Source organism: Roseivivax sp. THAF197b, assembly GCF_009363255.1.
GTDB lineage: Bacteria > Pseudomonadota > Alphaproteobacteria > Rhodobacterales > Rhodobacteraceae > Roseivivax.
Genome location: NZ_CP045318.1, coordinates 1,809,947 through 1,866,440, shown reverse-complemented (window position 1 = coordinate 1,866,440; position 56,494 = coordinate 1,809,947). Strand labels below are relative to the sequence as shown.

The following is a 56,494-nucleotide window of genomic DNA, read 5'->3' as shown; positions in this document are numbered from 1 at the left end:
AGCTTGATGCCGATACCGCCTTTTTCGCCCGCATGGAGGCGATCCGCCTCGAGGCCGGTGCCCGCATGGGCATGGGCGATGTCTCGAAATCCGTGACGCCGAAATTCGGGCTGCTGGCCCCCGCACGCGACGGCGGCACCATTGCCACGCGGTATTTCATGCCGTGGAACACGCATCCCAGCATGGCCGTCACCGGCTCGCAATGCCTGGCCTCCTGCACATTGACGCCGGGTACCGTGGCAGACGGTCTGCTGATCCGCCCCGAGGAAAGCCCGGCAAACGTGGTGCTGGAACATCCCTCGGGGACCATCGAAGTGCTCGTCGATTATGACGACACGGACGGGTTCGAGTTGAAATCCGCGGGCCTTCTGCGCACCGCCCGCAAACTGGCGGAAGGCCGGGTCTTCGTGCCCGCCTCGGTCTGGAAAGGGTAAGGCGATGCCGATCATGAACCTTCTCGTGGCCTTCAATGGCACCGCGTCTGCCGAAGCCGCGCTGCGCTATGCCGCGTCCATTGCGCGGGACCGGCAGGCGCACGTGACCGCGATGCTGGCCTATTCGACCCATGACACGCTCGATACGTCGTCGCGCTGGATTCCGCGCGAAGCCCGCGCCTTGCTGTCGGATGCCAAGAACGACCTGCTTCGCGAGATCGAGGCCCAGCTCGACGCGCTTCGGGGCGATTTGCAGCTTGGCGACGGCTTGAGTTTCCGCGCCGCACCCGGCCGGGTCGATACGATTCTGGCCGAGACCGGGCGCACCTTCGACATGATCTTCGCGGGCCGTCCGCTCGTCGGTGATGACGCGCATATCCGCCTGCATCCGGACAAGCTTGCGCTGATGTCGGGACGCCCTTTGGTTGTCGTGCCGGAGGGATACGATGCCGATGCGCGGCATTCTCACGCCGCACTTGCATGGGATGGCGGCCGCGCGGCGGCCCGCGCCTTGTCTGACAGCTTGCGGCTTCTCGAAGCGCAGGGCCGTGTCTCCGTCCTGACGGTGGGAAGCGCGCCGGGGCTGGAGGACCTGCTTTTGCATCTCGACCGCCATGATGTGGATGCGGTGCACGAAGCCTGGCCCGAAGGGCATCCGGTCGCGGCGTCGATCCTCGGCTATTGCCGCCGGAACGACCCGGCGCTCTTGGTCATGGGCGCCTATGAGCATTCCAAGTTCCGCGAGGATTTCGTGGGCGGTGTGACCGCTGCGGTTCTGCGCGAGACGCCGATCCCTGTCCTGCTGTCGCATTGAGGAAGATTGCGATGTCCGAATACGCCCAGTTGCGCGCCGCCGAGAAGGCCTTGATGGATCTTCGCGACACGCTTTGCCGCAAGATGGATGATAAGGAGGGCGATCCCCGGTTGCTCGCCGATCTGCATCGCCGCGTTGCGCGGGCCCTCCGGGCGCTGTCGGGAGAAGGCTGAGTCCGCGAGGCGGCGCCGCTCAGCCGTGCCTTTCAGCCGCGCGGGGCTTTCGGAGCCAGAAACCGGGCGGCCACCGGCGCGCCGACGATCACCAGCACGATGCGCGTCAGGTGGTGCACGATGACGAAGCCCAGATCCGCTCCGGTCACGATGGCCAGAACGGTCATTTCCGCCTGCCCGCCGGGCGCGAAGGCAAGGAAGGCCGGGACCGGCTGGCCGAGGCCCAGCGCCGTCACAGCACCGGCGAACACAGCCGCAAGCACGGCCAGAACGAGCACATAGGCAATGCCCGCGGCCACCACGCGGGTCAGCTCGCCCCAGGTCACGCCGAGGAAATGGATCCCGATCCCGCAGCCGATGAAGAATTGCGCGGCAAGGATGGCCTCCGCAGGTGGGCGGAAATGGATCACATCCGCCAGGGAGAGCGCGGCGGTCAGGATCATCGGCCCGAGGATGGAAGCGCCGAAAAGGCCGATCCGCTCCCCGCCTTTCCAGCCGATCCAGGCGGCGGCGGCCATGATCGCCAGTTCGTGCAGTGGAAGCGTGGCGGCCGGTGCGCCGATGGGATTGGTCAGGCCCGCACCGTAGACCTGCGTCAGAAAGACCGGCGCCAGGGTCACGATCATCAGCACGCGCGTCGCGTGTATGAGCGACAGCGCCCGCGGATTGCCCCCGGCTTCGGTGCCGAAGATGACCATGTCCTGCAAGCCGCCCGGCATCGCGGCGTAATAGGCCGTGGGGGCGTCGAAGCCCCAGAACTTCCGGAAGAACGGCACGCCGATGAGGGCGATCAGCGCGATGAAGACGGGGATCAGCGCCACGGAGAGCGCCATGCGCGGCATCTCCGCAATGACCTCGGGCGTGATCGAGGCGCCGACAGCCACGCCGAGGATCGTCCGCGCGGCAACCGATACCTGACCGAACCCCTTGAGCGGCAGATGCGCCAGCGCAGCGGCGAGGCACAGCGCCATGGGGCCGAACAGGAAGGGCAGCGGCAGGGACAGGAGCCAGAACAGCGCGGTGCCGATAGCCGCCAGCAGGAATGTCAGGAGGCGACGCGCATGGGGGCTCTGGAATTGGGGTCTCATGGGTCTCACCGCTGTCTTGACGATTATTGTCTACGCCTGTATCCAGCTGGATACAAGATAGACCGAAGGCAGCCATGGCAAGCGACGACATCAATTCCCCGCAGGGCAACACGGCCTATCAACGTCTCCTCGACGTATTGCGCGAAGGACGGCTCAATCCCGGCGACCGCTTGCGCGAAACCGAACTGGCCGAGCAGCTCGGCGTGTCGCGAACCCCCGTGCGCGAGGCCATTCGTCAGCTTGAGGCAGACGGGATCGTGGCGCATGTGCCGCGACAGGGCGCCAGCATCCGCATGCTGGATTACGCGGAGGTCATGGAGCTTTACGAAATGCGCGCCGTGCTTGAGGGAACCGCGGCCCGTCTCGCGGCGCGCGCGGCCTCCGAGATCGAGATCGAGGAGTTGTGCGACATGAATGACGCTTTGGCCCGGATCGGCACCGCGCCCGAGGCCTTCACGCTCAATCGTCAGTTTCACGCGGCCATCCTCGATGCCGCCAAGAACCGCTTTCTCAGCCGCTCGATCACGTCGCTGCAAAAAGCGCTGATGATCCTCGGCCCCACTACGCTGACCGAACCTGACCGCGCCGAGAAGGCCGTGACGGAGCATCGCGACATTCTGGCCGCGATCACCGCGCGTGATGGCGCCGGGGCCGAAGCCGCGATGCGCGCGCATATCGAGGCGGCCCAGCGGGTCCGGGTCCGCGCCTTGCGTGCCCGGCCAACCTATGACGGAGACCTCTTGTGAGCGAGTGCATCGACATCGCCGTGATCGGTGGCGGCAATGCCGCGCTCTGTGCCGCGATCACCTCCGCCGAGGCGGGCGCGCGGGTACTGATCCTCGAGGCCGCTCCGAAGCCCTATCGCGGTGGCAATTCCCGCCACACCCGCAATTTCCGCTGCATGCATCACGGCCCCCTCGGCCCGCTGATCGACAGCTACACCGAAGAGGAATACCTCGCGGATCTTTTGAAGGTGACCGACGGCAAGACCGATGAGGGCCTTGCCCGGATGACGATCCGCGCCTCCGAGGAATGCCTGCCCTGGATGGAGGCGCATGGTGTCCGGTTTCAGCCGTCGCTGTCGGGCACGTTGTCCCTGGCGCGCACGAACGCGTTCTTCCTCGGGGGCGGCAAGGGGCTGGTGAATGCCTATTACCGCACGGCGGAGGTCCTTGGCGTGCGGGTGGAATACGAGGCTGCGGTCACCCATCTGGAACGCGAGGACGACCGCATCGTCGCGCTGGATTACACCCAGGGCGGCAAGACGCACCGGGTCACGCCGAAATCCGTCGTGGTGGCGTCGGGCGGCTTTCAGGCCGATACCGATTGGTTAGCGCGGGCCTGGGGGCCTGCGGCAAAGAACTTCCTGATCCGGGGCACGCCCTATAATCGCGGCGTCGTTCTGGCCGATCTGCTCGATCAGGGCGTGGAGCAGGTGGGCGACCCGACGCAGTGTCACGCAGTGGCCATAGACGGCCGTGCGCCCAAATTCGACGGCGGCATCGTCACGCGCCTCGACTGCGTGCCCTTCTCCATCGTGGTGAACAAGAATGCCGAACGCTTCTATGACGAGGGCGAGGATGTCTGGCCCAAGCGCTACGCGATCTGGGGTCGGCTCGTAGCCGCGCAACCCGATCAGGTGGGCTATGTCATCATCGACTCGAAATCACTGAAGCTGTTCATGCCGTCAGTCTTCCCGCCCATCGAGGCCGCTTCGATCGAGGAACTGGCCGAAAAGATGGACCTGCCGCCCAACGAGCTACGAAAGACGGTGGATGAATTCAATCGAAGCTGCGGGGATACGTCGGACTTCCATCCGACCGAGTTGGACGGTGTGTCCACAACCGGTCTCAACCCGCCGAAAACCAACTGGGCGCGACCGATCACCGAGCCACCATTCTACGGCTATTCGCTGCGCACAGGCGTGACCTTCACCTATCTCGGGCTGAAGGTGGACGATCACGCCCAATGCGCTATCGGCAACCGGCCCGTGTCGAACCTGTGGGCCGCGGGCGAGACCATGGCCGGATCGATCCTGGGCCAAGGATACCTCGCCGGGTTCGGTATGACGATCGGGACCGTCTTCGGACGCATCGCAGGCAAGGAGGCCGCGGCACATGCAAATGCAACCTGACCTGATCGCCGAGGCGCGCCGCCAGGCCGAGATTTGCAATGCCTGCCGGTACTGCGAAGGCTATTGCTCCGTCTTTCCGGCGCTGCATCGTGAGCGCGCCTTTGCCGAGGCCGACCTCACGCATCTCGCCAATCTCTGCCACAATTGCCGGGGCTGCTATTATGCCTGCCAGTACACGGCCCCGCACGAGTTCGACCTGAACTTGCCGCGGGCGCTTGCCGATGTGCGGCAGGACAGCTGGAAAGCGCATGCCTGGCCGCGCGCCTTCTCCGACCTGTTCGACCGCTCTGGCGTCGCAATGGCAGCACTGCTGACACTGTCCTTCGCGCTTCTCTTCGCTGTGGCGCAGGGTGTGCGTCCCGAAAGCGGTGAAGGCTTCTACGCCTACATGTCTCATGGTCTGATGGTCGCGATCTTCGCGCCCGCATTTGTGCTGCCACTTTTGACGCTGGTGGTATCCCTACATGGATATTGGCGGTCGACCGGAGCTGTGCGCCTCGGGCTTAGCGATTTGGGATCCGCGCTGCGCTCGGCGGGACAGATGCGCAACCTCGAAGGCGGGCATGGCGACGGCTGCAATTTCGAGAACGAAGACCGGTTCAGCCATGCGCGCCGATACGCGCACCAAGCGGTCCTCTACGGCTTCCTGTTGTGCGTCGCCTCGACATCAAGCGCGACCGTGATGCATTACGCCTTCGGGCTGGAAGCGCCCTACGGATTGTTCAGCCTGCCGAAACTTCTGGGTGTTCCCGGCGGGGTTCTGTTGACAATCGGATCCGCGGCGCTCGCCTGGCTGAAGATCAAGGCCGATCCCGAGCTTGGCGCGCAAGGCGCTTGGGGCGGCGAGATGGCCTTTGTCCTTCTGCTTGGTGCGGTTGGGGCGACGGGGCTCGCGCTTTATGTCGCGACGGGCACCGGGGCCGTTGCGTGGCTTCTGGCTCTGCATCTTGGCCTCGTGCTAACCTTCTTTCTACTGACGCCCTATTCCAAGATGGCGCACGGTTTCTATCGGCTGGCCGCGCTGACTATTGAGGCGGGGCGACAGCGTGCTGGGACAGACTGAGAAACTGTCCGATCTCATCGGATTCTAAAAGTCTCTTCACCTGCCTTAAAAAATGTTACTGAGCTCATTTGTATGCGCGCTAAAATTGCGACCCATTTTTTGGGCAGGCCGTTGAGGAGCTCCACATCGACCGGTCTAAGACGGCGACTACTCGGGCCTATTGCGTGCGGGAGCCGCTGATCCCTCATAGGTGAGGTTATTGCTCACCGGGCTATCTGAAGACGAGCACAGTATGTAAATTTCCAGCCGTTCGCTGAGGGCGCTGCGTCATGCAAATTGGGCTCGATTATGCTTTGCGGTAGCGCAGCGGAAAGCGTGCTGTGACAGCCGTCCAAATGTCGGCTTCACGTGATCTTCACGTGGGATTATGCACTTGCAGCGAAGGTCCGGTGTCCGCCCTCCCTGCCGATTGCCTTCGCGGTCGCGGCGAGAACCGAGCAGTCGCGGCGAATGGCGGGAAGGTCCGCACAGACGACCTTCGCCTGCCGAACATGCTGTACGATGCACGAATGGCCGGTTCGACGGGCCGCACCGCAGCATCATCAACCACCGGTCAACGGCGGCTCAGGGTCGTTCGTGACGGCCCTACAGGGATATCAAGATCCAGCATGGAAGGGAAAGGCGCTTGGCGCTACAACGTCTTCGTCGAGCGCCTTAAGCGAACTTCAAAGACGACGAGTTTTACCTGCGGGCCTACCTGTCCGATTTCTTGGGACTACCTGACAGGTGGTTTGCTCAGGGGCTTTGAGCCGTTCATCAGATCGTGAATGCACATGCCTGTGTCGGTCACAAAGAGGCCTCTGTGACGCCGGGACGTTAATCCTCAGTGCATGGGCACGTCCTCCAGCGAGAGGCTTTTCTCGTTGGAGAGTCGCGCGCCGCAATATGTTTCCATTCGCTTTCCGCGTTTGAGAGCGAGCGCCACCGCGCTCGTCCGATGTTCCCGTCGGTGGCCGGGACTTCAAAGGCCGCCATGGTCGACCTTCTGTTGCGGTCGGCAAGTGAGTGTGCCGAGGATAATGAGGCGTTTCCGTTCGAACGGATGTCATCGCGTCTGGGGGTGATCAGCTTCCCACGGCGCGCCGCTTTTTGACGATGACCAACGATCTTTCTCGAGTACTGGCCTATTTGGGTCCGGGACCTGCTCAACCTCCTTTCTCGCACTCGATAGCACAAATCCTCGGCAGTGTGTGCTTGCACAGCCGCCATGAGAAGAAGATGGATCGTTTGACACTAAACAGAAGCGATTTACCCAAAGTTTGATTCAAGTTCAGGAACAACGCTTGGGCCGACACGAAGGGCGGTTTGCGGCCACCCTCTAACGTCGAGGGTCAAAAACACCTTCATGCCTTCGTTTGTCCGATCTTTGACTGAGACTCTACAATTCTTGCAAGTCGCTGTAATCTGCCTGTCTGGTTGAAAGCGAAGACGCTGGCGTGATATTCATGCTGGCGCAGGGGTCTTGGAAAACGGAAGGCCTTATCATGACACAGCAGATCGACAGAGCGAAAATTGAGCTAGTCCTCTCGGGCAAGCTCTTGACGACAGAGCTGAACGAAGCTGAGCAAGAGCTATGGCTCGACCTGTTCACCGAGAAGATGGGCAAACCTGGACCACAAGAAGAAGCGTTCTTTGCGAGCCGCCGTGCGCGACGTTTGGGTGCCGGCCTCGATCCTGAAGATGACACGCTGAGGAAATAGTTGCTCGGTCGCCATCCATCCGAAACGTCCTTGTTCAAAGTCCAAGGCCATGAGCACCAATAATCCACTTTCAACAGGCAACTTTTCATCTGACAGTAAGCGTGTTGAGGCGTGTGCTAAAGGCATACAGCGTGTTGCGGAAGTTTCGGCGAAGGCTGGATTTTGTTGAAAACGCCCCATCATCATCCCGTGCGGGTGATTGGCCCCCGTTCTCAACATGCTTCGGAAAATGCAGTATTTTCAGCGGCCTGCGGTGGTGAGCGGAAATCCCCTTAGCGCATTCGTAGAGCCAGGTCCGGCACGTCTGCTCGCCTCTCTTCGAGAAGGTCGATGAACTCCTGGGCCACGGCAATCCCTTGCGAATGATCGTAGTGACGCCGCGTCGTGCGCTCGTCCTTGTGCCCGAGAAGATACGCCGCTTTCCGTCCGCCAGCGGAAAGGTGCTCGCTGACCTCCGTCGCCACGTTATCGCGCAGGCGATGCAGCGACACACGGACGCCGAAGGCGCGCGCTGTCAGATCACCGGCAAGCCGCCCGAGATGTTTCTCAGTTACCGCTTCTCCGCGATTGAGCGATGACGGAAACAGGAAGGTGCCGTCGTCGAAGATCGGCCGGAATTTCTCCAGATATTCCTCAACAGCCGCGTAGAGCTTTTGACTGGTCAGCAGCCGTTCGAACGGCTCGCCATTCTTCTGATCTTCAGGGAGCTTCAGCAACCGGGCGGGAAGCCAAATGCGGACGGTGTGATCACCGATCAATTGGAGCGTCGTGCCGGAGGCCAAGGCTGACATCGCGCGAGCGCGCTGGGGCAGGGCGGTCGCCAGGGCCAGCAGAATGCCGTTGCGGAATTCCTTTGCCGCCTGTGGACCTCGGACAGGTCGTTCGCGGGCCGAGTCTATGAGTTCAAATCCGAGATCATAGATCCGACGCGCGCCGACCAGTTGCGAACCGGTTTTCGTGGAGCAGCCTTCTTCGGCGGCGCGTTCTTTCCAGTCCTGAGCGACGAAATCGCAAGCCTCCGAGGAGAAGCCAGGCGCGATGATCGAGAAACCGGAAAGGATGCGCGCAGCGTAATCGGCCGCGGTGCGGGCCGTGGTGCGATTGGCCACCGCGCGCGAATATGCATCGAGGCTTGCACCCGTAGGTGTCTGTGGGAGCCCGGAGGCATGGCAGTGATTTGCCCACCGCCCGAGGGCCAACGCGACGTTGCGAAGATGCGCTGCGCTCCAGAGCCGCGCGCCTTTCACGCGTTCGCCCCGTTTCGAAAGCTCCCCATGGCCGCGCAATGCGTCGCGCCATGGCCTCGGGAGCCTTTCAATCGCGTCTTCGGCAAGTTGCCAGTCGGTCTTGCGCTTCGTTTTCACGGAGACACGAGCAGCGCGGAGCACTTGCCCGAAATGCGCCGTGGCTTCCGCGCCCCAAATGCCAGACGCTACGCGCTGCACGTGGGCAAACTCCGCCCATGCGGATTTTCCAACCTCTGAAAATCGGTCTTGCAGGTGTTCCTGGAGTTCATCGTGCTGCGGGACCCCGGAGTGGGGTCCCGCAGCGCGCATGGCGCACAACAGGGTCAGGTGAGCATTCATGATTGCGTGTCCTTGTCGGTATCAGTGTTCAGGCTGCCTTGCGGCGGTCGAGAACTGCGAGCCATTCGTCCGAGATCAGGTTTTCATCGAGCTCCGCGTAGAATTCGATCGTCGTCTCGATACGCTTGTGCCCGAGCAGCTTCTGAACCTTCGGAAGATTGTCGAGGCTTTCCTTCAGCCAAATCCAGCCAACCAGATGCCGGTAGAGATGCGGATGGATCTTCACGCCGACTTTGCTATGCAGGATCCGGGTCACGCGCTCGAGTAGGGCACCGTAGTGACCGTCTTGGGTTGTCGCACCCTGTCCCGGAAAGAGGTAGGGATTGGTATCCTGCTGATCCTTCACCAGTTTCGGCCTGACCGTGTGCAGATACGTCTGCAGCAGGCGACTCGTGGAGCGGGCGAGCACGATGGTCAGATCGGCATCACCTGCCTCACGCATCTTGACCTTCGAGGCCGGAACGACAATCCGGGCCCGGTCGTCCTGCCAGTTGATCCAGTCCAAGCGCGCTTGCAGCACGTTCGCGCTCCGCGGCGCGCGCGACAGGAGAATGTCGTGCGCCAGCGCCGCCATGATGTCACGCGCGAGTTCTGCATCGACGACCTCCACAGGTTTCGGAAGCATTCCGTGGCGTTTCTTCCAGGCCGTTCGTCTTTGGTCGATTGTCCTGTTCACGTCTTTGAGGATCTCACCGCTCAAATTGATCGTGTTCTTGATCCTGGCGTCGTTGAACTGGCGCAGTTTTGCTTTGTTGCGCGGGGAAATTCCCTTGAAACCAGCTTTGTGCAGTTTGATCAGGTCGTCGATCAAAAGCAGATCCTCGGCGGATCGGCATTGATAATCCTGGGCAATCTTTCGGATCGCTTTCAGGACCGTCGAGAGATAGGAACTCGGAAACTCGCCTTGGTTGGCCTCCTTGAGCGTTTGCATCGCCGCCTCCAGGAATTCCGGATCGGTCAGTTCCTCGACAGTGTCTGGCACGATACTGGTCGACGCCGATAGAGCCTTAGCGATCGACACGACATAGCCCCGGCGCGTCCTCAGAGTTTCCTCGCTCCACTTGCCCTTTCCAACAAGAAACCCGGCTTTCCGAATGGCGTCGTTCCGCGCACTCCCGCAGTCTTGCTCGGGCTGCCCCGACCGCTGAGCCTTTTCCCGGCGCTTGGCCCGAAGCAAAGCCTTCTTGTCTGCGATGGGCTCCTCGTAGTGCCTGGCATCGAGTTCGGCGATGAAGGCTTCGCGCGTCTTTCCGTCTCGGGACAACTCCCCGAGAACCCAAGGCGCGACACGCGCGTCGAACTCTGCCATCAGCGGAGCAATCGTTTCGTCCGCGACGCCGTATCTGTTGCGTGCATCGGCGAACGGATGAGTTGCTGCTACAAAACCGAAGTCGGAGAAGTCCGGGGCGTTGGCCAAGCGCTTGAGCAGTGTTGCGATCTCGCGCACGTGTTTTTCGCATTGCGCTTCGCTCTTGGGCGAAACCGCGATCCGATGATTGTAGTAGTCGCCGAGGGTCGCCGTGGTGATCTCTCCCGGAGCGATGTCCGCGTCATGCAAAAACAGCAGAAAGGATCCTGCTGACAGGCGCGCGGACTTCGGGAGCGCACTGTTCTTGATGGCCTGTTGAACATCACGGTAGATACCAGTGATATCGTCAATCCGCCTCTTGCGTTGGCGGGGCTCGCCACGCCCGGCTGCCTTGATCAGGGCGGAGCGGTAGGTGGCAAAGCTGCCTTCGGTAAGACCGAACCGAGCCGCCGTGTTCGCGTCGAAGAAGTCGATCACGTCCTGCTTGCACACTGCGCGCAACTCGGGCGTCCACCCAGCTTTGCGGCAGAGCCAACGCAGCTTCGACGCGAGCGCTCGATTTCCTGTCTTGAGCGCCTGCGCGATTAGGTCCGCGTAAGTCACGCGCATCTCACCCACAGCGGCGAACAGATCGTGGCCGGTTGCTTCGGAGAGAGCCGCCAATGTTGCATGGCGCGGTTTGAGTCCCGGAATGTTCAGGATATCGGAGACCGCTTTCGGGTTGAGGCCAGCGCGCAGGGAGAGAGCGCGCATGCTTTCGCCGGAAGAGTCGAGATAAGATTGCAGAAGAGTATCGAGTGCCATTGGGATTTCCTTTGCAGGCTTTGGTGTCATTCGAGATCGAGGTCCGGCCTCCCAGGCTCAGGCCGGACCCTCAGCTCGAAGACCGCCAGCCACTCATCCTTGATCGTCCAGGATTTTCCGAGTTTGACCGCTTGCAGTTTGACCATCCCGTTCGGTGTCGGGCAGCCGTGGTTGATCCAGTCGCGGATCGTGTGCGGATCGCGCTTGAAGATCTCGGCAACCTCGTTCGCGCTGTAATAGGTGGGTTTCTTCATGTGGTGTCCTCCATCATCTCGAGGAGGAAGTGGGTCCCATGAGACGGTCACGAAAATTTTCGGCGCAGAAATTTCCAATAATACGAATAATTTGCTTGAACTTCCGTTCTCAGCGCAGGGTCGAAAAGGTGTCGCGCCGGTAGAAGATATTCACTACCGGGATGACACCCTTTTTCCGGATCCAACTTTTTCTTCCGTGTTTTCCATACCGGACCAACGTTCTCGTCAGATCAGAAATGGAGACTGACGATGGACTTGAAGACAGACACGGTGATCAAGCGTGATCGGAATGGACGCTTCGGTGGAGCGGGGGCGTATGCTGTTTGCGTCTCTGCAAAGGAAACGCGCTTCACGCCGCTGGCGGAGGCTGAAAATCAGCTCAGCCAGGCGCTGCAGGCTGCGGATTTCGTTCTGAAGCAAGCGCCGCGAGATGGCGACGGAGTTCCCACGGCGATCGTGCGGGCCAGCCCTGGATCCGGGAAGAGTACGGGACAACGAAAGCTCATGGCAGCGTGCGCCGTGGCCGGGGATCCGAGACTTGTCGCATTCCATGTGCCGACACTCTCGCTTGCCGAGGAAGCGGCGCAGGAGGCGGCAGAGTTGGGCTTAGCCGCACAAGCGATCCGCGGACGCTCCGCGATGCAGCCGGATGGAGATGGCCCGATGTGCGCAAAGGCAGAAACCGTTGAGCGTGCCAGCCGTTTGGGAATATCTGTTCGAGAAAACTTCTGCGAACGCGAAGACGACGAGGGGAACGTGACGCGCTGCCCGCATTTCGAGTGGTGTGCGTATCTCGGGCAGTTCAAAGATCAGACGTCACATCGCTTCCTCGCCACGACATATTTCAAGCTTCCCAACCCCGACCAAGCAAAGCCTGACCAGCGCGTTGTGGATGAGACGTTTTGGCAAGGGTTCGTAAAGCCCTTGGATATTGAAGCAGAGACATTTCGCACGCCGAGAGCAAACCTCCCGCGCGCCAAGAATGGTCCGCAAGCCGATCTCCTCAAAGCTGCTAAAGACGTTATTGGGTCGCTTGAAAATGGAAGCGGGCCAATGTCTTTGGAGTATTCGTCCGCGGACTACCGAGCTTTTGCCCAATTGGAGCGCGAAGCGACGTCGAAGATACCAGACTTCGCTCCAGACCAAGATAGTCGTACACAGTCGGCGCTTTTGGATCAGGTCGAGCGCAATCACCAGATGTCCATCCGATTGGCTGCCCTCTGGGACATGCTGGCCGACGCCAAAGCCAACGCATTGGAAAAATGCGAACGTGTTCGCCTGTATCACAAGAACCAGAAGCCCGTTCTGCGTGTCCTGAGAAAAAAGCCATTGCCGCACAGCGAGCCGTTGCTGGTGCTGGATGCAGATGCAGATCCAGAAATTCTCTCGGCGCTTGGGTGTGATATCATTCAAGACACCGAGTTGTTCCTTCGGCCCAACGCAATCATCCAGCAGGTGCACGACCGGCGGATGGCGACAGGCACACTGCGCAAGTCTCCGATACTTCGAGAGGAATGGCGGCGCATCGTCACGCGTGAGGTTCTCCGGGACCGTTTGGGTCCGAACTCCGGTGTCCTCGTTGGCGCGTCCAAGAGGGTGGTTCAAGCGTTCTTCGAGGACGCCGGCTACTCGTTCGAAGGCATGACGCCGGCGCAGGCGAACGAGGTCATGTTGAACACAGACCTGCACGGCGCATCGTGGACGTGGTTCGGGGGGCGATCTCTCGGCATCAACCGTTATGAGCAATACTCCTGCGCCGTGGTCATAGGACGCGAGGAAATCCCGATCCACGAGTTGGAGGATAAGGGCAGGGCGCTTTGGGGTGATACAGCCGAGGATCCATTGCAGCTCGTCGAAGAGGACTTGGCTGGACAGCGGATACTGCCCGAGGAGGAAATCCCGTTCGAAATGACTGATGGCAGTGCCAAGGGCGTCAAGGTTCCTTGCCATCCCGATCGCCGCATTCGTCGTCTCCAGGCTCAAGCGCGAGAAGCCGCATCCCGGCAGATCATCGAGCGACTCCGGCTTGCACGTGCGGTGGAGCCAAAGCGCGTGATCATTGGATGCAACATACCTCTCCCCGGGCTGCCAGTAGATGCGCTGGTCTCGTGGCAGGACCTGTGCGTGCCCCGACTTGAGAGCGCAGTGATCACTGGGCTAATTGACAACGAAAACTTCGGTTTGACTTACGCTGAGCTATCCAGAGCCGCACCGAAAGTCTTTGAGACCGAAGAGGCCGTGAAACATTTCCTGCGCAGGAATCCGGTCAAGAAAGCGCTCTTCCAACAGCTGAAAGCTGGAATGACACAGAGCATGAAGAAGCGGGCGTTCAGCCTTGAGCACATCAAAAACAATGCTTTGAGCGCTCACCTCAAGTCATTGCTGTCTGTCTGACCACAAGACGCTACCGGCTCATTTGTTGCGACATACTTCGTGATGACGGATTTCTGCGCTCGACCAGTCGCACCCATGTCCCGAGTACCGACACCTTTCTGGAGACTATCATGCTCGTACCGGCACCAAGCATACCGCTCAATCTCAAGCAGAAACTCACGTCAGCGGCAGCGCGTTTTCTTCAAAATTATGACGACATGACCCTGCGTGAAATACGCGACATGCTGAAGCGGCACGATTTTCGGATGCCAGTGCTGGGCCGTTTTGCCTTTCACAAGAACGGAGCGCTGAAGGAGATCAAAATCAGTTCCAACCTGAAGGGCAAGAAGCCCAAGAGCAACGAGTTCGCCGCGACCGTGACGTTTGCCTCGTCGCCCTGGCACGCGACGAACGAACTCTGGGCACCTTGTCTCAACTGGATTGTCGAAGAAGAGGCCAAGACACCGAATTACGCAGGGTTGCTAAATCCGAGCAGAGTGTCGGAAGACGAATTGACTGTTCTCACACGAAAACTTCCGAAACATTCGCGCAAGCTCAATCTCGGAGCCGACTATGCCTCAGGATTGATGCTTCGCATCCTCGCTGAGCGGGAAGAAAAAATCCGGGCGAACGAGAGCGCGCATGAGCGTATCGAGCGAACAGCGCGGCCACTACCCAAGAAAATCATGGATAATCTTGAAGTCGAACGCGCAGCAGCGTTGCGATGGGCTGAGACCCAGAAAGCTGCAGGTCATCTACTGGGCCTCAATTCCGGGTACCAGTTTTTGGCCGAAGATGATCAGATAATTCTGCGTTTTCGAACAGTCTGCTACGAAAATGATGCGAAGTAGGCATGTACGGCGTAAAGTTTTCGAGTGAACCAAAAATGGCGCTGAGGTTTTCCCAAGCGCCATTAGCCACCAGCTGAAATTTTTGACTTATGACAGGAAATCTTAAATTATCTGCGTTACTTGCACCTACAATTATTTCTGAAAATGGTCAGTCGCGCTTGTCTAATTTATACGCGCAATATTCCTTTGATTGCCTTGGCGGCAACTGCAGATTTGCAAAATTTTCATGGCCTCGATCTAATATATTATTGCTTTAATTGAGCTTTTTTCTCAACACTAACTTTTTGCTCGCATTCCTAAAATATTCAAAGCTTCAGGCCAGATAGAATCGGATTCGCAATATTTGTGTTAGCGAAGAATTTTTTAATTATACTTTCTTCAGAATCGTCTTTAGTGTGCTTTAAAAAGCAATCTCGTCATGCGCGGCCTCAACGTCTTGAGCGACTTCATATGCCCGGCATATTCTTTTGGTGTGCAGCTCCTTTTCTGCGCAAAGTTCGGCGCAGTGTTTTGCCGTTCGCGCGGCCTTCAGCTCTGAATATGGATAAGCTCGGCTGGGCGTGCGTGCATTGGTGACGGAAGCTGTCCGTTCATAGGCCTCAAAACGTCCTGCCTTGTCAAATTCTCCCGGTGGATTTTCAAGCCGGTTCTTTCGCTTATAAAACATATTTCCTGCAGAAATATCGGCTGCAGAGTATCCGCGTTCTTCGGAAATTTGTTTGATGGTTGGCTCCATGATCATTTTCTCTATCCTTCTGTTTTCATTTAGCAGTACATGGATCCGTACGCAGTGTGCAGAAGCCATGTTCAAAGTTTTTCGATTGAAGCGTCGAAAAAAGAAAACGCAACGCAGCTTCAAATTTTTGGCACTGCGTTATCGGCACATTACCTACTGAAAGTTTTAAGTGCACACATTTTTGGCCTCAGTAATTCTGGGATTGAAAGCTATGCAAGGAATAAAGCGCACCACTGGCTCTGAGAATCATATTTAATATTCTTGGGTAAGTGTACTCAATGAGAACAATAAAGGGCGTCCCACGAGGGCCGCCCAATGTTCTTGACACGAAAGACGAGAGGTTGTTCAGCCCAAAATTTCGTTCGCGGCGGAAGAAATGGTTTTCCGTACTTCATCAAGGCAGTTGGCGATATGCAGCAGGGCGTCTTCACCACTTTCCTTCCAGGTGATGCTGCCAATTTCGGCGGGAAGCCCTCCAGACATAACTTCAGCCTCGATTTGAATCACACCTTGATTGGTGTGAACTTCTGCCAAAGCGAAGGTTTGGTCGGTCAGTTTTACAATTTTCAAGTCCATGATGTTCTCCATTTGATAGGACAATTTTTGCTTTGGGTTGCCAAGGGTGCGAGCAAGCTCCTTGAATAGGAAATTGTTCTTCCGGGAGAAGACGGAAGCTATATCCTTCATTTTCCCACAAAAGAAATTTTCTGTTCGGAGGTGGAAGAAGTATGCTGCCTGCCCTCTTTGTTCTTGTTGGTCGTCTCGTTGATTTCGTTTTTTGGATCTCCTCGAACGCATCGGGTTGCGCCAAGTCCGCCTGATCATCACCACGGGTCCGCAGGGTGTCGATGAATGACTTCGAGGGCCCTAAGAACAACGGTGCGCCGCCTGTAGGATGTCCTGGATGGTTTCGATATTTTGAAACTCCCAGGACGCAGGCGTTGGCCAGGCGATGGCTTCGAGCAGCAATTCAAGCTTCTCGGGGTAATGTCCCTTGGGTCGCCAATGGGCAGAAGTCGACGCAACAGGTCAATGAACGCGGCCTTGCTGACATTTGCTCCGTCTTTCACGATGCAGGCGGTATCAAGCAGGCCGAGTTGATATTTGAGCTTAATATTGGCTCCTTTCTTCGCGAGATTTGGATGACGGCTTCCTGAGGAGAGCCGGTTGGTTTTGAGGTCGGTGCCGAGCACCTCGGCACCGACCGATGGGTTCAGGAAGCCTTGACCATCCTCAAGCCCGTTTGAGCGGCCTTAATGGCGGTCGCAGTGAGCCCCTTGGTCCGCACGGGGCTGACCACTCGCCCGACATCGAATGGAACCTTGGCGACATGCTCGAGCAGCGTCGGCAGCGGGATACCGTCCTGCGCGTAAGACTTCTCGCCCTCATCGAGGGGCTCGTGGCCCATGAGGTTGCGCTTGATGTAGCCAGGGCAGCTGTTTTTCATCAGCTGGTAATGGAACGTCGTCCGCAGCGCGTGGAGATCGAGGCCATGCCAGTAGACGCCATGGGTCCTGCGGTAATAGCCAAAGGCCTTGGTGAAATTTTCGGTGAAGGTCTCCTTGGTCTTTCCGCGATTGAGCGACGGGAAAATACGGGTCTGACCTTTCGCCTGGGCGTGCTCCATGACGTCGAGAAGCCCGAGGTCGATGAGGGCAGGGTGGATGGGCAGCTTTCTGTCGCCACTTTCGGATTTCACGTTATTGCCCGGTGCCTGGCGAATGTGCATGAAGGGAATGCCATCCTCCTTTCCGAAATCATCCGGCCCCAGCTGTGCCGCCTCCTCGCTCCGAGCTCCCTGAAGATCGGCGATCAGCGGGATCCAGAACAGCGGGTCGTCGATGCCGTTTGCCTTGCCCTGGAACACCGGCGTCTCGAGAAGCTGGAAGAACCTGTCATCCCAGCGTTGACGCGCGATCTTCGCCTCTGTCTTCTTAAGGCGGCGCTCCTCGTCATTGGTGAAGGTACAGTGCCGGAACGGGTTTTTGTCGATCACGCCGAAGGCAAGGAGCATCTTGGCCACCTTGTTCGGTGCCCTCACATGGCGCATGTAGGTGTCGGCGCGCATGGTCGGGATTGCTTTTTCGCGGCGCCGGTCCTCGATGAAGGTGTCATCATCGCAGCCCTCGTCCCGGAGTGTCCGCTCGACCGCGTTCATGTCCTCCTCTTCCTTGGCACGCGCCCGTTCGATCAGGTCAACGTAGCCGTTGACCGGGCGGTAAAAACCGCCTTTGCCGTGATGCTTCGGAATATCGAACATCTTTGCGACCGCCTCATCGATCGCGTCCTCTTCCACCTCCGAAAACGGCACGTCCCCGAGGAAGTCGATCCAGATCTTTTGACCGGTCCGGAGCGCGCCGGCCGATGACTTCTGCCACTTCTGCCCGACCGACTTGTTCGGTTTTTGCTTTGTTTCCCAGTTGTCGTGGCATCCTTGCGTCTTGAGCTCGAGAAAGACGGAGAAGGCCTCCGAGATAGTGATCGAGGGACCTTTCTCGAGAAGCTGGATTCTGTCTTCAGACAGGATCGACAGCACACCATGCTCCTTGAGCGACGCACGGATTGCGCCCGGTTTCGGTGTGGTGTCCTGCGATGCCTCTGATGTCGATTTCGGCTTTATGAAGGCTGGTCTTGGGAACAACATATCGTCCTCATTCATTTGCATTTCGTCGTGACGCGTGGATGCGAAGGCACCACGCAGGGCTGCCGGGATTTCGGCCTGAACGTGCTGATCGGGCGCGTGGATTGGACCGGACCCCAGAGCGCGCTGGAAATAAGGGCTGGGTTGCGAGAACTCGCCCCGGTCGCGCCGCTCGCGTTCCTGGCTCACATCGAGCAGGACGCGCGTGGCTTCGTGTGCGATCCATCGCGCGTCAGGAGACGCAAAGTCTGGAAGAGCAACACCGATGTTCTGAGCCACAGCGCGGAGAGGCTCCTCCACGACCGAGTAATCCCGCCGGAAATAGGCATCCCGCAGGCAGTCCTGGATGGCGCGCTCGCGATCGAGAGAGGCCTGCGCCGCCAGGGCGGAGCGCGGATCCTCGGATGCGCGCATGGCATCCGCGGCCGCGATTTCGAACCGCGCCAATTCGGTGAGGAGTCTCGATGTGTCTTGTGCGGTCAGGGACATCGTTGTCGTCGCGAATAGAAAGATCTGGTCACTCAGCGCCGTGAGCCGTCGGGCCCGCTCGGCGGCGACGTCGTAATCGCGTGTCCGCAAAGAAATAAAGTGCGTAGATTTCGCAATTTTCGGGGCGGTTTGGTTTGACTCTCTATTTTTAAGGCCCGTCAGCGTTTTTCCTGTCGAAATTTTTTTCCCGGTTTGAATCGAATTTCCCGAAGTTTGACTCGAATTGCGGGATTTCCTTACAAATTCAGAGGCTTGGGGGATGATCGAAATAGGCCGAAAAACGGGAATCGGGGCGCTCTCACGAATCAGATCGCGGGGAAGACGGCGCCTCCAGACATATCCTTGAGCGCGCAGTTCGAGATGGGGGATGGCGGTATGGCGGTGCTTCGGCACTGGGTCTGACTCCCGTGTGACTCCGCTGTGTACGGAGTGTGTGATGGGTGTGTCAGTTTCGGTGTCCGAGACGAGAAAAGCGGCCCCGAGGGACCGCTTTTTCTTTTTAAATCAACCCTTTGCTGGGTGATTGGCTCCGGCGGTAGGGATCGAACCTACGACCAATTGATTAACAGTCAACTGCTCTACCGCTGAGCTACGCCGGAACACGAGGTGCGTATAGCAACAGCGATTCCGGGCGTCCAGAGGGGCGAGCGGAAAAAATCGCACCTCGGTCAGGAAAGTTCGAAAATCGCGTCCGCGGACAATGGACCAAGCGGGCGGACCTCGGATTTGGAATAGAGATCAATGAGATGCGCGAGGACGTTCCGGGAAGCCGCGGGCAGGAGCGCGGGCGGGATATCAGTGTAGATCCGCTCTGCCAGGGCGCGGGCGGTGCCCGATTGTTTCGAAAGTGCTGCACGGATCTGGGCCTCGCGGCCAAGCCGGTGATCGCGCAGCTCGGCAAGGCGCGCATTGGGGGCCTCGATGACCGGGCCATGACCGGAATGAAAGTGCTGCCAGTCACGTCGGCCCAACCGCTCCAGCGAGGTCATGAAATCGGTCAGATCGCCATCGGGGGGCGAGACGAGCGAGCTGGCCCAGCCCATGACCAGATCGCCCACGAACAATGCCTCTTCCCATTCGAAGGCGAGATGGTTCCCGGTATGGCCGGGCGTGTGATGTGCGGTCAGTTGCCAATCGGTGCCTTCCAGGACATCGCCATCAGCAAGGAGATGATCCGGAGCAAAGGCCCGGTCCTGACCTTCGCCACCCCCGACATCGCTGCGTGCGGCGAGGTCCTGCATGATAGCACTGCGCCCCGCGGAGGCATCGCCGAAGGCATGAACCGGCGCGCCTGTCCGGGCCTTGAGACGCGGCACGAGACCGGTGTGATCGAGATGTGCGTGGGTCACGAGGATATGGCTGATCTCGCCGCCTTTCGGCACGGCGGAGAGGATCGCCTCGAGATGGGCGGGATCGTCCGGCCCGGGATCGATGATCGCCACCTGCCGCTCGCCCAGAAGGTAGGTATTGGTGCCCTGATGGGTCATCGTCGATGGGTTGGGCGCCAGAACGCGCCTCAGCCGGGGTGCCAGCGTCTCCGCGACACCATGCGGCGGGGAGGCGGCACCGGAAGAGGCGGGATCTGACATCGGGCAGGGCTCCTTTCGCGATGGCGGCGGCGCGCGCGCTGCGCTAGCAATAACCATGTCTTTCGAATGGCTCAAACGCTACCTGCCGCGCGGTCTTTACGGCCGGGCTTTCCTGATCCTGATCCTGCCGGTGGTCACGCTGCAGCTTGTCATCTCGGTCATCTTCATCCAGCGACATTTCGAGGAAGTCACCCGCCAGATGTCGAGCGAGGTGGCGCGGGCGATGAGTGTCGCCTTGGCCCGGGACAATGCGTTCCGGGAGGTGATGCTCGATTTCGAGGTCCGCCCGATCACGGAGGCGGACCTTCCGACCGGCACCGGGCGTCGCTGGTTCGACTTCTCCGCGCTCGTCGTCAATCGCACCTTGTCGGAGAATTTGCCGAACTTCGTGGCCGCAAGGCTGCCCAACGATCAGGAAGTCTTCGTCTATCTGCGCCGGGCGGACGGGCTAATCGAGGTCACCTTCGACCGGGATCGGGCTTCGGCCTCCAATCCGCACCAGCTTCTGGTCTACATGATCTTCTTCGGCGTGCTGATGACGGCCATCGCCTATCTCTATCTGCGCAACCAGTTGCGCCCGATCACGCGGCTTGCCGATGCCGCACAGGCCTTCGGACGGGGGCGGCACGCGCCATATTCGCCCTCGGGCGCGGTCGAGGTGCGCAATGCGGGGCATGCCTTCCTCGACATGCGCGCGCGCATCGAGCGCCAGATCGAGCAGCGGACCATGATGCTGTCGGGTGTCAGTCATGACCTGCGCACGCCGATCACGCGGCTGAAGCTGGGCCTGTCGATGCTGGACGAGGCCGAGAGCGAACCGCTCCTCGGTGATGTGGCCGAGATGGAGCGTCTGATCGACGCCTTCCTCGAGTTCGCGCGCGACAATGCCGAAGCGGGCGCGCCGGAGCCCACCGATCCCGTGGAGCTGGCCACCCGCGTCGTGGAGGACGCTCAGCGTGCGGGCCGCGCTGTCACGCTTCGGGAGGTCGAGGGCGCGGGCGAGGTGGCCCTGCGCCCGGTCGCCATCCGCCGCGCGCTGGAAAACCTCATTGGCAATGCCGTGCGCTACGGAACCCGCTGCGAGGTCTCGGTCAGCGTCACCCGCAACGCGCTCAGGCTGCGGGTGGAGGATGACGGGCCGGGGATCGCACCGGACAGCCGCGAGGAGGCGACGCGGCCGTTCACGCGGCTTGATCCCGCGCGCAACCAGAACCGCGGCTCGGGCGTGGGGCTGGGGCTTGCGATCGCGGCGGACATCGCGCGCGCCCATGGCGGCGTGCTCCGGCTGGGCGAGAGCGAGACCATGGGCGGCCTCCGGGCCGATATCGTCATCGCGCGGTAGTCTTCGGGCATCGCACATACGAGCAGGGTCGGTGGGGCTGGCAGCAGCACCTTCGGACCCCTCGCATCCGTTTCCTAAGACTTTAGGCAATCGCCAGAGTTCGACGCGCGGAGCGGCACGATTTTGCCGCGATTGGCGGGCTTCTGTGGGGGCGTTCTCAACTCTCGCAGGAGCGCTCCGTCCCATGAAGAAACTCGCAATTTTCGCCGCGCTTGCCGCAACCCTTCCGTTGGCGGCCACGGCGCAACAAGTCTCGCAACAAAGCACCGTCATCATTTCCACGCAGGGCGATGCCCAGGGCCGCGCGGGCAGCCCGCCCGCCGGGTATAGCGGCCAATGGTTCACTACGCCGGACGGCTGTTCCTATAGCCGCACGCAAGCGCCGGGCTATCCGGTGCAGTGGATGCTGGTGCTCAACCCGCGCCATATCGGCCAGCCCAACGCCCATAGCCGGTGCAAGATCATGCTGTGAGACGGTCGCCTGACTGTCGGAGGGCGTGATCGTCGGGGCAGGGGTCTGACGCCTGCAACGCTCAGTCGGTCCGGCTCAGGCAGGCCTCGCTCAGAAACGCGCCGAGACGCGTCCGGTCGAGCGGTTTCAGCATCCGCTCGACACCGAGATCTTCGCAGGTCCGTCGCACGCTTTCCGACCGGTCGGCGGTCAGGATCACCGCAGGCCGTGGCCCGAAGCGGCGCGTGAGTTCCTGCAAAAGCTCCGTGCCCTTGGGCCCCGCGCCCAATTGCTGATCGAGGATCAACGCGTCGGGCATGATGTCCAGATCTTCCAGAAGGCTCAGCGCGGCATCGCCGTTCTCGGCCTCGATCACGTCCACGCCCCAGCTTTCGATCAGAAGCTGAATGGCGCGGCGCAATTCCGGCTCGTTCTCCACCAGAAGCACAATGAGTCCGCTGAGACCCAGATCGACCTTGCGGGATCGTGCGGGATCGTGACGCTTCGGATCGGTTTGGCCCGCGACGGGCACCGAGACCTGGAAGCAGGAGCCGCGACCGGGCTCGGACCACAAACCCAAGGGATGACCGAGACGCGTGCAGGCCCGTTCCACGATGGCGAGGCCGAGCCCCAGCCCGTCATTGCGGCTCGCCGTCTGATCGAGGCGGTGGAATTCCTCGAAGATGGCGTCCTGATCTTCCTCGGCGATCCCGGGACCATTGTCCCAGACCTCGATCCGGGCCGAATTGCCCTGCCGCCGGACCCCGATCAGAACGCGGCCCTCCTCCGTGTAGCGGATCGCATTGGCCGCGAGGTTCTGGATCACGCGGCGCAGATAGGCGGGATCGCTTTCGACGATGGCGCGGGTGGGCATGATGGTCAGCCGCAGGCCCTTCTCGGCGGCCAGAACTTCCATCTCGTCACGCAAGGGATCGAGGATCTCGGACAGCGCCACGGCGCGAATGTCGAAATGCAGCTTGTCGCTGTCGAGCTTGGAGATGTCGAGCAGCGCGTCGATCAGGCTGACCGCGCTTTTGATGGCCGATCCGGCTTTGGCCAAAACCTGCCGGTCCGCCGCGTCGCCCAGCTTGTCCGAGAGGGAGCCGATGAACAGCTCCGCCGCCGAAAGCGGTTGCAGAAGGTCATGCGAGGCGGCGGCGACAAACCGGTTCTTGGAGGCATTGGCGCGTTCCGCGGCACTCAGCGCATCTTCCAGCTCGAGCGTGCGCTCCATCACGCGCTGCTCCAGCATCTCGTTGATCTCGAACAGACGCTGCGCTGCCTCGCGCTCGGCGGTCACATCGGTCACGGAGATCAGAAAGCCGCCATCGGGAAGGCCGCGTCCGAAGACATGCAGGATGTCGCGCGCGCCGTGGCGCACCTCGAAGGAAATGGGGTTTTCGAGATATCCGGTCTGCGCCCAGCTGCGGAAGATCGTCCGATCGACCCCGCCCAGGAAGGCAAAGCCGTGGCTGAGCTGGTCGAGGATCACGGTGAAACTCACCCCGAGCTGCATAAGCCGGGCGGGCACCGACAAAAGCGTGCCGATCTTCTTGTTCCAGCCCAGAAGCCTGCCATCCGCATCGAAGATCGCGACGCCCTGGTTGAGATGGTCGAGCGTGGCCTGGATCATCCGCGCCTGCGCGCTTTCCAGCCGGGCGCGTTCCTGCCGTTCGATCCGGACAAGGTCGGTCACGTCCGTTTGCAGCACCACCGTGCCGCCCTTGCCGGTGCGCTGTTCGGACACCTGCAGCCAGCGGTCCTGCGTCAGCTCGACGTTGAACATGACATTGCGGTCCTTGTGCCGCATCAGCCGGCGCGCGCGCCACGCCTCGGCGGTGACGCCATCGGGCAGGGCGAGGTACCGGCTATGGGCGATCCGCTCGATGTAGCTCTCGAAGCTGAGATCGGGGGCGAGATCCGAGGCGACATCGCGGAAATCGCGGCAGAAGCGCGAATTGAACATCACCAGCCGGTCCTGCGGATCAAAGAGCGCAAAGCCCTCCTTCACCGTCTCGATCGCATCGGCGAGGTCACGGCGGGCATCCTCGGCCTCGGCATTGGCGCGGGCCAGCTGCGCGTTCGAATCCTGCAGCAGATCGAGCGTGCGCTCCAACTCCTCGGTGCGCTGGCGCACCCGTTTCTCCAGAAGGGCCGCGCGTTCGAACTGGGCATAGGCCGCGCCCGATTGCGCGGTCTGGTTCTCGATCCGGCGCATCAGCGCATCGGCAATGTGCAGAAGCTTGGCGTTCTGGGTCTCGACGGAATCGGCTGGATTGATCAGCGAGGCGGAGCTCATTGCGGCAGGTCGTCCAATGCGGTCTCGGGCGGATAGAAGGCGACGCCGGTCAGGGTCTGGTTGACGTGCAGCGCGCCGATCTGTTCGCCATAGGTCGAATATCCGGTCACGTTGTGGCGGCGAAAGATCTCCGAGATGTCGCGGCTGCGCTGGCTTTTCTCGGCCTCGATCCGGCGCAGGATGCAATCGCAGGCCATGATCTGAACAGGCGGCTGTGATGCGGCCAGATCACCGAATGCCCGGTCCAGATGGTCCGCGATATCGGCATGTTCGGCCAGGGTCAGCACCATGCCTTCATTGATGGCGGAGAAGAACACGAGCTCTCCGTCCTCGTTCACCCGCTGGATCGCGCGCACGTGGTGGCTGTCTCCGAGGCGGACGACCACAGGGTGTGCCGCGAAGGTGAAGGGATCGAGCTGGTTGGGATCCTTGCCCAGAAGGCGCGCATATTCCTGCGCGGCGGGGGCTGCGTTGATCTCCGTCACGATCCGCTCGCCCGAGCGGGCGCCGGTGACGACCATACGCGTCTCCGTCGGCACCAGGTGGTCGATGCTGAAGACCTTGACCGGGGCCCGCGACCGGATCAGCGCAACCACCGCCGCGCTTTGGCGCGGGGCGCCGTCGCAGGCCAGCTGCGTGCGCATGAAGCGCGTCCCGTCCCCCGCAGAGCCACCGAAAAGGGGCATCGCGCCCAGCGCCGTGGCCAGCATGAAGGTCAGATGTTCCTCGCGCAGCGACAGACCGTCGATCATCAGATAGGCGAATTCCGACCAGTTCTGCGGGGCCGTACCGCTCAGCTCATGGCGGGTCTGGATCACCTTGTCGATGAAGGGCTGTGCGGCGATGTCATGCACGTTGGGCACGCTGACCAGCCGCACGTGGAAGTCCGACGCGGGGAACGCGTTGGCAACGATCTGGCCCTCCTCGTAGCCCGTGCGCCCGATCTCACCGGCCGTGGTGCAGCCCATGATCGGCGTTCCGGGAAAGCGGCGATGCGCGTCGGCAAGAAGGCCCGCGAAATCCGCGCTATCGGTGACGAACAGACAGATGAGGGCGAAGGGGCCGGGTCCGATTGCCGCTTCGATCCGCGCCATGGCATCCGGCGTGTCCGCCGAAACCTGTGCCGTGCGCAGAATGGCGGCGTGATGCCGCGCAGCGCCGCCCGAGCTGTCGAGTGCTCCGTCCAAGATAGAATGTCCTCTCCCTGGGGCAGAGGTTAGGAGGTCTCCTCACCGCTTGGCAAGACCTTCGCGAAGCTGGCCTCCTGCGCGATCAGCACCGCCTGTGTGCGGCTGTGCACGCCGAGCTTGCGCATGATCGCCGTGACGTGGGCCTTTACCGTGGTTTCTGCGATGGAAAGCTCATAGGCGATCTGCTTGTTGAGGCGGCCCTCGCAGATCAGCGACAGGATGCGCGCCTGCTGATTGGTGAGCGTGCCCAGCCGCTCCAGCGCATCGGCGGGCGCCGATCCGGTCTGGCCGCCATCGGGATCGATATAGCCGTCGGGCAGGAAATCGCGGCCCTCGGTCATCGCCTCATAGGCCTTGGCGAAGACGGCGCGTTGCGAATGCTTGGGCACGAAGCCGTTCGCGCCAGCCTTCAACGCGTGACAGATCATGCGGTTATCCGCCATCGAGGAGGCGACGAGGATCTTCGCCTCGGGGGCGGCCTTGCGCAGCCGCACCAGTCCGTCGAGCCCGTTCACATCGGGCAGGTTCAGGTCCAGCACGACGAAATCCACAGCGCCTTCGTCGATCACATCAAGCGCATCCGCCAAGGTGCCCGCCGTCGCCACCGTCTCGAAATCGGAGATCGAGTTCAGGGTGAGCGTCAGCGCGTCGCAAAACAGCGGATGATCGTCCACGACAAGCGCGCTCGAAAGGCGGGAAGTGTCGGCGTCTCTGGCGGCTTGGATCATGGGAACCGGTCCTGATTGGTACGCTTTGTCGCAGGAAGCCTACGCCATGTCTCTGCGCAACGTCTCTTGCCCAAAGGTCGCAACCAAGCGGCCTTACCGCTCCGGCAGCAACCCGCGCGGGCTGAAGCGCAGGACCAGCAGCAGGATCACCCCCATGGTGAGAAGCCGCATGTGCTGCACGCTGTCGATCAGATGCGCCTTCAGCGCGCCTTCGGACATGCCCGCCGTCACGAGGCCCATGAGCATCTGACCCAGAGGCTCCACCTGCACCCAAGCGAACCAGATAAAGAAGCCGCCCAGAACGGCGCCGAGATTGTTGCCCGAGCCGCCCACGATCACCATGACCCAGATCAGGAAGGTGTAACGCAGCGGCTGGTAGGAGGTCGGCGTCAGCTGCCCGTCGAGCGTGGTCATCATTGCGCCCGCGATGCCGCAGATCGCGGAGCCCAGGATGAAGACCTGCAGATGCCGACCGGTGACGTCCTTGCCCATGGCCCGCGCCGCGGTCTCGTTGTCGCGAATGGCGCGCATCATCCGGCCCCAGGGGCTTTTCAGCGCAAGCTGCGCGAGAACCAGCACCGCGATCAGCACGATGGCGAAGAGGATCGAATAGCCGAGCTTGACGTAAAGGGTCGAGGCGGTCGTGGGATCGAGGCCAAGCCCCGCCGCGCGTTCGGTGAAGGCCGGGTCGGCTTGCAGATCGACCTCATAAGGAACGGGCCGGGGCAGGCCGTTCACGTTCTTCACGCCGCGCGCCAGCCAGTCTTCGTTCTTCAGGATGGCGATGACGATCTCGGCAATGCCCAGCGTGGCGATGGCGAGGTAATCCGAGCGGAGGCCCAGCGCGGTCTTGCCGATGATCCAGGCCGCGCCCGCTGCCAGCAGGCCGCCCACGGGCCAGGCCAGCAGGACCGGCAGGCCAAGACCGCCCAGATAGCCCGATGTGGCGGCATCCACGGCTTCGACCGCCTCGACGCCCGCATCAAAGACGGTGCGGAAGACGAAGAAGCCCACGATCAAAACCGCCGCCACGATCCAGCCGCGCGCACGGCCCGAGACGCGCTTCCATGCGAAGACCGCGCCGACGATGGTGGCAATACCCAAGGCGAGCCCCGCCAGAACGCGCAGACCGCCCGCCGCCCAGGCCGCGCCCACGGGCGGCATCGAGGTCAGCACGACAGCCAGCCCGCCAAGGGCGACGAAGCCCATGACACCCACATTGAAGAGCCCCGCAAAGCCCCATTGCAGGTTCACGCCCAGCGCCATCAGCGCCGAGACGAGCCCCATGTTCAGGATGAGAAGGGCGGAATTCCAGCTCTGAAAGATCCCGGTGCCCAGGATCAGCAGGGCGACGAGGGCAAATAGCCCGGTGGCACGCAGCGTGTCGTTCATACCGATTTCCCCCGGAATAGGCCCGTCGGGCGGAACAGAAGCACGATGAGCAGGATCACGAAGCTCACCGCGAATTTGTAGTCGGTGGAGAGAAGCTGAACGAGCCCCTCAGGCGCCATGGCCTCGGGCAGGGTGTAGTCCAGCACCTTCTTCCAGGCGTAGGTGATGCCCACCTCCGAAAAGGCGATGACAAAGCCGCCCGCGATCGCCCCCAGGGGCGAGCCGAGCCCGCCCACGATGGCCGCCGCGAAGATCGGCAGCAGAAGCTGGAAATAGGTGAAGGGCTTGTAGCTTTTATCGAGGCCGTAAAGCACGCCCGCAATGGTGGCCAGCGCAGCCACGATCAGCCAGGTCACGCGCACCACGCGCTCGGGGTCGATCCCCGACAGAAGCGCCAGGTCCTCGTTGTCGGAATAGGCGCGCATGGATTTGCCGGTGCGGGTCCGATTCAGGAACCAGAACAGCGCCACGACCACGATGATCGCGGTGATCACGGTCAGACCTTGCGTGGTGCGAATGGCCAGCCCCTCATCGAGGCCGGTCATGTCGCGGAAATCCCGCGCCGAGACGATGAAACGCTCGCCATCCGCAAAGCGCTGGTCGTCGGGGCCCAGCACAAGCCGCGTGATGCCGTTATAGATGAACATCACCCCGATGGAGACGATGACGAAGATCACCGGCACGACCTTCTGTCCGCGATAGAAGCGATAGACGACGCGGTCGGTGAAGAGCACCAGCGCCGCACAGCCCGCAATGCCCACGGGGATCGCCAGAAGGGCGGTCGGCAGCGGTCCGAGCGAGACGCCCAGCGCCTGCAAGCCCCAGGTGGCGAGGATCGTGACCATCGTGCCGAAGGCCATCGTGTCGCCATGGGCGAAGTTCGAAAACCGCAGGATGCCGTAGACGAGTGTGACCCCCAGCGCCCCGATGGCCAATTGGCTGCCATAGGCGATGGCCGGGATCAGGACGAAATTCGACAGCGCCACGAAGGCGTTCAGGAGATCCATTATTTACAAGCTCCCAGATAGGAGATGGCCATCGGGCCGTCCCCGTAATGCTGTGTCAGGCGCGCGCCGCCCTCGGAGACGGTCAGCAGAAAGCGCGCGTCAATCTCGCCGCCCGAGACCGACAGCACGCCGTTCTCGAAGGCGCCGAGGCTTTCCTCATCGCCCGACAGGGTCGAGATCGTGGCGGCGACGGCCATTCGCGCGGCGTCCAAGCCGCCCGCGCGCCCGGTCACGGTCACTTCATATTCGGTCGGCTGGCAGGCCTCGCCATCGACGCATTCGGTCTCGAACCGGCAGGTGAGGTCGATGGACCGCTGCTCGGGCATGTTGGCGATGCCCATCAGCTCCGCGAGCGGTCCGGCGGACTGCCACGCATCACCGGCGGGATCGCCCGCATTCTGCGCTTGAGCGGGCGCCGGGGCCTGCGCTGCGAGGGCCATCGCAAGCGCCAGCCCGAGCGACGTTTCCTGTCCAGATACACGCATGTTCCCAGCGACCCGCATGATCATCCGCCCAGGAAAGAGCGCCGGACCTGCGGGTCGGCCAGAAGCTCTTTTCCAGTGCCGGTATGGGCATTGCCGCCCTGCACCAGCACATAGCCTTTGTCCGCGATCTCAAGAGCTTGGCGGGCGTTTTGTTCCACCATCAGGATCGGGATGCCGGTGCGGGCGACCTCGATGATGCGGTCGAACAGCTCGTCCATGACGATGGGGCTGACGCCCGCGGTGGGCTCATCGAGCATCAGGACCTTCGGTTTGGTCATGAGCGCACGACCCACGGCCACCTGCTGGCGCTGGCCGCCTGACAGTTCGCCCGCCGCCTGGCGTCGCTTTTCCTTCAGGATCGGGAACAGCTCATAGACCTGCGCCATCGTCTCCGAGATGTCGTCCTCGCGGATGAAGGCGCCCATCTCGAGGTTTTCCTCGACGCTCATCGAGGTGAAGATGTTGTGCGTCTGCGGCACGAAGCCCATGCCTTTGAGCACCCGCTCCTGCGGGCTCAACGCGGTGATGTCCTCGCCATCGAGCCGCACGGAACCTTCGCGCAGGTTCAGCATGCCGAACACAGCCTTCATCGCGGTCGATTTACCGGCGCCGTTCGGGCCCACGATTACGGCGATCTCGCCCGGATCGACGGCGATGGTACAGCCATGCAGGATGTCCGCGCCCTTGCCGTAACCGCCAGTCATGGCATCTCCGATGAGGAACGGGCCGTCCGGGGCAGGGTGCGCGGTGCCGCCCTTCTTGACCGGATCTGCGGAGGAGGGCGCGGTCTCGGGCCCGAGGGAGCGGTCCTTGTTGCCGCGGCCCGAATAGGCGTCGCTCATGCCGGGACCTCCTTGTTCTTGAGACCGGTGCCCAGATAGGCCTCGATCACCTGCTCGTTCGCCTTGATCTCGTCGATGGTGCCTTCCGCCAGCACCTTGCCCTCGGCCATCACGATGACCGGGTCGCAGAGGCGGCCGATGAAATCCATGTCATGCTCGATCATGCAGAACGTGTAGCCACGTTCTTCATTCAGACGTTTGATTGCGTCGCCTATCGTATTGAGAAGCGTGCGATTCACACCTGCGCCCACCTCGTCGAGAAAGACGATCTTGGCGTCGACCATCATCGTGCGGCCGAGCTCGAGAAGCTTCTTCTGACCGCCGGAGAGGTTGCCTGCCTTCTCGTCCTTGAGATGCGAAATGGTCAGGAAATCAAGAACTTCATCGGCTTTCTTCAGAAGGGCGGCCTCTTCCTCGGCGATCCGCCCCCGGCCGAACCACGCATTCCAGAGCGTCTCTCCGGACTGGCTGCCCGGCACCATCATCAGGTTCTCGCGGCAGGTCATCGACGAAAACTCATGCGCAATCTGAAAGGTGCGCAACAAGCCCTTGTGAAACAGCACATGCGGCGGCAAGCCCGAGATATCCTCGCCGTCCATGACGACGCGGCCCGAGGTGGGCGGCAGCGCGCCCGCGATCACGTTGAAGAGCGTGGATTTACCAGCACCGTTCGGCCCGACCAGCCCGGTGATGGAGCCGGTGGCGATTTCCAGCGACGCGCCATCGACCGCGCGGAAGCCACCAAAATGGCGGTGAAGGTTCTCGACCCGGATCACGTATCCATCCCCTGTTGTCTCCCGGCCTCATCGGGCCGATTGGCGGCGTCGTTTACGCAAAACGGCCCGAGATGCAAACCCCGGGCCGTTCCAAAATGCTGTCGCAGGCGATCAGCGGTAGCCGACCACGCTCAGCGCGCCATCCTCAACGGTGTACTCAGCATAGGAACCGGCCGCTTCGCCGGAGCCCACGAGTTCCACACCCGATGCGCCCTGGTAGTCGACCTCACCGCCATCGGCGATGATCTGGAGCGCCTTGGACAGCTCGCCCGGCAGGATCGGCTCGCCGGGGGCGTTGGCCACATCCATGATGCTGCCCGCATACTCGCCTGCATCGGTCGAGCCGGAAGCCGCCATGGCCAGCAGCAGAAGTGCTGCCGCATCATAGCTTTCGCCCGCATAGACCGACGTGCCGTCGATGCCCGCCTCGGACGCCATCTCGGCAAAGAGGGCCGCGCCCTCGTTCTCGCCGCCCGGAGCCGTGCCGATGGAGCCTTCAATGTCGCTGCCGAAACGCTCGGTCAGGCTGTCGCCGACCATGCCGTCGCCGAAGGCGAACATGTCGAAGGCACCGGTATCGAGCGCGCCCTGGATGACGCCTGCGCCGCCCTGATCCACGTAGCCCAGCACGACGAGCGCGTCGCCGCCCGCGGAGGCCAGCGCACCCACTTCGGCGGAATAGTCGCCCTTGCCGTCCTCATGCGCGGCCGACAGAGTGACCTCGCCGCCCATGCCCGTGAAGGCGGCGGTGAAGGCATCCGCGAAGCCCTTGCCGTAATCGTTGTTGGTGTAGGTCACGGCGACCGAGCTCACGCCTTTTTCGTTTAGGATCGTGGCCAGAACCTCGCCCTGACGCGCATCGGAGGGTGCCGTGCGGAAGAACAGGCCGTTATCTTCTGCGGTCGAGAGGGCCGGAGAGGTGGCCGCGGGCGAGATCATCGCAACCCCGTTCGGCACGGCGACGTTGGCCAGAACGGCGGTGGTCACGCCCGAGCAATCGGCGCCCATGATGCCCACGACACCGTCCGAGGTGATCAGGCGTTCGGCAGCCGCCGTGGCGGCCGCGGCATCGACGCAGGTCGCATCGCCGCGCACCGGCGTGACGGTGGCACCTTCCATGAAGTTCTCATTGCCCGAGACCTCGGAGATCGCCATCTCGGCGCCCGCGCCCATCGCGGGGGTGAGGCTTTCGATCGGGCCGGTAAAGCTGAGCAGCACGCCCAGTTTCACTTCGCTGGAATGCCCTGCAGCCATCGCGGCGCCTGCGGTGAGTGCCGTCGCGGCGGATGCCATCAGCAACTTTTTCATCGGTATCTCCCTGTGTACGGATCGTTGTCCTGGCGCGGAGGGTAGGCGGCGCTTTTGGAAAAGAAAAGAGGGCATGAAGGCCGTGAAGCCGGGCTGACCATGCGTCAAGGCGCGGCATTCACAGGGGCAGATGCCGCGGGCCCGGCCCGGTCGTCGATCCTGGGCGCTTGTGGGGCCGCGCGCGGCAATTGGGCCTCAGACGTCGCGCAGTTTCCCGTGGCTGCCGCGTTCTCGGTACGGTGTCGTTTCGTAATGCGCGCGGTAGCATTTCGAGAAATGCGAAGGCGAGGTGAAGCCGCAGGCCAGCGCCACGTTGATCACGCTCATATCCGTCTGCATCAAGAGGTTGCGGGCTTTTTGCAGGCGCAATTCCATGTAATAGCGCTTGGGCGAGCGGTTGAGGTAGCGGCGGAACAGCCGCTCGAGCTGGCGCGTGGACATGCCCACGTCGCGCGCGAGAGTCGCGGGACTGATCGGCTCCTCGATATGCGCCTCCATGCGGTGGATGACCTCCGCGAGCTTTGGGTGGCGCACGCCGATCCGCGTGGGCACCGAAAGGCGCTGCACGTCCTGATCGGTCCGGATGGCGGAATAGATCATCTGATCGGCCACCGCGTTGGCCAGCGTCTCGTCATGCTGATCGGCGATGAGCTTGAGCATCAGATCGAGCGACGCGGTGCCGCCCGCAGTGGTGAAGCGATTGCCATCGAGGGTGAAGACGGCCTTGGTCAGCTCCACCTCGTCGAATTCCTCGAGGAAGCTGTCCTGGTTTTCCCAGTGGATCGTGGCGCGTTTGCCGTCCATCAGGCCCGCCCGCGCCAGAACATGGGCCGCGGTGCAGAGCCCGCCCACGCGCAGCCCCCCGCGCGCCTCGCGCCTGAGCCAGTTGAGCAGGGGCTTGGTGGTCGCGGCCTGAACTTCGACGCCGCCACAGATCACGATCGTATCATCCCGCCGCAGCGGCATCAGATCGCCGTCCAGCTGAAAGGTCGTGCCGGCCGAACAGGTGACGGTGCCCCCGCCTTCGCCGATCATCGTCCAGGTGTAGATCTCGCGACCCGCCATGCGGTTAGCCAGGCGCAAGGGCTCGATCGCCGAGGCGAAGGAAATCAGGGTGAACTGATCGAGAAGCACGAACACGAAGCGCGATGGCGCGCCTGCCTCGTGCAAATCGACGCTTTGACGCTCTTTTTGCATCGGCGACCTCGAAAATGACCGCGCGTCCCGCCGCGCCCGGTTGGTCAATCCACAATTCAGAACTCGCCTTGCGCGTCAAGAAGGCACGGTCCTGGAGCGTTCCGAAAACGGCGACAGCAAGTCAGGTTGGGTCGGGTCGGTCAGGCCAAAGGGACGCGGCGCGTTTTGGATATGGCCACGATGGGGCCGATCCGTTAAGACCGGCGCGCGGCGGGACGGGCCGCGTTTGAGCTTGGAGAAAGAAAATGAGCGATTGGCAGAAGACAACGTGGCGGCAGAAGCCCCGGGTGCAGATGCCGGATTATACGGATCAGGCTGCGCTGGAGGCCGTGGAGGCCCAGCTTGCAAAATATCCGCCGCTCGTTTTTGCGGGCGAGGCGCGCTCGCTCAAGACACAGCTTGGCGCCGCGGGCCGGGGTGAGGCGTTCCTGCTCCAGGGGGGCGATTGCGCCGAGGCCTTCGACCAGTTCTCCGCCGACAGCATCCGTGACACGTTCAAGGTCATGTTGCAGATGGCGATGGTGCTGACCTACGGCGCCAAGGTTCCGGTGGTGAAGGTGGGCCGGATGGCCGGTCAGTTCGCCAAGCCCCGCTCTGCGCCGACGGAGACGGTGGATGGTGTGGAACTGCCCTCCTACCGCGGCGACATCATCAACGATCTGCCCTTCACCGCCGAGGCGCGGATCCCCGATCCGCAGAAGATGCTGCAGGCCTACACACAGGCAGCGGCCACGCTGAATCTGCTGCGCGCCTTCTCGACGGGCGGTTATGCCGATGTGCACCAGGTCCATGCCTGGACGCTGGGCTTCACCGATGCCGACGAGGCTTTGAAGTACCGCGAAATGGCGAGCCGGATCTCCGACACGCTCGATTTCATGAAGGCGGCGGGCCTCGAAAGCGAAACGAACCACAACCTCAAGACCGTGGATTTCTACACCAGCCACGAATCGCTGCTGCTGGAATATGAGGAGGCCTTGTGCCGTCTCGATTCCACGTCCGGCAAGTGGCTCGCGGGGTCCGGTCACATGATCTGGATCGGCGACCGCACGCGGCAGCCTGACGGCGCGCATGTGGAATTCGCGCGCGGCGTGCTGAACCCGATCGGCCTGAAATGTGGCCCGACGACCACGGCGGAGGATCTGAAGGTCCTGATGCAGAAGCTGAACCCCGCCAACGAAGAGGGGCGGCTCACGCTCATCGCGCGCTTCGGTGCGGGCAAGGTCGGTGAAAACCTGCCGCGCCTGATCCAGGCGGTGCGCGAAGAGGGCGCGAACGTCACCTGGGTGTGCGACCCGATGCATGGCAACACGATCAAGAGCCAATCGGGCTACAAGACCCGACCCTTCGATGCGGTGCTGCGCGAAGTGCGGGACTTCTTCGCGGTGCACAAGGCCGAGGGCACGATCCCCGGCGGTGTGCATTTCGAGATGACCGGTCAAGACGTCACCGAATGCACCGGCGGTGTCTATGCGGTCTCGGACGAGAACCTGTCGGACCGCTATCACACGGCCTGCGATCCGCGCCTCAACGCGTCCCAATCTCTCGAACTCGCGTTCCTCGTAGCCGAGGAACTGACCGCGTACCGCGAGGCGAAGGCGGCAGTGAACGGCTGATCGCCAGTCGTTTTTTTACGGTAAAGAACGGGAAGGCCGATCCGATTGGGTCGGCCTTTTTCATGTCGCGCGCTCGGCGTCTCTCAGATGCCTGCGCGCCGCGCGGTCAGCGCGAGAACAATCAGCGCCACGCCGCCAATCGCGGCATAGAGGCCAAGGATCATCGCAATCTCGTTATGAGGCATCGCATCGGCGCCGGAGGCCCCACCCGCTGCCAGATAGAGCGAGGCCGCGAAAGCGAGCCGCCCGACAAGGCTCTGGATCGAAAGGTAGGTCGCGCGGCCTTCGCCCTCGAGGCGTGGCTGAATATGCGCGAGGAGGAAGGGCCGGGAAAAGGCGTCCGGCACCATGCGCAGCGTGAGGGCAAGGATCGCAAGTAATGACCCCGTCAGCGCCAAGGTAGAGATGAGCGCGATTTGCAGCCCGAAGGCAAAGAGCAGAACGGCCGCCAGACCGAAGGCCTTGCGCAGGCGCGGGGCGGCCAGGGAGGCGAGCAGCGAGACGGCCATCATCAGAGCGGTGATCAGACCGCTAACCAGGGGGGCGTCCTCTGAAAGGCCAAACCTGTCCAGGGCCGTCTCAATAAAGGGTTGGCCGAAAATGAAGGGCAGGTGGCTGTAGCCATACATCAGGACCGCGAGCACGAAGATCCAGACCAGCACCGGATCGCGGAAGGCCTGCCGGATCGCGCCCCATTGGGATTGCGGATGCAGCGCATCGCGGCGCAGACGCGGCGGATCGACGAAGCGTGCCGCTATGATCAGCGCAAGGCCCGAGGCGGCCGCGGACAACCAGAACGGCAGGGCCAGCGACCAAAGCGCCGCAAGCCCGCCCAAGGGCGCCGAGACCAGAAGGGCCGCGAAGGAGAAGCGCCAGGCGCGCAGCTCCTCGGCCTCGATCGAGGCCTCCTCGCCGTTCGCTTGCAGCGACTCGTAGAGGAAGGAGCTGTCGGTGCCGGAGGCGAAGGCCATGCCCGCGCCCAGAAGCGCCTGACCCGCCACGAAGAGCGCGAATTCGCCGCCCAGACCCAGCAGGGCAGCCCCCGCGGCCATGCTCAGCGCGGACAAAACCAGCGTGACGCGCCGCCCCAACCGGTCGGACATGACGCCCGAGGGCACTTCGAGAAGCGTGGCCGACACATCGTAGACGGCATAGAGCAGGATCGCTTCTGCCGGGGTCAGCGCCTGCTGGAAGTAGAGAAACCAGGTGGCTTGCCAGAAGAGCAGGTTCTGCGCCGCCTTGAACCACGGATAGCGCACGACGTTCCGGCGCATCATGGACGCCGCATCGATCACTGTCCTCGGGCCCAGAGTGCTGCGCGCGCCGCGCCCTCGGATGGTCCGAGGAGACACGCGGCGCGGCCCGGCACGTGCGGATCAGTCGCCAAAATCTTCGGGTGACAGCAAGGCCAGCTGATCCTGCGCCCATCGCGCCGTGTTGTAGGTGTGGACCTGTCGGCGCAGCTCCACCATCCGGCTTTTGCGGTTCTCCGGGCTCATGGCGAGCGCGGTCTCGATGGCGTGATCCATGTTCTTGTGGCTGTAGGGATTGGTCAGGACCGCGGAGCCGAGCTCTATCGCGGCGCCCGCGAATTCCGACAGGATCAGCACGCCGTCCTCGTCATCCCGCGCCGCCGCGAATTCCTTACAAACGAGGTTCATGCCATCGGCCAGCGGCGTGATCCAGGCCACATCGGCCACCCTGTAATAGGCGACGAGGTTCTCGAACGGGATCGCGCGGGAGATCAGCGAGACGGGGTTCGAGTTGAACTTCCCGAACCGGCCATTGATGCGGCCTGCGATCTGTTCGATCTCGTCCTGGATTTCCGCATAGACCGTCATGTTGCGGTTGGCGGGCACCGAGACGTGCAAGAGCCGCACCTTGTCGCGCATGTCTTCGTGCTTTTCGAGGAACCGCTCGAAGGTCAGAAGCTGCTCCGCGCCACCCTTGGTGTAATCGGTGCGCCCGACGGACAGGACCAGTTTCGCATCGCCCAGCTCTTCCCGGATCTCCGCCGCCCGCTTGTGGGTCTGTTCGCGCGCCGTGACATCCGCGATGTAATCCGTGTCGACCCCCACGGGCGTGACGCCCAGCAGGACATCGCGGTCGGGTGTCTTGATCTTCACGGGCTGCGTGCGGTCCGACAGCGCCGAGCCCTCAGAGATGAAATCGTCGCCGACGGTCACGCGCGGCACATCGCCCACATCATATTGCGAGCGGACGACCGACACGAAATTCGACGCATAGCGCGGGATGTGGAAACCCACCACGTCGCAGGCCAGAAGGCTGTCCACGATCTCGCCCCGCCAAGGCAGGATGTTGAAGATATCGGCGGCCGGGAAGGGCGTGTGGTGAAAGAAGGAGATGCGCAGGTCCGGGCGCATCTGGCGCAGGTAGCCGGGCACGAGCCAGAGGTTGTAATCATGCACCCAGACGGAGGCATTCTTGGCCGCTTCCGCCGCGGCGGCCTCCGCGAAGGCCTGGTTCACCTTGCGGAACGTGCCCCAATCGACCGGGTCGTAATTATACTTGTCCTTGAAACCGTGCAGGATCGGCCAGAACGCCTCTTTCGAGGTGACATGGTAGAAGCTGCTGACATCAGCCGCCGTCAGAGGCAGGCGCGAGACGGTGTATTTTCCGAAACTGTCCTCGATCTCGATGACCCGATCAAAGCCGGGATTGGTGACGTCCTCGGCTTCTTTCCAGGCCACCCAGGCCGCGTTCTCCACGCGTCCGAAGAAGCTTTTGAGCGTGGGTACAATGCCGTTCGGGCTCTTGTTTTCCCGAAAAACCGTTTTGCCGTTTTCCACAACCTCTTCATAGGGTTGCCGGTGATAGACGATAACAAGATCGCTGCCCATTCAAACGCCCTCCGGGACGGGATGGAGATCCATCGCGCCCACTGCTTCCAGAATGCCGCCCGCGCCGATCGCGGTGGCCTTGTGTACGTGATCGAGATGCCCGACCCGGTCGAGCAAAGCGGCCTCAGAGCCGCCGACCGCGACGGCGGGCAGGCCGCATTCCAGCATCGAGGCATCGTTTAACGTGTCGCCCGCCGCGAGGACGCGCTTCTCGGGGATGTTCATGTGCGCCACGAAGCGGCGCAGGGACGGGCCCTTGGAGACGCCGCGCGGCAGGACGTCGAAATACTTGTTGTCGGAGATCAGCCAATCATGGCCCAGATCCGTGACCAGGGTTTTTGCTGAGTCATCAAAATCAGAGGGTTGCAGATCATAGCTCACCCGATACCTGAAGGATGTCGGCTGCAGGATGAGGCCGGGATGCCCCTCAAGGGCCGCCCGCACGGCAGGACCGCCATCATTCCAGAGGCTTGCGATCTCTTCTTCAAGTTCTGCAATCGGCGTGATGTCCTTGTCCACGACCTTGGCGATGGTCGTGCCGACATCCCCGATCACGTATTCCGGCCAGGGTACGCCACTGTCGCAGAGCGTGCGGATGAAGGCGGGATCGCGCCCGGTGACGAAAACGAGGCCGATGGTTTCGCGATGGGCTTCGATCCAGTCGTATAGGCGCTTCCGATCCGCGTCCGATCCGCCCAGAAACGTGCCGTCGAGATCGGTGGCCAGAACGAAGCGGCGCTCATGCAAAGCGGTGGAGATGGGGGGCGGTTGCGTCATGTACGCTCCTTTCGGGATGCGGGCCGGGATGCGGGATGATCAAGTTCGATGGACAAGGCGCGAGGCTCGCTTTCAATGGGGCGGGACCACAGCTCCACGAAGGTCGATGACAGGTCCGCGCCTTCATGCAGGATGGCATGCACCGCCTCGGAGATGGGCATCGTCACGCCGATCCGACGTGCCAGATCGACGACCGAGATGGCGTTGACTTCGCCCTCGACGACCACCTTCTTGCCATCGAAACACTGATCGCGCGGAATGCCCTGACCCAGTTGGTGGCCAAGCGACATGTTCCGCGATGTGAGCGAAGAGCAGGTCAGCGTCAGATCGCCCGCGCCGGAGAGGCCGGTGACGGTTTCTCGTCTTCCGCCAAGGGCTTCGGCGAGGAACTTCATCTCGTCCATGCCGCGCGCGATCAATGCCGCGCGGGTATTCTCGGCAAAGCCCGCACCGGTCATCATCCCGCAGGCGATGGCGATGACGTTCTTGACCGCGCCGCCGATTTCAACCCCGGTCAGATCGTCCGAGATATAGGGCCGGAATGCGGCAGAGGACATGGTGACCGACATCCGCGCGGCGGGGCTGTCCTGCGGCGCCAGGCGATCCTTGTAGCTGAATTCGAAGGCGATGGTCGCGGCGGAGGGGTGTCCGAGAACCGTCTCTTTCGCGAAGGTCGGGCCGGAGAGCGCGCCGACAGGATGACCGGGCAGCTCTTCCTCCACGAGGGCGGAAAGCAGGTAGCCCGTGCCTTGCTCGATCCCCTTGCAGCCCAGCACCAAGGGCACGTTTTTCGGCAGGTGCGCGCGGATCTGACCGCACATTTTGCGCAAGGTACGCGACGGCGTGACCAGAAGCACGGCCTCGGCATCGGCCAGCGCATAGGCAAGGTCGGTGGTCGCCTCGATCCCCTCCGGCAGGGGCGCGTCGGGCAGGTAATCCACGTTGCGTCGCTCGGTGTTGATGGCCTTTGCGAGCGCGTCGCGCCGTCCCCAGAGGCGGACCGCGCAGCCCGTTGTTGCGGCAACCGATGCAAGCGCCGTGCCCCAACTGCCCATGCCGAGGACGGCAATGCGGCGATAGGGTTTGGCCGAGCGCGGCGTGGTCATGCCTTCGGGGCGGGGGGATTTTCGAGAAGCCAGAGTATTTCCGTCCATGAATTACGACCCGTTGGGCGGGTCTTTTCGTGATGCGATATGCGCTAAGGCTAGCGGGTCGCGGCGCAGTGTCCAGATGACGCAGCGCATTGATCCGATTGGTGCGCTGCAATTTTTCGAGCGATTAAAAACTGTGCGTTCGTCTTCTGACGTGCCCTGAAACACACCACTGACCATCATGTGAGACATGCCCGCACAAGGTCGGAACGTCCGGGTGGACACGCGCCGCAGGCGGCGGATCGACAAAATATATATCTTTTACAATGCTTTGCTCATTTCGGGCCGGGTTCCGCCCAGTGCGATGGGAACATGTGGCACGGTTTTTGACTTATTTTCTGCAGTAGCGAAGGCTTTGGCCACGCTGGCAGTTTCGCCTGACCCAACGCATTTGAGGAGATCATACAATGGATCGCAATCCGTCCGCCCAAACCGCGCGTGTCCGCACCGCAATCTTTCCCGTGGCGGGGTTGGGAACGCGGTTCTTGCCCGCGACCAAGGCCACGCCGAAGGAGCTGCTGCCGGTGCTCGATACGCCGCTGATCCAGTTCGCCATCGACGAGGCGCGGGCCGCCGGGATCGAACGCATGGTTTTCGTCAGCCATCCCTCCAAATCCGCGATCGAACGGTATGTCCGCGCCGATGAGGAGCTGGAAGCCACGCTGCGCGAGCGCGGCAAGGCGCGGCTTGCCGACATGCTGAGCGACAACGCGCTCGACGAATCCGAAACGCAGATCCGCTTCGTCATGCAGGACGAACCGCTGGGTCTGGGCCATGCGGTGCTGTGCGCAAAGGATCATGTCCTACCGGGGCCGGTGGCCGTGATCCTGCCGGACGATCTGATCCTGGGCGAGCCGGGATGCCTGTCCGAGATGATCGACGCCTATGACCCGCAGAAGGCGGGCCACATGGTTGCGACCATGCAGGTCGATGAAGAGGCGGTATCGTCTTACGGTGTGCTTGATGCGACGGGCCGGGACGGGGCGCTGATCCTCGCCAAGGGCATGGTTGAAAAGCCGGCCCCCGAGGATGCGCCCTCGCGTCAGGCGGTGGTCGGTCGTTATGTGCTGTCCGGCAAGATCTTCGACGACCTTGAGGGCCTGCCGCCGGGGGCCGGTGGCGAAATCCAGTTGACCGATGCCATCGCGAAAGCCGTGGACGGCGAAGGACTTTGCGGATTCCGCTTCACCGGCACGCGTTACGATTGCGGCTCGAAGGCGGGCATGCTGTCGGCGACGCTTGCTGTGGCGTCCGAGGATACGGAGTACCACGCGGTTGTCGGTCGCACGGTTGAAGCCGCGGACGTGGCGGTGACTGCGGCGGAGTGATCCTCAGCTTTCGGAATGGATCGAACGATCCGCAAAACAGAAACGCCGCGCGAGGATGCGCGGCGTTTTTTCATGTCCTCAGAGGCGTTTTTTGCCGATAGCGACCCAGCACTCAGTCGTTTGAAACGACCACCCGCAAATGCGGCGCGCGCTTTGGCGGTCGCGGCGTGAAAGGGGCGGGCTCTTCCGCGAAATGTTTCGGGCGGGTCGGCTGCGCGGGGCGCTCGGGCCGCTTGCGCAAGATCTCGATCTGCAGATCGGTGATGCCGAACCGCCGGGGTGTGCGGCCAATCGCGCCCTCCGTGACCAGGCCGCCCAGCGCGCGGTCGACGTGACCGGCTTCGCAGGTCAGGGGGAGGATCACCATCTCGGCACTCATCGGTCCGCGCGACCAGCCCGCAATACTGCGCAGGCGCAGCCGCAGGATCGCCGGGTTGTCGAAGACCGCCTTCAATCCGTGGGACAGCTCGTCGCGCGCATCCGGGGTGAAGAGCGCCGAAAGCGGCATGCCCGCCACTTCCATGCCCGACACCTCGTTGAGATGGGCGCCCGCAACACGCAACCGTCCGATGCCGGGCGCGATATGATGGATCAGGAACGCATGGGCGAGGGCGCGGTCCATGCCACGCGGGTCGACCGCGTTTCGCGGCGGCACGAGGCCATGTTCAGCGCTCAGGGCCTGCCAATAGGTTTCGATCTCCGACAGGGCGGGCGCCTTGCGATGCGGATCGCGTCCGGTCATCGGGATTACGTCTTGTCCATCTTTTCCACGGCCGAGCATTGCTCTCTCCCGTCTCTTGCAGTGCCGAGGCAGCCCCATGCCTAAGTCTGTGTTCATCAGTCTTACTAAAACCTTAATTATGCCAATTTTGCCCAAATTGCGCCTCATTTCGCGCGGCTTGGTTAATCCCGGCGAAACCTTGCCATGCCGACGGGGCTCCTGTAGCCGATATCGGACGCAAAGGGATGAGGAGCGCGCAACGATGCGCCAGTCGATGACGGGATTTGCCGCACTCGAAGGGGCCGGACACGGTTTCGGCTGGAGTTGGGATATCCGGTCGGTGAACGGCAAGGGGCTCGATCTGCGGATGCGTGTCCCGGACTGGATCGACGGGCTGGAGCCTGCCTTGCGCAAGGGGCTGCAGGCGCGCATCACCCGGGGCTCCGTCTCGGTCAATCTGAAACTGGCCGCCGATGGCGGCGCCGGAAAACTTGGCGTCAATTCCGACGTGCTGAGCGACGTGCTGGCCGCAATCGGCAGCGTCGAGGCGGAGGCGCGGGTGCAGGGCGTCAGCCTCACGGCACCGTCGCCCACCGACATCCTGGGTCTGCGCGGCGTGATGGAAGACACCCAGCCCGTGCCGGATATCGACGCGCTGCGTGCCGCGCTGCTGGCGGATTTCGAGACGGTCCTCGCAGCCTTCGTGGCCGCGCGCGAGACCGAAGGCCAGGCGCTGCGCGCGATCCTCGATGGCCAATTGGTCCGCATTTCGGAGCTGACCGAAGAGGCTGCGCGCCGGGCCGAGGCGCGTAGGGCGGATCAGACGGAAAGGCTGCGGAGCCAGCTTGCGCGCGTGACCGAGAATGTCGACGGCATCGACGAGGCGCGGATCGCCCAGGAACTCGCGATGATCGCCGTCAAGGCCGACGTGACCGAGGAGATCGACCGCCTGCGCGCCCATGTCGAGGCAGCCCGCGCCATGCTGGAGGCCGACGGCGCTGTGGGCCGCAAGCTCGATTTCCTGATGCAGGAATTCAACCGTGAGGCCAATACGCTCTGCTCCAAGGCGCAATCGGCGCCCCTGACGGAAGTGGGTCTCGAATTGAAGACGCTCATCGACCAGATGCGCGAACAGGTTCAGAACGTGGAATAACCTCTATGCAAGCGACGCGGCGCGGCCTTCTCATCATCCTTTCTTCGCCTTCGGGTGCGGGCAAATCCACCATGGCGCGGGCAATGCGCCACTGGGACGAGAATATCGTCTTCTCCGTCTCGGCCACGACGCGGCCACCCCGCAAGGGCGAGGTCGATGGCGAGGATTACCACTTCGTCTCGGAGGCCGAGTTCAAGCGCATGGTCGCCGAGGGCGAGATGCTGGAACACGCCCACGTCTTCGGCAATTTCTACGGCTCGCCCAAGGCTGCCGTCTCGGAGGCAATCGAGTCCGGGCGCGACGTCCTGTTCGACATCGACTGGCAGGGCGCGCAGCAGATCCGGAACTCCGCTCTCGCGCCCCACACGCTGTCGATCTTCCTGTTGCCGCCCTCCATCGCGGAGCTGAAGCGGCGGCTCGAGGGGCGCGGCCAGGACGGGCCGGAGATCATCGAAAAGCGCATGCTGAAAAGCTGGGACGAGATCAGCCATTGGGATGGCTATGACTACGTGCTGGTGAATAAAGGTCAGGACGAGACGCAAGCGCAGCTGAAATCCATCGTCGCGGCTTCGCGGCTGAAACGGATGCAGCAGCCGGGACTGACCGAGCATGTGCGCAATCTGCAGATGGAATTCGAGGAGGGACGGACATGACGCTCTACGCGCTGGATGATTTGACGCCCAAGCTGGCGGAAGATGCCTGGGTCGCCCCCGATGCCAACGTGATCGGGGACGTGACGCTTGAGGCCGGGTCTTCGATCTGGTTCTGCACGACGCTGCGCGGCGACAATGAACCGATCGTGGTGGGCGCGGGCAGCAATGTGCAGGAAAACGTCGTCTGCCACACCGATCCCGGATCGCCGCTGATCATCGGGCCCGGCTGCACCATCGGTCACAAGGTCATGCTGCATGGCTGCAAGATCGGTGAAAACACCCTGATCGGCATGGGCGCCACGATCCTGAACGGCGCGAAGATCGGCAAGAATTGCCTGATCGGCGCGGGCGCGCTCATCACCGAGAACAAGGAAATCCCGGATGGCAGCCTTGCCATGGGCATGCCGGGCAAGGTGGTCCGCGAGCTTGACGAAGCCGCCATCGAAGCGTTGCGCGAGTCGGCCCGCCGCTACCAGGCCAATGCCGCCCGGTTCCGCAAGGGCCTGCGCGCGCTTTGACACGATAACGCATTTCGCACCTCCCGGGCGCGTTTAAGCCCCAGAGATGACAAGACACGCGCGGGGCCATGCGCCCGCGCCAAAAAACGGAGCGCCCTCATGGCCACAAAACGCACGCTCATGCGTCCCGACATCCTCGAACCCGGCGCGTCGCGCCCGGTGGTGAACGGCATTCAGCCCTCGGTCGTCTATGCGTCCGAGACGCCGGACGCGCTTGATGCGCAATATGAGGGCCGGGTGCAGGGCTACACCTATGCGCGCGAAGGCCATCCCAACGCGACGCTTCTGGCCAATGCCATCGCCCGGATGGAGGGGATGGAAGACGGCCTGACGCTGGGCTCCGGCATGGCGGCTGTCACGGCGGTTCTGATGGGCCTGTGCCGGGCGGGTGATCACGTGCTTGGCGGCGATCAGCTTTACGGGCGCTCGCTGCGCCTCATGAACGAAGACCTGCCGCGCTTGGGTATCGCGACCTCGCTCGCGGATCCGACTGATGCCGCCGCGTTCGCCGCCGCTCTGCGGCCCGAGACGAAGCTCGTCCTGATCGAGGTCGTCTCGAACCCCACGCTGCGGGTGGCCGATATCGACGGCATCGCGGAGCTGTGCCGCGCCAAGGGCGTGACGCTCGTGGTGGACAACACCTTCACCACGCCCACCGCGATCCGTCCGGTCGATCACGGCGCGGACATCGTGATCCACTCCGTGACGAAGCTTCTTGCCGGCCATTCGGACGTGACGCTGGGCTGGGTCGCGGCGAAGGATCCCGCGCAGCGCAAGGCGATCTACGATTTCGCGGTCACGACGGGCATGACGCCGTCGCCCTTCGATTGCTGGCTCGCGGAACGGGGTCTCATGACCTTCGGTCTGCGCTTTGCCCGCACGCAGGAGACGGCGGAGCGGCTGGCGGCGCATCTGGCCGGGCAGGCGGGTGTGACGCGCGTTCTCTACCCGACGCGGGCGGATCACCCGGACCGGGATCGCGCGCAAGGGCTCCTGAAGGGGCAGGGCTGCAACATGGTCAGTTTCGAGATCGAAGGCGGGCGCGCTGCGGCCAATGCCTTTACCAAGGGCGCGGACGTGCTGGCCTTTGCGCCGACGCTGGGTGATGTGAGCACGACGCTGTCGCATCCCGCGTCCTCGTCGCACCGGGCGCTGAGCCCCGAGGCGCGGGCGAAGCTCGGCATTTCCGAAGGCTTCTTCCGCGTCTCCGTCGGCCTCGAGGAGCCCGAAGCGCTGCTGGCGGCGTTCGATGCGGGGCTGGCTGCGGCGCGGTCCGGGGCGGCCTGATGTCATGACACCGAAGTCGATCCTGGATGCGCTGCCGCTGCCTGCCCTGATCATCCGCCGGGACGAGCGGATCGAGGCCGCCAATGCGGCCGCCAAGGCGCTTCTGGGCCCGACGATCGAGGGACGCCACTTCATCACCGCCCTGCGCCAGCCGGGCGTTCTCGATGCGGTCGAGGCGGTCATGCGCGATGCGCAGGCGCGCACGGCCGGCTATCTGACCAATGACGGGGAACAGGACACGACCTTCAAGGTCGCCGTCGGGCCGGTGGACGAGGGCGCGGTCCTTGTCGCCTTCGAGGACGAGACGCCGCTTGCGCAATCGAACGCGATGCGGCGCGATTTCGTCGCCAATGTCAGTCACGAATTGAAGACGCCGCTGACGGCGCTCACCTCCTTTATCGAGACGCTGAAGGGGCCTGCACGCAGCGACGAGGCGGCGCGCGCGCGCTTTCTCGACGTGATGGCGGCCGAGGCCGAGCGCATGAACCGCCTGATCGCGGATCTTCTGTCGCTGAGCCGTGTGGAAGCCGAGGAACGGGTGCGGCCCAAGGACTCCGTCGATCTGGTGCCGCTCGTACGCTCTGTCGTGCTGGGGCTGTCGCGCCTGACGGAGGATGCCGGGATCACGGTCGATATCATCGCCCCCGAGGCGGCGCCCGTCCGTGGAGATGCCGATCAGCTGCGGCAGGTCCTCGTCAATCTTCTGGAAAACGCGATCAAGTATTCGGGCAGTGATGCGCGGGTGTCGATCACCCTGACCGGCCCCGCTTTCGAGGCGCGGCTGCGCGGAGATGGCGTGCGATTGTCGGTGCGCGACACGGGCCCCGGCCTCGATCCGCAGCACCTCCCGCGCCTGACGGAGCGGTTTTACCGCGTCGATTCGCACCGGTCGCGCGAAAAGGGCGGCACGGGTCTTGGCCTCGCGATCGTGAAGCACATCGTGAATCGCCACCGGGGACGCATCCACCTGATGTCGGAGCCGGGGCAGGGTCTCGAGGTGCGGATCGTCCTGCCCTGCTGAGTGCGGGGCTTTGCCCATTGTCGATCTCGTTGCAGACTGCGCGGAGGGACAAGGGAAGGAGCAGGGGCATGCAAAGACGTCAGATGGTTTTTGGACTGGGCGCTTTGGTGCTGGCGGGCTGCGCGACGCGCGATACCGATGTCGCCGTGCCGCCGGGCACGACATTGATCATGGTGCGCCACGGCGAAAAAGATGGGGATGCCCTGACCGCAGCCGGGCAGGCACGGGCGGCCGCGCTGGCAGCACGGTTGGCCGCCACGCCGATCGACCGGATCTATTCGACAAGCTACACGCGCAACGTTCTGACCGCGCAGCCCGTGGCGGACCAGAAAGGTCTGCCCGTGGAAACGGTGCCGGATTCCAACGTCGCGCGCAGAATTCTTCCGGGCAATGCGGGACGCACGATCCTCTGGGTCGGCAACAAGGGCAATCTCGCCCCGATGTGGGAGGCCATAGGGCTGCCGGGGTCTGCACCGCTGGCTTACGGCGATATCGCCTTTGTCAGTGCTGACGCCGAGGGCCGCGTGACCGTCGCCATGGAGCGCTTCGGCGCCTGATCCTGCGGGTTTCGAGTGGGTGATTTAGCCTGCGCTTAATAGAGCGTGCCGGGAGCGCCGATCAGCAGGGCCGCGTAGAACGATCCCGATGCGGCCAGCACGAAAAGGTGCCAGAGCGCCCGCGCATAAGGCCAATCGTGCTGCACATAGATCAACACGCCAGACGTGTAGAGCCCGCCGCCCGCCGCCATCAGCGCAATCGTCTGCCACGGCACGAGGCCGGGCAGGGCGATCATCGGCGCGGCAGAGAACCACGCGAGCCCGAGATAGATCAGCGGGTCCCAACGGCTGGGGTTCTGCCAGAAGAACAGCTTCCGTGAGGCGCCATAAAGCGCGAGGGTCCAGACGAGGGCCAGCATGCTGAGCGCGATGGGGGTCGACAGCATGACGACGAAGGGCGTCGCGGTGCCGCTGATCTTTATGTAGATCGCCGCGTGATCGAGCCTGCGCAAAAGCGGGCGCACCGAATGCCAGGGACCGGAATTGTAAACGAGCGATGCCAGGAAGCTGGCCACGAGTGCTGCGGAATAGGCGGATAATGCAAAAAGGACGCCGAAATCGGCGCCCTGATGTGCTGCATGTCCCAGAAGATAGGCCGCAGAGCCCAGTGACAGAATCAAGCCGCTGACATTCACGATTGCATCCGACACCCAGGCCCGCACCGGCAGCGGCTGGCCTCCGTGGAGCGCGGCGCCCCAATATGTCAGATCGCGGGTCATACGATTCCCATACTCGTCCAAATTGCCGGTTTTGTGACTGTTCCACGTCAAATAAGCGAAACTAGACAACAAAATACTAATGCAAGCGGGCGGTATTCCCAAAATTAACCTTGCGTAAAGGAATTCGTGACTGCGCCGGGAATGCCCTTGAGGCGCGATTTGTCATGAAACCGTTACATGCGTGTCACAAAAGCTTAGCGCAACGCCAATAGGTCGGCGTCACGGGGGCTCGGGTTTGGGCCCGCTGCCAATGACAAAACACACTCGAATGGAGTGACTATGACCAAGACACTTACCGTTTCCGCGCTGGCTCTGGCCGTCGCAGCACCCGCCTTCGCGCAGTCGCGCGACAATGTGCAGGTGGCCGGTTCCTCGACGGTTCTGCCTTACGCCTCGATCGTGGCGGAAGCTTTCGGCGAGAACTTCGATTTCCCGACGCCCGTGGTCGAATCCGGTGGTTCCTCGGCCGGTCTCAAGCGCTTCTGTGAGGGCGTGGGCGAGAACACCATCGACATCGCGAACTCCTCGCGGCCGATCCGCGAAAGCGACATCGAAGTGTGCACCGAGAACGGCGTCGACGACATCATCGAAGTGCGCATCGGCTATGACGGCATCGTCTTCGCCAGCCAGATCGACGGCCCGGCCTTCACCGCATTCGAAGCGGCCGACATCTTCAACGCGCTCGGCGCGCAGGTTCTGGTTGACGGCGAGATCGTCGACAACCCGCACACCCAGTGGGCAGATTTCAACTCCGATCTGCCGGCAGCCGACATCCTGGCCTTCATCCCCGGCACCAAGCACGGCACGCGTGAAGTCTTCGAAGACAACGTCCTGCTGCAGGGCTGTGAAGACACCGGCGCCATGCAGGCGATGATGGATGGCGGCATGTCCGAGGACGACGCCGAAGATGCGTGCATCGACGTGCGCGGCAACGGCATCACCGTCGACATCGACGGCGACTACACCGAGACCCTCGCTCGCGTGGACTCCAACCCCAACGGCATCGGCGTCTTCGGCCTCGCATTCTACGAGAACAATACCGACTCGCTGAAAGTGGCCACCATGGGCGGCGTTGAGCCTAACACCGACACCATCGCGTCGGGCGAATACCCGGTCTCGCGTCCGCTGTTCTTCTTCATCAAGAAGGCGCATATCGGCGTGATCCCCGGCCTGAAGGAATTCGCGGAATTCTTCATCTCCGACGAGATCGCAGGACCCGACGGTCCGCTGTCGAACTACGGCCTTGTCTCCGACCCGGAACTGAGCGCTACTCAGGAAAAGGTGGCCAACGAAGAGACCCTGTAATAAGGGCGGCGCGGTGGTCTTCGGACCACCGCATCCTGCATTATCCTCTGCACCCGGCGACACGATGTCCGTCCGGGTGCAGTGCCTCCTAATCTAGACAGAAGGCCTGTTTCAGATGCCCGCAAGCTGGATCTTTCTGATCGTACTGGCCATCGCGTTTGCCGGTTATTTCCTCGCCAAATCGCGGGCCCTGGCATCTGCCGGTCATGACCGTCGCGTCCTGCATTCGCTTCCGAGCTATTATGGCGCCAATGCCGCCCTGGCCGCGGCCGGCCCTGCGCTGGGTCTGCTGGCCGTCTGGCTCATCGCGCAGCCGATCTTCACCGATGTCTATGTGTCGGGGGGCTTGCCCGCCGAGATCCAGTCGCAGGCAGGGGAGCGGTCGCTTGCGATGGCCGATATCCGCCGCGTGGCCAACGGGCTCGATGCGGCCGTGGCCCAGGGCGCGATGAGCGCGGCCGAGGCCAATAACCTCAGCACCGAAAGCGCCGATGTGCGGGAGCAACTGGCCAGTGTCGGTGTGGCGCTTGGTTCGGACGTGGACGCGACCACACTGCGTCTCGCGCAGCAATATCGCAACGTGACCGGCACGGCCGACATCTGGCGGTCGGTCCTCGTGTTGATCGTGGCCGTCGCGAGTTTCGGCGCGGCCTACATGATGACGCAGAAGGATTTCCGCGCCCGCACCTTTGTGGAGCGCGCGACCCTTGCGCTTCTGATCGCCGCGGCCTGCGTTGCGATCCTGACGACGCTGGGCATCATCTTCTCGCTCATTTTCAACACGGTCGATTTCTTCTCCCGCTTCCCGGCGGATGACTTCTTCTTCGGAACGATCTGGCAGCCCAGCTTCTCCGGGCGCGGGGGCGCGTCCGATCTGGGCTTTCTGCCGCTGCTGTGGGGCACGATGTTCATCTCCGTCATCGCGCTGGCCGTGGCCGTGCCGCTTGGGCTTTTCTCGGCGATCTACCTGTCGGAATACGCCTCTCACCGGGTGCGGACCTTTGCCAAGCCGCTGATCGAGGTGCTGGCCGGTATCCCCACCATCGTCTACGGTCTCTTCGCGCTGCTGATCGTCGGGCCGCTCTTACTGGATGTGTTCGGCAATGACGGGCTTCTGGGCGTCAACTGGATGTCCGGCGGGACCGCCGCCATGACCGCGGGCCTTGTCATGGGGATCATGCTGATCCCGTTCGTGTCGTCGCTTTCCGACGATATCATCAACGCGGTGCCTCAGGCGATGCGGGACGGCTCGCTCGGCCTTGGGGCCACGCATTCCGAGACGATCCGCCAGGTGATCCTGCCCGCCGCGCTGCCGGGGATCGTGGGCGCGATCCTTCTGGCCGCGTCCCGCGCCATCGGCGAGACCATGATCGTCGTGCTCGGGGCAGGGGCCGCAGCCTCGCTGTCACTGAACCCCTTCGAGGCGATGACGACCGTGACAGCCAAGATCGTCAGCCAGCTGACCGGCGACGGTGAGTTCAACAGCCCCGAGACGCTCGTGGCCTTCGCGCTCGGCATGTCGCTCTTCGTGATCACCCTTGGCCTCAACATCTTCGCCCTATGGATCGTCCGCCGCTACCGGGAGCAATTCGAATGACCGATGCAACCTCCGCTTCCCTGCCCGAGAGCGGTGCCAAGCGCTACGGCTCTCTGCTGAAGGAAACCGACCAGACCAAGCGCCGCAATGCCGCCGAGAAGCGTTTCCGGCTCTATGGCATGTGCGCTGTCGCGGTCGGCCTGATCTTCCTCGTGGCACTCCTCTTCGCGATCGTGCGCAACGGCATTCCGGCCTTCACGCAGACCTACCTGACGCTGCAGATCGAATTGCCGGCAGAGAAGCTCGACAAGAATGGCAATCGCGATATCGAGGATATCAAGAAGGTGTCGACCTTCGGCTACAATCCCCTGATCGAGGATGCGCTCGAGCGGGCCGTCGCCGACGCGGGCATCGCGACCGAGATCACGGATGGCGGCGATCTGCGCGACATGCTGTCGAGCGGTGCCGGCGCCCAGGTGCGCGACGCCGTCCTGGCCAATCCCGACCTAATTGGCACGACGCAGGAATTCGTCCTGCTGGGCTCCTCCCGCGTGGACGGCTACATGAAAGGCCGCGTCACCCGCGAGAGCCTGGCCCGCGACCCCAACCTGACACCCGAACACCTCGATGTGGTCGACGGTCTGGTCGAAGCGGGCGCGATCGACCGCGTGTTCAACTGGGCCTTCATCACGGGCTCCGACGCCTCCGAGAGCCGCCCGGAACAGGCCGGTATGGGCGTGGCCATGCTGGGCTCGTTCTTCATGATGCTGGTGGTTCTGATTCTGTCGCTGCCCATCGGCGTCGCGGCCTCGATCTACCTCGAGGAATTCGCGCCACAGAACATGTTCACCGACTTCATCGAGGTGAATATCTCAAACCTTGCCGCGGTGCCCTCCATCGTCTTCGGCATCCTCGGTCTTGCCGTGTTCATCCAGTTTGCGCATCTGCCGCAATCGGCCCCGCTTGTGGGTGGTCTGACGCTGACGCTGATGACGCTGCCGACCATCGTGATCTCGACGCGGGCGTCGCTGAAATCCGTGCCGCCTTCCATCCGGGATGCGGCCTTGGGCGTCGGGGCCTCGAAGATGCAATCGGTGTTCCACCATGTTCTGCCGCTCGCGATGCCCGGCATCCTGACCGGGACGATCATCGGCCTCGCGCAGGCTTTGGGCGAGACGGCCCCGCTGCTTCTGATCGGCATGGTGGGCTATATCGCGACCAATTATCCGGACGGGTTCTCCTCGGGATTTCTTGATCCGAACTCGGCCATGCCCGCACAGATCTTCGAATGGGCGAAGCGCGCCGATCCGGCCTATTACGAACGCGCTTGGGGAGGCATCATCATCCTTCTCGTCTTCCTGTTCGTGATGAACGCAATCGCGATCATCCTGCGCCGCCGCTTTGAGCGCCGCTGGTAAGGAGATATACCATGTACGACACAGCAACACGCCTGGAGAACGAAGTGAGCGCCACTGACATCAAGATTGCGGCACGTGACGTGCAGGTCTTCTACGGCGACACCCACGCCATCAAGGACGTCTCCGTCGAGATCAGGGACAAGACCGTCACCGCCTTCATCGGTCCGTCGGGCTGCGGCAAGTCGACCTTCCTGCGCTGCCTGAACCGGATGAACGATACGATCGACATCTGCCGCGTCGAGGGCGATATCCGCATCGACGACGAGGACATCTACGACAAGCGCGTCGATCCGGTGCAATTGCGCGCCAAGGTCGGCATGGTCTTCCAGAAGCCGAACCCGTTCCCGAAATCGATCTACGACAACGTGGCCTATGGTCCGAAGATCCACGGTCTCAACAAGAACCGTGCCGAGCTTGACGGGATCGTCGAGCGGGCCCTGCGCCGCGCGGCCCTTTGGGACGAGGTGAAGGACCGGCTTGCCGCGCCCGGCACCGGCCTTTCGGGCGGTCAGCAGCAGCGCCTCTGCATCGCGCGCGCCGTGGCCACCGAACCCGAAGTGCTGCTCATGGACGAGCCGTGCTCGGCGCTCGACCCCATCGCCACGGGGCAGGTCGAGGAGCTCATCGACGAGCTGCGCCAGGATTACTCGGTGGTGATCGTCACCCACTCCATGCAGCAGGCCGCCCGCGTCAGTCAGAAGACCGCGTTCTTCCACCTCGGCAATCTCGTGGAATACGACAGCACCGACAAGATCTTCACCAACCCTCAGGACAGCCGCACCGAGTCCTACATCACCGGACGGATTGGATAGACCATGAGCGATATGAACCGGCACATCCACTCGGCCTTCGACCGCGATCTCGAAGGCATCCAGGCCAAGATCATGAAGATGGGTGGCCTCGTCGAGACGGCGATCCGCGATTCCGCCCGGAGCCTCGAGACCCGGGACGAGGAACTGGCAGAACAGGTCCGCGCGGGCGACAAGGCCATCGACGCGCTGGAAGACAGCCTCAACGACGAGGCCGCGCGCGTCATCGCCCTGCGCGCGCCGCAGGCCTCCGATCTGCGCGTCGTCCTGTCGGTCATGCGGATGTCCGCGAACCTTGAGCGGATCGGCGATTTGTCGAAGAACATGGCCAAGCGCACCTCCGTTCTGGCGCAATTCCCGCCGGTCAACGGTTCGGCCAAGTCGCTGCGCCGCATGGCGCGGGATGTGGAGCGCATGCTCAAGGACGCGCTCGACGCCTATATCCAGCGCGATGCGGACCTGGCGCGCGACGTGATCGACCGCGACGGCGAGATCGACCAGATGTACAACACGCTCTTCCGGGAGCTTCTGACCTTCATGCTGGAAGATCCCCGCTCGATCACCGCCTGCATGCATCTGCATTTCATCGCCAAGAACATCGAACGCATGGGGGATCACATCACCTCCATCGCGGAGCAGGTGGTCTTCGTCGTCTCCGGCGAACACCCCGACACCCCGCGCGAAAAGGCGGACCGGACCTCTTTCGATCCGGCGTATTCGCTGGACGTGGATCAGGGATAATCAGGCATGTCCGGCGGCAAACCCACCGTTCTGTTGGTCGAGGACGAGGCCGCACAGCGCGAGGTCCTCGCCTATAACCTGGAGGCCGAGGGCTTCGACGTCTCTCGCGCGGGCGACGGCGAGGAAGCCGTCATGCTTTTCGAGGAAGACCGGCCCGACCTCGTGATCCTCGACTGGATGCTGCCCAAACTGTCGGGCATCGAGGTCTGCAGGCAGATCAAGATCCGGCCAGAGACGCGCGACGTTCCCGTCATCATGCTGTCGGCGCGGGCCGAGGAAGTGGACCGCGTCCGCGGGCTTGAGACGGGTGCGGATGATTACGTCGTGAAGCCTTATTCCGTGATCGAGCTGATGGCCCGTGTGCGGGCGCAATTGCGCCGGACGCGTCCCTCGGCGGCGGGGCAGGCGCTGCAATTCGACGATATCCGCCTCGATGCCGAGACCCATCGCGTGACCCGCGCAGGCCAGCCGCTGAAGCTTGGCCCGACCGAGTTTCGTCTCCTGTCGACCTTCATGGAGAAGCCGGGCCGAGTCTGGAGCCGGGATCAGCTTCTGGATCGGGTTTGGGGCCGGGATGTCTATGTCGACACCCGCACCGTCGACGTGCATGTGGGGCGTCTGCGCAAGGCGCTCGCGCAACATGGTGGGACCGATGTGCTACGCACGGTCCGCGGCGCGGGCTACGCATTGGGTTAGTCATTGCATCGCCGCATTGCAGCATTAGGTCTGCACCTTCAAGCGGCGGCGAAGGAGACCCGATATGAAACGCATCAACCTGGCCCTGCAGGGCGGCGGCGCGCATGGTGCCTATACCTGGGGCGTGCTGGACCGTCTTCTGGACGAGCCCGATATCGAGATCGCCGCCATCTCGGGCACCTCGGCCGGCGCGCTCAACGGTGCGGCGTTCAAATCGGGCTGGCACAAGAACGGCCGCGAGGGCGCGCGCGAAGCGCTCGACTGGCTCTGGCACGAGATCGCGCAGGTCCGGGATATCGGTCTGCCGGAATGGATGAATGCCTGGCTGCCGCATCCCGGTGTGACCGCGCGCGCGCTGGAATTCTCGCCCGCCTACGCCTTCAGCGACACGGCAAGCCGCGTCATGTCGCCCTATGCCTGGGGGCCGCTTTACCGCAATCCGCTGATCCCCATCGTGGAGGAGTTCGATTTCGGATCCGTCTGCGCCGATGACGGCCCGCGCCTTTTCGTCGGCGCGACGAGCGTGCGCGACGGCAAGGTGCGCATCTTCTCGGGCGAGAAAGTCGATACAGAAGCGATCCTGGCCTCCGCCTGCCTGCCCACGCTCTTTCAGGCTGTCGAGGTGACATGCCCCTATTCGGGCCGCCGTGAGGCCTGCTGGGATGGCGGCTATTCCGGCAACCCGGCGCTCTTCCCGCTCTACGACAAGGATCTGCCCGACGACGTCGTGATCGTGAATATCAATCCGTTGATCCGCGACGAGGTGCCGAGATCGGCCAACGAGATTCAGAACCGGATCAACGAGATCAGCTTCAACTCGGCGCTCTTGAAGGAATTGCGCGCGATTGAATTCGTCCAGCGGCTTCTGCGCGATGGTGCGGTGAAACCCGGCACGATGAAGCGCGTGCTGGTGCACATGATCGCCGACGACGATTTCATGACGGAACTGTCCGTCGCGACCAAGCTGATCCCTATCCCGGCGCTGATCTCACAGCTGAAGGCGGCGGGGCGCGCGCGGGCGGATGCGTTTTTAGGCGATCACAAGAGCGATCTAAACGAACGGCAATCTGCCGACCTCGTCGCGATGTTCAACTGATCCGGACCGCGTCGTCGGTAGACGGGAATAGCTACCGCAGCCTGGCGACGCTTCCGATACTTAAGCCACGAGAAGACGTGCGGCGGAACCGTTTCGGCCAGCGCGGCGCCATTCGGCGCAAACCTTGCGGTGGGTAGCGTGTGGAGGATTATTCCGCAGCGCGCACCTGGTTGGCGACCAGGGGCGGGCCGCTGGGATCTTTCTCGTTCGGATAAACGAGCCCGGCCGAGATTACGAGTTTGGCCGCTTCCTCAAGCGACATGTCCAACTCGATCACGTCTTCGACCGGACAGAAGAGAAGGAAGCCCGAGGTCGGGTTCGGCGTGGTCGGGATGAAGATCGACACGAGGCCGTTCGACGTGACCGCCTTTTTCGCAACCTCGCCGCGCGTCTCCGTCGAGATGAAGCCGATCGCCCAAAGTCCCTTGCGGGGATATTCGATGAGGCAAGCCTTCTCGAAGCTGCGGTCGGATTGCACGAAGACCGTCTCCGCGATCTGTTTCACACCGGAATAGACCGAGCGCACGATGGGCATGCGCAGCACTAGCGTCTCGCCCCAGCGGATGAGCGAGCGACCGATCAGCCCCTTGGCGACCCAGCCCACCAGCAGTGTGAACAGCAACAGGAAGATCACGCCCACGCCGCGCAGGTTGATGCCGATATATTCCTCGGGATTGAAGCGCGCGGGCACGAGCGGCAGCACGAAGGCGTCGATCCAGCCGATTACGGTCCAGACAAGCCAGATCGTCAGACCCACCGGCAGGATCACGACAAGGCCCGTCAGAAAGGACGCGCGCAAACGCGACAGCAGGCTCGGCCGGGGCGGTGTGGGATCGAAAGGTTCGGTCATGGTCGCGGCTTGGCTCTCGTTACATCACAGAGCTATGCCGCGACGCGCGAAACTACAATGGTCCGTTGAAAAAGGACCGATCTCCGGCGGCGCTCAGGATGAAATGCTGACCATTTCGCGGGCAATCTGCGCGCCCAGCGCCGCATTGTTCAGGACCAGCGCCACATTGGCATCGAGCGACCGGCCTTCGGACAGCTCGAAGATGCGCTGCAAGAGGTAGGGCGTCACATCCTTGCCGTGGATGCCATGGGCCTCGACGTCCTTCATCGCGCGCGCAATCATCGGCGTCATCTCGGAACGCGGGATCTCCGCGGCCTCCGGGATGGGGTTGGCCACAAGCTGCCCCCCGGCGAGCCCCAGCCTGCCGCGCATCGTGTGCGCCTCTGCAATGGCGCGCGCGCTGTCCATGCGCAGCGGCGCGCGCAGCCCGGCGGAGCGGGACCAGAAGGCGGGCAGGGCGTCCTGACCATAGGCGATGACCGGCACGCCCAACGTCTCCAGCACCTCAAGGGTCTTCGGCAGATCGAGGATGGCCTTGGCCCCGGCGGCCACGACCGTGATCGGCGTCTGCGCCAGCTCCTGCAGGTCGGCAGAGACATCGAAGCTCTGCTCCGCGCCGCGATGCACG

The 56,494-nt window shown here is 62.7% G+C and carries 52 protein-coding genes and 1 tRNA gene (2 of these 53 cut by a window edge); 26 read left to right on the top strand and 27 right to left on the bottom strand.

The window, feature by feature from the left end; genetic code table 11:
• The 3 genes in view from FIV09_RS09300 to FIV09_RS20365 are tightly spaced (at most 11 nt apart) and all read left to right on the top strand, a layout consistent with a single transcriptional unit that may run on beyond the window.
• On the top strand, positions 1–434 hold the final stretch of the coding sequence (locus FIV09_RS09300; RefSeq protein WP_152449677.1) for a 4-oxalomesaconate tautomerase. It extends 652 nt beyond the left edge of the window; only the last 434 of its 1,086 coding nucleotides appear in the window; its start codon lies off the left edge, out of view; its stop codon occupies positions 432–434.
• A 4-nt stretch (positions 435–438) separates the two neighbouring features.
• Complete coding sequence (locus tag FIV09_RS09295) at positions 439–1,248, top strand: universal stress protein (RefSeq protein ID WP_152449676.1); 810 nt, start codon at positions 439–441, stop codon at positions 1,246–1,248.
• 11 nt (positions 1,249–1,259) lie between these two features.
• Positions 1,260–1,421: a hypothetical protein gene (locus FIV09_RS20365; RefSeq protein WP_172975675.1), complete on the top strand. Its 162-nt coding sequence runs from the start codon at positions 1,260–1,262 to the stop codon at positions 1,419–1,421.
• Between the two features lie 32 nt (positions 1,422–1,453).
• Here the strand turns inward: FIV09_RS20365 and FIV09_RS09290 are convergent, their stop codons facing one another.
• A complete protein-coding gene (locus FIV09_RS09290; protein WP_152449675.1) occupies positions 1,454–2,509 on the bottom strand; it encodes an AbrB family transcriptional regulator in 1,056 nt (351 codons plus the stop codon).
• 74 nt (positions 2,510–2,583) lie between these two features.
• On the opposite strand from FIV09_RS09290, the gene FIV09_RS09285 reads away from it, so the two are divergent.
• From FIV09_RS09285 to FIV09_RS09270, 4 genes are all read left to right on the top strand, one after another.
• Positions 2,584–3,255: a GntR family transcriptional regulator gene (locus FIV09_RS09285; protein ID WP_152449674.1), complete on the top strand. Its 672-nt coding sequence runs from the start codon at positions 2,584–2,586 to the stop codon at positions 3,253–3,255.
• Positions 3,252–4,643: an FAD-dependent tricarballylate dehydrogenase TcuA gene (gene tcuA / locus FIV09_RS09280; protein ID WP_152449673.1), complete on the top strand. Its 1,392-nt coding sequence runs from the start codon at positions 3,252–3,254 to the stop codon at positions 4,641–4,643. Before FIV09_RS09285 ends, tcuA begins: the two co-directional genes overlap by 4 nt.
• Positions 4,627–5,706 carry a tricarballylate utilization 4Fe-4S protein TcuB gene (tcuB, locus tag FIV09_RS09275; RefSeq protein ID WP_371417758.1) on the top strand — a complete coding sequence of 360 codons (1,080 nt, stop codon included), beginning with the start codon at positions 4,627–4,629 and terminating at the stop codon, positions 5,704–5,706. Before tcuA ends, tcuB begins: the two co-directional genes overlap by 17 nt.
• Positions 5,707–7,190: 1,484 nt before the next feature.
• Positions 7,191–7,406, top strand: coding sequence for a hypothetical protein (locus FIV09_RS09270; protein ID WP_152449672.1), 216 nt, complete (start codon positions 7,191–7,193; stop codon positions 7,404–7,406).
• A gap of 272 nt (positions 7,407–7,678) precedes the next feature.
• Here the strand turns inward: FIV09_RS09270 and FIV09_RS09265 are convergent, their stop codons facing one another.
• Genes FIV09_RS09265 through FIV09_RS09255 form a run of 3 tightly spaced genes read right to left on the bottom strand, consistent with a single transcriptional unit; the run spans position 7,679 to position 11,359 of the window.
• Positions 7,679–8,992 carry a tyrosine-type recombinase/integrase gene (locus tag FIV09_RS09265; protein ID WP_152449671.1) on the bottom strand — a complete coding sequence of 438 codons (1,314 nt, stop codon included), beginning with the start codon at positions 8,990–8,992 and terminating at the stop codon, positions 7,679–7,681.
• A 28-nt stretch (positions 8,993–9,020) separates the two neighbouring features.
• Entirely contained in the window at positions 9,021–11,105 is a 2,085-nt protein-coding gene (locus FIV09_RS09260; protein WP_152449670.1) for a site-specific integrase, read from the bottom strand.
• 26 nt (positions 11,106–11,131) lie between these two features.
• Positions 11,132–11,359 carry a helix-turn-helix domain-containing protein gene (locus FIV09_RS09255; protein ID WP_152449669.1) on the bottom strand — a complete coding sequence of 76 codons (228 nt, stop codon included), beginning with the start codon at positions 11,357–11,359 and terminating at the stop codon, positions 11,132–11,134.
• Between the two features lie 249 nt (positions 11,360–11,608).
• On the opposite strand from FIV09_RS09255, the gene FIV09_RS09250 reads away from it, so the two are divergent.
• The gene (locus FIV09_RS09250; RefSeq protein WP_152449668.1) at positions 11,609–13,753 is read left to right on the top strand and encodes a hypothetical protein; all 2,145 of its coding nucleotides are present in this window, start codon (positions 11,609–11,611) and stop codon (positions 13,751–13,753) included.
• A 110-nt stretch (positions 13,754–13,863) separates the two neighbouring features.
• A complete protein-coding gene (locus tag FIV09_RS09245; RefSeq protein WP_152449667.1) occupies positions 13,864–14,583 on the top strand; it encodes a hypothetical protein in 720 nt (239 codons plus the stop codon).
• A gap of 400 nt (positions 14,584–14,983) precedes the next feature.
• Here the strand turns inward: FIV09_RS09245 and FIV09_RS09240 are convergent, their stop codons facing one another.
• The 5 genes from FIV09_RS09240 to FIV09_RS09220 all read right to left on the bottom strand — a co-directional run bounded on the left by FIV09_RS09240 (position 14,984) and on the right by FIV09_RS09220 (position 20,038).
• Positions 14,984–15,325: a hypothetical protein gene (locus FIV09_RS09240; protein WP_152449666.1), complete on the bottom strand. Its 342-nt coding sequence runs from the start codon at positions 15,323–15,325 to the stop codon at positions 14,984–14,986.
• A gap of 339 nt (positions 15,326–15,664) precedes the next feature.
• Positions 15,665–16,144, bottom strand: coding sequence for a hypothetical protein (locus tag FIV09_RS09235; RefSeq protein WP_172975674.1), 480 nt, complete (start codon positions 16,142–16,144; stop codon positions 15,665–15,667).
• Between the two features lie 388 nt (positions 16,145–16,532).
• Positions 16,533–18,842, bottom strand: a complete 2,310-nt coding sequence (locus FIV09_RS09230) for a DUF6538 domain-containing protein (protein ID WP_152449664.1) — start codon at positions 18,840–18,842, stop codon at positions 16,533–16,535.
• Between the two features lie 131 nt (positions 18,843–18,973).
• A tRNA-Asn gene (locus tag FIV09_RS09225) sits at positions 18,974–19,048 on the bottom strand.
• Positions 19,049–19,117: 69 nt separating this feature from the next.
• Positions 19,118–20,038, bottom strand: a complete 921-nt coding sequence (locus tag FIV09_RS09220) for an MBL fold metallo-hydrolase (protein ID WP_152449663.1) — start codon at positions 20,036–20,038, stop codon at positions 19,118–19,120.
• Between the two features lie 55 nt (positions 20,039–20,093).
• Between FIV09_RS09220 and FIV09_RS09215 the strand changes: the two genes are divergently transcribed.
• Complete coding sequence (locus FIV09_RS09215) at positions 20,094–21,380, top strand: ATP-binding protein (protein ID WP_152449662.1); 1,287 nt, start codon at positions 20,094–20,096, stop codon at positions 21,378–21,380.
• A 184-nt stretch (positions 21,381–21,564) separates the two neighbouring features.
• A complete protein-coding gene (locus FIV09_RS09210; RefSeq protein ID WP_152449661.1) occupies positions 21,565–21,852 on the top strand; it encodes a hypothetical protein in 288 nt (95 codons plus the stop codon).
• A 61-nt stretch (positions 21,853–21,913) separates the two neighbouring features.
• Here FIV09_RS09210 and FIV09_RS09205 read toward each other — a convergent pair whose 3' ends face one another.
• The 10 genes from FIV09_RS09205 to FIV09_RS09160 form a co-directional block, all read right to left on the bottom strand.
• Positions 21,914–24,130 carry a PAS-domain containing protein gene (locus tag FIV09_RS09205; RefSeq protein ID WP_152449660.1) on the bottom strand — a complete coding sequence of 739 codons (2,217 nt, stop codon included), beginning with the start codon at positions 24,128–24,130 and terminating at the stop codon, positions 21,914–21,916.
• Positions 24,127–25,317 (bottom strand): FIST N-terminal domain-containing protein, encoded by a 1,191-nt coding sequence (locus FIV09_RS09200; protein WP_172975673.1) that lies wholly within the window; start codon positions 25,315–25,317, stop codon positions 24,127–24,129. The genes FIV09_RS09205 and FIV09_RS09200 overlap by 4 nt, the downstream gene beginning before the upstream one ends.
• A gap of 29 nt (positions 25,318–25,346) precedes the next feature.
• Positions 25,347–26,048, bottom strand: a complete 702-nt coding sequence (locus FIV09_RS09195) for a response regulator (protein ID WP_152449659.1) — start codon at positions 26,046–26,048, stop codon at positions 25,347–25,349.
• Positions 26,049–26,141: 93 nt separating this feature from the next.
• A complete protein-coding gene (locus tag FIV09_RS09190; RefSeq protein ID WP_172975672.1) occupies positions 26,142–27,440 on the bottom strand; it encodes a branched-chain amino acid ABC transporter permease in 1,299 nt (432 codons plus the stop codon).
• Positions 27,437–28,447 carry a branched-chain amino acid ABC transporter permease gene (locus tag FIV09_RS09185; RefSeq protein WP_152449658.1) on the bottom strand — a complete coding sequence of 337 codons (1,011 nt, stop codon included), beginning with the start codon at positions 28,445–28,447 and terminating at the stop codon, positions 27,437–27,439. Before FIV09_RS09185 ends, FIV09_RS09190 begins: the two co-directional genes overlap by 4 nt.
• Entirely contained in the window at positions 28,447–28,932 is a 486-nt protein-coding gene (locus FIV09_RS09180; RefSeq protein WP_152449657.1) for a hypothetical protein, read from the bottom strand. Before FIV09_RS09180 ends, FIV09_RS09185 begins: the two co-directional genes overlap by 1 nt.
• Positions 28,933–28,952: 20 nt before the next feature.
• Positions 28,953–29,774, bottom strand: coding sequence for an ABC transporter ATP-binding protein (locus FIV09_RS09175; protein ID WP_152449656.1), 822 nt, complete (start codon positions 29,772–29,774; stop codon positions 28,953–28,955).
• The gene (locus FIV09_RS09170; protein ID WP_152449655.1) at positions 29,771–30,550 is read right to left on the bottom strand and encodes an ABC transporter ATP-binding protein; all 780 of its coding nucleotides are present in this window, start codon (positions 30,548–30,550) and stop codon (positions 29,771–29,773) included. Before FIV09_RS09170 ends, FIV09_RS09175 begins: the two co-directional genes overlap by 4 nt.
• A 111-nt stretch (positions 30,551–30,661) precedes the next feature.
• Positions 30,662–31,858: an ABC transporter substrate-binding protein gene (locus FIV09_RS09165; RefSeq protein WP_152449654.1), complete on the bottom strand. Its 1,197-nt coding sequence runs from the start codon at positions 31,856–31,858 to the stop codon at positions 30,662–30,664.
• Between the two features lie 195 nt (positions 31,859–32,053).
• Entirely contained in the window at positions 32,054–33,055 is a 1,002-nt protein-coding gene (locus FIV09_RS09160; protein ID WP_152449653.1) for a GlxA family transcriptional regulator, read from the bottom strand.
• Between the two features lie 245 nt (positions 33,056–33,300).
• Between FIV09_RS09160 and FIV09_RS09155 the strand changes: the two genes are divergently transcribed.
• Positions 33,301–34,668 carry a class II 3-deoxy-7-phosphoheptulonate synthase gene (locus FIV09_RS09155; protein ID WP_152449652.1) on the top strand — a complete coding sequence of 456 codons (1,368 nt, stop codon included), beginning with the start codon at positions 33,301–33,303 and terminating at the stop codon, positions 34,666–34,668.
• Between the two features lie 83 nt (positions 34,669–34,751).
• Here the strand turns inward: FIV09_RS09155 and FIV09_RS09150 are convergent, their stop codons facing one another.
• From FIV09_RS09150 to FIV09_RS09135, 4 genes are all read right to left on the bottom strand, one after another.
• Complete coding sequence (locus FIV09_RS09150; protein ID WP_152449651.1) at positions 34,752–35,945, bottom strand: MFS transporter; 1,194 nt, start codon at positions 35,943–35,945, stop codon at positions 34,752–34,754.
• 99 nt (positions 35,946–36,044) lie between these two features.
• The gene (gene ggpS, locus FIV09_RS09145) at positions 36,045–37,529 is read right to left on the bottom strand and encodes a glucosylglycerol-phosphate synthase (protein WP_152449650.1); all 1,485 of its coding nucleotides are present in this window, start codon (positions 37,527–37,529) and stop codon (positions 36,045–36,047) included.
• On the bottom strand, positions 37,530–38,306 hold the full coding sequence (locus tag FIV09_RS09140) for an HAD family hydrolase (protein WP_152449649.1): 777 nt from the start codon (positions 38,304–38,306) through the stop codon (positions 37,530–37,532). It abuts the gene before it with no gap.
• Positions 38,303–39,460 carry an NAD(P)H-dependent glycerol-3-phosphate dehydrogenase gene (locus FIV09_RS09135; protein ID WP_152449648.1) on the bottom strand — a complete coding sequence of 386 codons (1,158 nt, stop codon included), beginning with the start codon at positions 39,458–39,460 and terminating at the stop codon, positions 38,303–38,305. The genes FIV09_RS09140 and FIV09_RS09135 overlap by 4 nt, the downstream gene beginning before the upstream one ends.
• Positions 39,461–39,864: 404 nt before the next feature.
• On the opposite strand from FIV09_RS09135, the gene FIV09_RS09130 reads away from it, so the two are divergent.
• Positions 39,865–40,785: a UTP--glucose-1-phosphate uridylyltransferase gene (locus FIV09_RS09130; protein WP_152449647.1), complete on the top strand. Its 921-nt coding sequence runs from the start codon at positions 39,865–39,867 to the stop codon at positions 40,783–40,785.
• Positions 40,786–40,897: 112 nt separating this feature from the next.
• Here FIV09_RS09130 and FIV09_RS09125 read toward each other — a convergent pair whose 3' ends face one another.
• Positions 40,898–41,527 carry a PAS domain-containing protein gene (locus FIV09_RS09125; protein ID WP_172975671.1) on the bottom strand — a complete coding sequence of 210 codons (630 nt, stop codon included), beginning with the start codon at positions 41,525–41,527 and terminating at the stop codon, positions 40,898–40,900.
• A 241-nt stretch (positions 41,528–41,768) separates the two neighbouring features.
• On the opposite strand from FIV09_RS09125, the gene FIV09_RS09120 reads away from it, so the two are divergent.
• From FIV09_RS09120 to FIV09_RS09095, 6 genes are all read left to right on the top strand, one after another.
• On the top strand, positions 41,769–42,659 hold the full coding sequence (locus tag FIV09_RS09120; RefSeq protein WP_152449645.1) for a YicC/YloC family endoribonuclease: 891 nt from the start codon (positions 41,769–41,771) through the stop codon (positions 42,657–42,659).
• A 5-nt stretch (positions 42,660–42,664) separates the two neighbouring features.
• Positions 42,665–43,312, top strand: coding sequence for a guanylate kinase (gmk, locus tag FIV09_RS09115; RefSeq protein ID WP_152449644.1), 648 nt, complete (start codon positions 42,665–42,667; stop codon positions 43,310–43,312).
• Positions 43,309–43,830 (top strand): gamma carbonic anhydrase family protein, encoded by a 522-nt coding sequence (locus FIV09_RS09110; protein WP_152449643.1) that lies wholly within the window; start codon positions 43,309–43,311, stop codon positions 43,828–43,830. Before gmk ends, FIV09_RS09110 begins: the two co-directional genes overlap by 4 nt.
• Positions 43,831–43,929: 99 nt before the next feature.
• On the top strand, positions 43,930–45,117 hold the full coding sequence (locus FIV09_RS09105) for a PLP-dependent aspartate aminotransferase family protein (RefSeq protein WP_254702338.1): 1,188 nt from the start codon (positions 43,930–43,932) through the stop codon (positions 45,115–45,117).
• Between the two features lie 4 nt (positions 45,118–45,121).
• Positions 45,122–46,138: a cell wall metabolism sensor histidine kinase WalK gene (locus tag FIV09_RS09100; protein WP_152449642.1), complete on the top strand. Its 1,017-nt coding sequence runs from the start codon at positions 45,122–45,124 to the stop codon at positions 46,136–46,138.
• Positions 46,139–46,206: 68 nt separating this feature from the next.
• Positions 46,207–46,695, top strand: coding sequence for a histidine phosphatase family protein (locus FIV09_RS09095; protein WP_152449641.1), 489 nt, complete (start codon positions 46,207–46,209; stop codon positions 46,693–46,695).
• A gap of 35 nt (positions 46,696–46,730) precedes the next feature.
• On the opposite strand, the gene FIV09_RS09090 is transcribed toward FIV09_RS09095, so the two are convergent.
• Positions 46,731–47,414: a hemolysin III family protein gene (locus tag FIV09_RS09090; RefSeq protein WP_152449640.1), complete on the bottom strand. Its 684-nt coding sequence runs from the start codon at positions 47,412–47,414 to the stop codon at positions 46,731–46,733.
• A gap of 279 nt (positions 47,415–47,693) precedes the next feature.
• Between FIV09_RS09090 and FIV09_RS09085 the strand changes: the two genes are divergently transcribed.
• The 7 genes from FIV09_RS09085 (at position 47,694) to FIV09_RS09055 (ending at position 55,016) form a co-directional block, all read left to right on the top strand.
• Positions 47,694–48,719, top strand: coding sequence for a PstS family phosphate ABC transporter substrate-binding protein (locus FIV09_RS09085; RefSeq protein WP_152449639.1), 1,026 nt, complete (start codon positions 47,694–47,696; stop codon positions 48,717–48,719).
• Positions 48,720–48,834: 115 nt separating this feature from the next.
• A complete protein-coding gene (gene pstC / locus FIV09_RS09080; protein ID WP_152449638.1) occupies positions 48,835–50,316 on the top strand; it encodes a phosphate ABC transporter permease subunit PstC in 1,482 nt (493 codons plus the stop codon).
• Positions 50,313–51,674 carry a phosphate ABC transporter permease PstA gene (gene pstA / locus FIV09_RS09075; RefSeq protein ID WP_152449637.1) on the top strand — a complete coding sequence of 454 codons (1,362 nt, stop codon included), beginning with the start codon at positions 50,313–50,315 and terminating at the stop codon, positions 51,672–51,674. The genes pstC and pstA overlap by 4 nt, the downstream gene beginning before the upstream one ends.
• 11 nt (positions 51,675–51,685) lie before the next feature.
• Entirely contained in the window at positions 51,686–52,486 is an 801-nt protein-coding gene (gene pstB / locus FIV09_RS09070; RefSeq protein WP_152449636.1) for a phosphate ABC transporter ATP-binding protein PstB, read from the top strand.
• 3 nt (positions 52,487–52,489) lie between these two features.
• The gene (gene phoU / locus FIV09_RS09065; protein WP_152449635.1) at positions 52,490–53,224 is read left to right on the top strand and encodes a phosphate signaling complex protein PhoU; all 735 of its coding nucleotides are present in this window, start codon (positions 52,490–52,492) and stop codon (positions 53,222–53,224) included.
• Between the two features lie 6 nt (positions 53,225–53,230).
• Positions 53,231–53,920, top strand: coding sequence for a phosphate regulon transcriptional regulator PhoB (gene phoB / locus FIV09_RS09060; protein ID WP_152449634.1), 690 nt, complete (start codon positions 53,231–53,233; stop codon positions 53,918–53,920).
• Between the two features lie 64 nt (positions 53,921–53,984).
• Complete coding sequence (locus FIV09_RS09055; RefSeq protein WP_152449633.1) at positions 53,985–55,016, top strand: patatin-like phospholipase family protein; 1,032 nt, start codon at positions 53,985–53,987, stop codon at positions 55,014–55,016.
• A 148-nt stretch (positions 55,017–55,164) separates the two neighbouring features.
• On the opposite strand, the gene FIV09_RS09050 is transcribed toward FIV09_RS09055, so the two are convergent.
• On the bottom strand, positions 55,165–55,866 hold the full coding sequence (locus FIV09_RS09050) for a DUF502 domain-containing protein (protein ID WP_152449632.1): 702 nt from the start codon (positions 55,864–55,866) through the stop codon (positions 55,165–55,167).
• A 93-nt stretch (positions 55,867–55,959) separates the two neighbouring features.
• On the bottom strand, positions 55,960–56,494 hold the 3' portion of the coding sequence (locus FIV09_RS09045; protein WP_152449631.1) for a pseudouridine-5'-phosphate glycosidase. It continues 380 nt past the right edge of the window; 535 of the gene's 915 nt are visible here — the last part of the coding sequence; its start codon lies off the right edge, out of view — the gene reads right to left on this strand; its stop codon occupies positions 55,960–55,962.

Excerpts from the sequence above, each read along its gene's own strand:
- FIV09_RS09295 (WP_152449676.1), top strand. The coding sequence starts at position 439 with ATGCCGATCATGAACCTTCTCGTGGCCTTCAATGGCACCGCGTCTGCC.
- FIV09_RS20365 (WP_172975675.1), top strand. The coding sequence starts at position 1,260 with ATGTCCGAATACGCCCAGTTGCGCGCCGCCGAGAAGGCCTTGATGGAT.
- FIV09_RS09290 (WP_152449675.1), bottom strand. The coding sequence starts at position 2,509 with ATGAGACCCCAATTCCAGAGCCCCCATGCGCGTCGCCTCCTGACATTC.
- FIV09_RS09285 (WP_152449674.1), top strand. The coding sequence starts at position 2,584 with ATGGCAAGCGACGACATCAATTCCCCGCAGGGCAACACGGCCTATCAA.
- tcuB (WP_371417758.1), top strand. The coding sequence starts at position 4,627 with ATGCAAATGCAACCTGACCTGATCGCCGAGGCGCGCCGCCAGGCCGAG.
- FIV09_RS09270 (WP_152449672.1), top strand. The coding sequence starts at position 7,191 with ATGACACAGCAGATCGACAGAGCGAAAATTGAGCTAGTCCTCTCGGGC.
- FIV09_RS09265 (WP_152449671.1), bottom strand. The coding sequence starts at position 8,992 with ATGAATGCTCACCTGACCCTGTTGTGCGCCATGCGCGCTGCGGGACCC.
- FIV09_RS09260 (WP_152449670.1), bottom strand. The coding sequence starts at position 11,105 with ATGGCACTCGATACTCTTCTGCAATCTTATCTCGACTCTTCCGGCGAA.
- FIV09_RS09255 (WP_152449669.1), bottom strand. The coding sequence starts at position 11,359 with ATGAAGAAACCCACCTATTACAGCGCGAACGAGGTTGCCGAGATCTTC.
- FIV09_RS09250 (WP_152449668.1), top strand. The coding sequence starts at position 11,609 with ATGGACTTGAAGACAGACACGGTGATCAAGCGTGATCGGAATGGACGC.
- FIV09_RS09245 (WP_152449667.1), top strand. The coding sequence starts at position 13,864 with ATGCTCGTACCGGCACCAAGCATACCGCTCAATCTCAAGCAGAAACTC.
- FIV09_RS09240 (WP_152449666.1), bottom strand. The coding sequence starts at position 15,325 with ATGATCATGGAGCCAACCATCAAACAAATTTCCGAAGAACGCGGATAC.
- FIV09_RS09235 (WP_172975674.1), bottom strand. The coding sequence starts at position 16,144 with ATGATCAGGCGGACTTGGCGCAACCCGATGCGTTCGAGGAGATCCAAA.
- FIV09_RS09220 (WP_152449663.1), bottom strand. The coding sequence starts at position 20,038 with ATGTCAGATCCCGCCTCTTCCGGTGCCGCCTCCCCGCCGCATGGTGTC.
- FIV09_RS09215 (WP_152449662.1), top strand. The coding sequence starts at position 20,094 with ATGTCTTTCGAATGGCTCAAACGCTACCTGCCGCGCGGTCTTTACGGC.
- FIV09_RS09210 (WP_152449661.1), top strand. The coding sequence starts at position 21,565 with ATGAAGAAACTCGCAATTTTCGCCGCGCTTGCCGCAACCCTTCCGTTG.
- FIV09_RS09205 (WP_152449660.1), bottom strand. The coding sequence starts at position 24,130 with ATGAGCTCCGCCTCGCTGATCAATCCAGCCGATTCCGTCGAGACCCAG.
- FIV09_RS09195 (WP_152449659.1), bottom strand. The coding sequence starts at position 26,048 with ATGATCCAAGCCGCCAGAGACGCCGACACTTCCCGCCTTTCGAGCGCG.
- FIV09_RS09190 (WP_172975672.1), bottom strand. The coding sequence starts at position 27,440 with ATGAACGACACGCTGCGTGCCACCGGGCTATTTGCCCTCGTCGCCCTG.
- FIV09_RS09185 (WP_152449658.1), bottom strand. The coding sequence starts at position 28,447 with ATGGATCTCCTGAACGCCTTCGTGGCGCTGTCGAATTTCGTCCTGATC.
- FIV09_RS09180 (WP_152449657.1), bottom strand. The coding sequence starts at position 28,932 with ATGCGTGTATCTGGACAGGAAACGTCGCTCGGGCTGGCGCTTGCGATG.
- FIV09_RS09175 (WP_152449656.1), bottom strand. The coding sequence starts at position 29,774 with ATGAGCGACGCCTATTCGGGCCGCGGCAACAAGGACCGCTCCCTCGGG.
- FIV09_RS09165 (WP_152449654.1), bottom strand. The coding sequence starts at position 31,858 with ATGAAAAAGTTGCTGATGGCATCCGCCGCGACGGCACTCACCGCAGGC.
- FIV09_RS09160 (WP_152449653.1), bottom strand. The coding sequence starts at position 33,055 with ATGCAAAAAGAGCGTCAAAGCGTCGATTTGCACGAGGCAGGCGCGCCA.
- FIV09_RS09155 (WP_152449652.1), top strand. The coding sequence starts at position 33,301 with ATGAGCGATTGGCAGAAGACAACGTGGCGGCAGAAGCCCCGGGTGCAG.
- FIV09_RS09150 (WP_152449651.1), bottom strand. The coding sequence starts at position 35,945 with ATGATGCGCCGGAACGTCGTGCGCTATCCGTGGTTCAAGGCGGCGCAG.
- ggpS (WP_152449650.1), bottom strand. The coding sequence starts at position 37,529 with ATGGGCAGCGATCTTGTTATCGTCTATCACCGGCAACCCTATGAAGAG.
- FIV09_RS09140 (WP_152449649.1), bottom strand. The coding sequence starts at position 38,306 with ATGACGCAACCGCCCCCCATCTCCACCGCTTTGCATGAGCGCCGCTTC.
- FIV09_RS09135 (WP_152449648.1), bottom strand. The coding sequence starts at position 39,460 with ATGGACGGAAATACTCTGGCTTCTCGAAAATCCCCCCGCCCCGAAGGC.
- FIV09_RS09130 (WP_152449647.1), top strand. The coding sequence starts at position 39,865 with ATGGATCGCAATCCGTCCGCCCAAACCGCGCGTGTCCGCACCGCAATC.
- FIV09_RS09125 (WP_172975671.1), bottom strand. The coding sequence starts at position 41,527 with ATGACCGGACGCGATCCGCATCGCAAGGCGCCCGCCCTGTCGGAGATC.
- FIV09_RS09120 (WP_152449645.1), top strand. The coding sequence starts at position 41,769 with ATGCGCCAGTCGATGACGGGATTTGCCGCACTCGAAGGGGCCGGACAC.
- gmk (WP_152449644.1), top strand. The coding sequence starts at position 42,665 with ATGCAAGCGACGCGGCGCGGCCTTCTCATCATCCTTTCTTCGCCTTCG.
- FIV09_RS09110 (WP_152449643.1), top strand. The coding sequence starts at position 43,309 with ATGACGCTCTACGCGCTGGATGATTTGACGCCCAAGCTGGCGGAAGAT.
- FIV09_RS09105 (WP_254702338.1), top strand. The coding sequence starts at position 43,930 with ATGGCCACAAAACGCACGCTCATGCGTCCCGACATCCTCGAACCCGGC.
- FIV09_RS09100 (WP_152449642.1), top strand. The coding sequence starts at position 45,122 with ATGACACCGAAGTCGATCCTGGATGCGCTGCCGCTGCCTGCCCTGATC.
- FIV09_RS09095 (WP_152449641.1), top strand. The coding sequence starts at position 46,207 with ATGCAAAGACGTCAGATGGTTTTTGGACTGGGCGCTTTGGTGCTGGCG.
- FIV09_RS09090 (WP_152449640.1), bottom strand. The coding sequence starts at position 47,414 with ATGACCCGCGATCTGACATATTGGGGCGCCGCGCTCCACGGAGGCCAG.
- FIV09_RS09085 (WP_152449639.1), top strand. The coding sequence starts at position 47,694 with ATGACCAAGACACTTACCGTTTCCGCGCTGGCTCTGGCCGTCGCAGCA.
- pstC (WP_152449638.1), top strand. The coding sequence starts at position 48,835 with ATGCCCGCAAGCTGGATCTTTCTGATCGTACTGGCCATCGCGTTTGCC.
- pstA (WP_152449637.1), top strand. The coding sequence starts at position 50,313 with ATGACCGATGCAACCTCCGCTTCCCTGCCCGAGAGCGGTGCCAAGCGC.
- pstB (WP_152449636.1), top strand. The coding sequence starts at position 51,686 with ATGTACGACACAGCAACACGCCTGGAGAACGAAGTGAGCGCCACTGAC.
- phoU (WP_152449635.1), top strand. The coding sequence starts at position 52,490 with ATGAGCGATATGAACCGGCACATCCACTCGGCCTTCGACCGCGATCTC.
- phoB (WP_152449634.1), top strand. The coding sequence starts at position 53,231 with ATGTCCGGCGGCAAACCCACCGTTCTGTTGGTCGAGGACGAGGCCGCA.
- FIV09_RS09055 (WP_152449633.1), top strand. The coding sequence starts at position 53,985 with ATGAAACGCATCAACCTGGCCCTGCAGGGCGGCGGCGCGCATGGTGCC.
- FIV09_RS09050 (WP_152449632.1), bottom strand. The coding sequence starts at position 55,866 with ATGACCGAACCTTTCGATCCCACACCGCCCCGGCCGAGCCTGCTGTCG.